The organism is Pseudochelatococcus contaminans (assembly GCF_014195635.1).
In the GTDB taxonomy this organism is placed as follows: Bacteria; Pseudomonadota; Alphaproteobacteria; order Rhizobiales; family Beijerinckiaceae; genus Pseudochelatococcus; species Pseudochelatococcus contaminans.
This window is the reverse complement of record NZ_JACICC010000013.1, coordinates 1-47,799: the sequence shown is the minus strand read 5'-3', so window position 1 is coordinate 47,799 and position 47,799 is coordinate 1. Positions and strand designations below refer to the sequence as shown.

At 63.2% G+C, this 47,799-nt stretch carries 54 protein-coding genes and 2 pseudogenes; 27 read left to right on the top strand and 29 right to left on the bottom strand.

The features are described 5' to 3' along the window. Positions 1–65 precede the first annotated feature (65 nt). A complete protein-coding gene (locus tag FHS81_RS16380) occupies positions 66–350 on the bottom strand; it encodes a hypothetical protein (RefSeq protein WP_183754658.1) in 285 nt (94 codons plus the stop codon). A 318-nt stretch (positions 351–668) separates the two neighbouring features. Here FHS81_RS16380 and FHS81_RS18780 point away from each other — a divergent pair. The 8 genes and pseudogenes from FHS81_RS18780 to FHS81_RS16340 all read left to right on the top strand — a co-directional run. Continuing rightward, a pseudogene (locus FHS81_RS18780) lies at positions 669–878 on the top strand (putative DNA modification/repair radical SAM protein); the annotation flags it as partial. 395 nt (positions 879–1,273) lie between these two features. After that, positions 1,274–2,782, top strand: a complete 1,509-nt coding sequence (locus tag FHS81_RS16370) for a multicopper oxidase family protein (protein WP_012092678.1) — start codon at positions 1,274–1,276, stop codon at positions 2,780–2,782. Positions 2,783–2,845: 63 nt separating this feature from the next. Beyond that, the gene (locus FHS81_RS16365; RefSeq protein ID WP_012092677.1) at positions 2,846–3,817 is read left to right on the top strand and encodes a cation diffusion facilitator family transporter; all 972 of its coding nucleotides are present in this window, start codon (positions 2,846–2,848) and stop codon (positions 3,815–3,817) included. Between the two features lie 105 nt (positions 3,818–3,922). Beyond that, entirely contained in the window at positions 3,923–6,310 is a 2,388-nt protein-coding gene (locus FHS81_RS16360; RefSeq protein ID WP_012092676.1) for a heavy metal translocating P-type ATPase, read from the top strand. 300 nt (positions 6,311–6,610) lie between these two features. Then, entirely contained in the window at positions 6,611–7,099 is a 489-nt protein-coding gene (locus FHS81_RS16355) for a DUF411 domain-containing protein (protein ID WP_012092675.1), read from the top strand. 178 nt (positions 7,100–7,277) lie between these two features. After that, positions 7,278–7,688, top strand: coding sequence for a hypothetical protein (locus tag FHS81_RS16350; RefSeq protein ID WP_028034404.1), 411 nt, complete (start codon positions 7,278–7,280; stop codon positions 7,686–7,688). A gap of 160 nt (positions 7,689–7,848) precedes the next feature. Beyond that, positions 7,849–9,360 carry a CopM family metallochaperone gene (gene copM, locus FHS81_RS16345; protein ID WP_246375071.1) on the top strand — a complete coding sequence of 504 codons (1,512 nt, stop codon included), beginning with the start codon at positions 7,849–7,851 and terminating at the stop codon, positions 9,358–9,360. A 68-nt stretch (positions 9,361–9,428) separates the two neighbouring features. Beyond that, complete coding sequence (locus tag FHS81_RS16340) at positions 9,429–9,932, top strand: YqaA family protein (protein WP_012092672.1); 504 nt, start codon at positions 9,429–9,431, stop codon at positions 9,930–9,932. A gap of 81 nt (positions 9,933–10,013) precedes the next feature. On the opposite strand, the gene FHS81_RS16335 is transcribed toward FHS81_RS16340, so the two are convergent. After that, positions 10,014–10,229, bottom strand: a complete 216-nt coding sequence (locus FHS81_RS16335) for a heavy-metal-associated domain-containing protein (protein WP_012092671.1) — start codon at positions 10,227–10,229, stop codon at positions 10,014–10,016. 209 nt (positions 10,230–10,438) lie between these two features. Continuing rightward, positions 10,439–11,382, bottom strand: a protein-coding gene (locus tag FHS81_RS16330) for an IS630 family transposase (protein ID WP_183754650.1) whose coding sequence is annotated in 2 segments (ribosomal slippage) — positions 10,439–11,040 and positions 11,040–11,382 — 945 coding nt in all. Because the reading frame shifts where the segments join, the coding sequence is not laid out codon by codon here. Between the two features lie 361 nt (positions 11,383–11,743). Between FHS81_RS16330 and FHS81_RS19045 the strand changes: the two genes are divergently transcribed. From FHS81_RS19045 to FHS81_RS16305, 5 genes are all read left to right on the top strand, one after another. Continuing rightward, positions 11,744–13,249, top strand: a complete 1,506-nt coding sequence (locus tag FHS81_RS19045; RefSeq protein ID WP_012092670.1) for an MFS transporter — start codon at positions 11,744–11,746, stop codon at positions 13,247–13,249. A 156-nt stretch (positions 13,250–13,405) separates the two neighbouring features. Beyond that, positions 13,406–14,452: a cation diffusion facilitator family transporter gene (locus FHS81_RS16320; protein WP_034658511.1), complete on the top strand. Its 1,047-nt coding sequence runs from the start codon at positions 13,406–13,408 to the stop codon at positions 14,450–14,452. Further along, complete coding sequence (locus FHS81_RS16315; protein ID WP_012092668.1) at positions 14,449–14,763, top strand: ArsR/SmtB family transcription factor; 315 nt, start codon at positions 14,449–14,451, stop codon at positions 14,761–14,763. The genes FHS81_RS16320 and FHS81_RS16315 overlap by 4 nt, the downstream gene beginning before the upstream one ends. Positions 14,764–14,976: 213 nt before the next feature. Beyond that, positions 14,977–15,153 carry a hypothetical protein gene (locus FHS81_RS16310; protein ID WP_012092667.1) on the top strand — a complete coding sequence of 59 codons (177 nt, stop codon included), beginning with the start codon at positions 14,977–14,979 and terminating at the stop codon, positions 15,151–15,153. After that, positions 15,153–16,100 carry a LysR family transcriptional regulator gene (locus FHS81_RS16305; RefSeq protein WP_012092666.1) on the top strand — a complete coding sequence of 316 codons (948 nt, stop codon included), beginning with the start codon at positions 15,153–15,155 and terminating at the stop codon, positions 16,098–16,100. The genes FHS81_RS16310 and FHS81_RS16305 overlap by 1 nt, the downstream gene beginning before the upstream one ends. On the opposite strand, the gene FHS81_RS16300 is transcribed toward FHS81_RS16305, so the two are convergent. From FHS81_RS16300 to trbB, 11 genes are read right to left on the bottom strand one after another with little or no spacing between them, the layout of a single operon-like run. Continuing rightward, a complete protein-coding gene (locus FHS81_RS16300) occupies positions 16,054–16,293 on the bottom strand; it encodes a DUF2274 domain-containing protein (protein ID WP_012092665.1) in 240 nt (79 codons plus the stop codon). The genes FHS81_RS16305 and FHS81_RS16300 overlap by 47 nt on opposite strands. Before the next feature lie 2 nt (positions 16,294–16,295). Beyond that, on the bottom strand, positions 16,296–17,423 hold the full coding sequence (locus FHS81_RS16295; protein ID WP_012092664.1) for a TraB/TrbI/VirB10 family type IV secretion system protein: 1,128 nt from the start codon (positions 17,421–17,423) through the stop codon (positions 16,296–16,298). Then, positions 17,420–18,448 (bottom strand): P-type conjugative transfer protein TrbG, encoded by a 1,029-nt coding sequence (gene trbG, locus FHS81_RS16290; protein WP_012092663.1) that lies wholly within the window; start codon positions 18,446–18,448, stop codon positions 17,420–17,422. Before trbG ends, FHS81_RS16295 begins: the two co-directional genes overlap by 4 nt. Beyond that, a complete protein-coding gene (gene trbF / locus FHS81_RS16285; protein WP_012092662.1) occupies positions 18,445–19,134 on the bottom strand; it encodes a conjugal transfer protein TrbF in 690 nt (229 codons plus the stop codon). The genes trbG and trbF overlap by 4 nt, the downstream gene beginning before the upstream one ends. After that, a complete protein-coding gene (gene trbL, locus FHS81_RS16280) occupies positions 19,131–20,489 on the bottom strand; it encodes a P-type conjugative transfer protein TrbL (RefSeq protein ID WP_012092661.1) in 1,359 nt (452 codons plus the stop codon). Before trbL ends, trbF begins: the two co-directional genes overlap by 4 nt. Before the next feature lie 3 nt (positions 20,490–20,492). After that, positions 20,493–20,780, bottom strand: a complete 288-nt coding sequence (gene trbK-alt, locus FHS81_RS16275) for a putative entry exclusion protein TrbK-alt (RefSeq protein ID WP_012092660.1) — start codon at positions 20,778–20,780, stop codon at positions 20,493–20,495. Positions 20,781–20,796: 16 nt separating this feature from the next. Next, on the bottom strand, positions 20,797–21,579 hold the full coding sequence (gene trbJ / locus FHS81_RS16270; protein ID WP_012092659.1) for a P-type conjugative transfer protein TrbJ: 783 nt from the start codon (positions 21,577–21,579) through the stop codon (positions 20,797–20,799). After that, positions 21,576–24,086: a conjugal transfer protein TrbE gene (gene trbE / locus FHS81_RS16265; protein ID WP_183754648.1), complete on the bottom strand. Its 2,511-nt coding sequence runs from the start codon at positions 24,084–24,086 to the stop codon at positions 21,576–21,578. Before trbE ends, trbJ begins: the two co-directional genes overlap by 4 nt. An 8-nt stretch (positions 24,087–24,094) precedes the next feature. Further along, positions 24,095–24,376, bottom strand: a complete 282-nt coding sequence (locus tag FHS81_RS16260; RefSeq protein ID WP_012092657.1) for a VirB3 family type IV secretion system protein — start codon at positions 24,374–24,376, stop codon at positions 24,095–24,097. Continuing rightward, complete coding sequence (locus FHS81_RS16255) at positions 24,376–24,705, bottom strand: TrbC/VirB2 family type IV secretion system protein (RefSeq protein ID WP_012092656.1); 330 nt, start codon at positions 24,703–24,705, stop codon at positions 24,376–24,378. Before FHS81_RS16255 ends, FHS81_RS16260 begins: the two co-directional genes overlap by 1 nt. Beyond that, complete coding sequence (trbB, locus tag FHS81_RS16250) at positions 24,702–25,700, bottom strand: P-type conjugative transfer ATPase TrbB (protein ID WP_012092655.1); 999 nt, start codon at positions 25,698–25,700, stop codon at positions 24,702–24,704. The genes FHS81_RS16255 and trbB overlap by 4 nt, the downstream gene beginning before the upstream one ends. Before the next feature lie 428 nt (positions 25,701–26,128). On the opposite strand from trbB, the gene FHS81_RS16245 reads away from it, so the two are divergent. Beyond that, on the top strand, positions 26,129–26,494 hold the full coding sequence (locus FHS81_RS16245; protein WP_012092654.1) for an ArsR/SmtB family transcription factor: 366 nt from the start codon (positions 26,129–26,131) through the stop codon (positions 26,492–26,494). Positions 26,495–26,502: 8 nt separating this feature from the next. Then, a complete protein-coding gene (locus FHS81_RS16240) occupies positions 26,503–27,438 on the top strand; it encodes a bile acid:sodium symporter family protein (RefSeq protein WP_183754646.1) in 936 nt (311 codons plus the stop codon). Positions 27,439–27,445: 7 nt separating this feature from the next. On the opposite strand, the gene FHS81_RS16235 is transcribed toward FHS81_RS16240, so the two are convergent. Then, positions 27,446–27,862, bottom strand: a complete 417-nt coding sequence (locus tag FHS81_RS16235) for a MerR family transcriptional regulator (RefSeq protein WP_012092652.1) — start codon at positions 27,860–27,862, stop codon at positions 27,446–27,448. Positions 27,863–27,928: 66 nt separating this feature from the next. Between FHS81_RS16235 and FHS81_RS16230 the strand changes: the two genes are divergently transcribed. From FHS81_RS16230 to lspA, 6 genes are all read left to right on the top strand, one after another. Then, entirely contained in the window at positions 27,929–30,061 is a 2,133-nt protein-coding gene (locus FHS81_RS16230; protein ID WP_028034401.1) for a heavy metal translocating P-type ATPase, read from the top strand. A 66-nt stretch (positions 30,062–30,127) separates the two neighbouring features. After that, positions 30,128–30,745: a cation efflux transmembrane domain-containing protein gene (locus FHS81_RS16225; protein WP_012092650.1), complete on the top strand. Its 618-nt coding sequence runs from the start codon at positions 30,128–30,130 to the stop codon at positions 30,743–30,745. Beyond that, positions 30,738–31,241: a copper chaperone PCu(A)C gene (locus FHS81_RS16220; RefSeq protein ID WP_028034400.1), complete on the top strand. Its 504-nt coding sequence runs from the start codon at positions 30,738–30,740 to the stop codon at positions 31,239–31,241. The genes FHS81_RS16225 and FHS81_RS16220 overlap by 8 nt, the downstream gene beginning before the upstream one ends. Further along, a complete protein-coding gene (locus FHS81_RS16215; protein ID WP_012092648.1) occupies positions 31,238–31,858 on the top strand; it encodes an SCO family protein in 621 nt (206 codons plus the stop codon). The genes FHS81_RS16220 and FHS81_RS16215 overlap by 4 nt, the downstream gene beginning before the upstream one ends. Then, entirely contained in the window at positions 31,858–32,601 is a 744-nt protein-coding gene (locus tag FHS81_RS16210; protein ID WP_012092647.1) for a cytochrome c biogenesis CcdA family protein, read from the top strand. The genes FHS81_RS16215 and FHS81_RS16210 overlap by 1 nt, the downstream gene beginning before the upstream one ends. A 25-nt stretch (positions 32,602–32,626) precedes the next feature. Beyond that, complete coding sequence (lspA, locus tag FHS81_RS16205; protein WP_012092646.1) at positions 32,627–33,091, top strand: signal peptidase II; 465 nt, start codon at positions 32,627–32,629, stop codon at positions 33,089–33,091. A 105-nt stretch (positions 33,092–33,196) separates the two neighbouring features. Here lspA and FHS81_RS16200 read toward each other — a convergent pair whose 3' ends face one another. Next, positions 33,197–33,694 carry a DUF6428 family protein gene (locus FHS81_RS16200; protein WP_012092645.1) on the bottom strand — a complete coding sequence of 166 codons (498 nt, stop codon included), beginning with the start codon at positions 33,692–33,694 and terminating at the stop codon, positions 33,197–33,199. Between the two features lie 46 nt (positions 33,695–33,740). Here FHS81_RS16200 and FHS81_RS16195 point away from each other — a divergent pair, with 46 nt between their 5' ends. From FHS81_RS16195 to FHS81_RS16170, 6 genes are read left to right on the top strand one after another with little or no spacing between them, the layout of a single operon-like run. Further along, positions 33,741–34,100: an ArsR/SmtB family transcription factor gene (locus tag FHS81_RS16195; protein WP_012092644.1), complete on the top strand. Its 360-nt coding sequence runs from the start codon at positions 33,741–33,743 to the stop codon at positions 34,098–34,100. Positions 34,101–34,104: 4 nt separating this feature from the next. Then, positions 34,105–34,641: an arsenate reductase ArsC gene (locus FHS81_RS16190; protein ID WP_034658503.1), complete on the top strand. Its 537-nt coding sequence runs from the start codon at positions 34,105–34,107 to the stop codon at positions 34,639–34,641. 8 nt (positions 34,642–34,649) lie between these two features. Then, on the top strand, positions 34,650–35,075 hold the full coding sequence (arsC, locus tag FHS81_RS16185; RefSeq protein ID WP_012092642.1) for an arsenate reductase (glutaredoxin): 426 nt from the start codon (positions 34,650–34,652) through the stop codon (positions 35,073–35,075). A gap of 27 nt (positions 35,076–35,102) precedes the next feature. Next, positions 35,103–36,191 (top strand): ACR3 family arsenite efflux transporter, encoded by a 1,089-nt coding sequence (gene arsB / locus FHS81_RS16180; protein ID WP_012092641.1) that lies wholly within the window; start codon positions 35,103–35,105, stop codon positions 36,189–36,191. Beyond that, positions 36,188–36,904 carry an arsenical resistance protein ArsH gene (gene arsH, locus FHS81_RS16175; RefSeq protein WP_012092640.1) on the top strand — a complete coding sequence of 239 codons (717 nt, stop codon included), beginning with the start codon at positions 36,188–36,190 and terminating at the stop codon, positions 36,902–36,904. Before arsB ends, arsH begins: the two co-directional genes overlap by 4 nt. Positions 36,905–36,930: 26 nt before the next feature. Next, the gene (locus FHS81_RS16170; protein WP_210281783.1) at positions 36,931–38,127 is read left to right on the top strand and encodes an MFS transporter; all 1,197 of its coding nucleotides are present in this window, start codon (positions 36,931–36,933) and stop codon (positions 38,125–38,127) included. A 152-nt stretch (positions 38,128–38,279) separates the two neighbouring features. Here FHS81_RS16170 and FHS81_RS16165 read toward each other — a convergent pair whose 3' ends face one another. From FHS81_RS16165 to FHS81_RS18770, 13 genes and pseudogenes are all read right to left on the bottom strand, one after another. Continuing rightward, positions 38,280–38,855, bottom strand: a complete 576-nt coding sequence (locus FHS81_RS16165; protein WP_028034399.1) for a hypothetical protein — start codon at positions 38,853–38,855, stop codon at positions 38,280–38,282. Further along, complete coding sequence (locus tag FHS81_RS16160; RefSeq protein ID WP_036749074.1) at positions 38,848–39,132, bottom strand: EF-hand domain-containing protein; 285 nt, start codon at positions 39,130–39,132, stop codon at positions 38,848–38,850. Before FHS81_RS16160 ends, FHS81_RS16165 begins: the two co-directional genes overlap by 8 nt. A gap of 140 nt (positions 39,133–39,272) precedes the next feature. Next, positions 39,273–39,722 carry a ribbon-helix-helix domain-containing protein gene (locus tag FHS81_RS16155; RefSeq protein WP_012092637.1) on the bottom strand — a complete coding sequence of 150 codons (450 nt, stop codon included), beginning with the start codon at positions 39,720–39,722 and terminating at the stop codon, positions 39,273–39,275. Positions 39,723–39,726: 4 nt separating this feature from the next. Beyond that, complete coding sequence (locus tag FHS81_RS16150; protein WP_012092636.1) at positions 39,727–41,712, bottom strand: conjugal transfer protein TraG; 1,986 nt, start codon at positions 41,710–41,712, stop codon at positions 39,727–39,729. Between the two features lie 24 nt (positions 41,713–41,736). Then, complete coding sequence (locus tag FHS81_RS16145) at positions 41,737–43,476, bottom strand: relaxase/mobilization nuclease domain-containing protein (protein ID WP_037092212.1); 1,740 nt, start codon at positions 43,474–43,476, stop codon at positions 41,737–41,739. Positions 43,477–43,719: 243 nt separating this feature from the next. Further along, positions 43,720–44,484, bottom strand: a complete 765-nt coding sequence (locus tag FHS81_RS16140; protein ID WP_210251061.1) for a lytic transglycosylase domain-containing protein — start codon at positions 44,482–44,484, stop codon at positions 43,720–43,722. A gap of 2 nt (positions 44,485–44,486) precedes the next feature. Then, positions 44,487–44,822 carry a DUF736 domain-containing protein gene (locus FHS81_RS16135; protein ID WP_037092213.1) on the bottom strand — a complete coding sequence of 112 codons (336 nt, stop codon included), beginning with the start codon at positions 44,820–44,822 and terminating at the stop codon, positions 44,487–44,489. Positions 44,823–44,889: 67 nt separating this feature from the next. Next, on the bottom strand, positions 44,890–45,435 hold the full coding sequence (locus FHS81_RS16130) for a S26 family signal peptidase (protein ID WP_037092214.1): 546 nt from the start codon (positions 45,433–45,435) through the stop codon (positions 44,890–44,892). Beyond that, positions 45,432–45,917 carry a DUF2840 domain-containing protein gene (locus FHS81_RS16125; RefSeq protein ID WP_037092215.1) on the bottom strand — a complete coding sequence of 162 codons (486 nt, stop codon included), beginning with the start codon at positions 45,915–45,917 and terminating at the stop codon, positions 45,432–45,434. Before FHS81_RS16125 ends, FHS81_RS16130 begins: the two co-directional genes overlap by 4 nt. Next, positions 45,914–46,168 carry a hypothetical protein gene (locus FHS81_RS16120; RefSeq protein ID WP_037092216.1) on the bottom strand — a complete coding sequence of 85 codons (255 nt, stop codon included), beginning with the start codon at positions 46,166–46,168 and terminating at the stop codon, positions 45,914–45,916. Before FHS81_RS16120 ends, FHS81_RS16125 begins: the two co-directional genes overlap by 4 nt. Then, complete coding sequence (locus FHS81_RS16115) at positions 46,165–46,908, bottom strand: DNA-methyltransferase (protein WP_183754642.1); 744 nt, start codon at positions 46,906–46,908, stop codon at positions 46,165–46,167. The genes FHS81_RS16120 and FHS81_RS16115 overlap by 4 nt, the downstream gene beginning before the upstream one ends. Next, positions 46,905–47,558, bottom strand: a complete 654-nt coding sequence (parA, locus tag FHS81_RS16110; protein ID WP_037092218.1) for a ParA family partition ATPase — start codon at positions 47,556–47,558, stop codon at positions 46,905–46,907. Before parA ends, FHS81_RS16115 begins: the two co-directional genes overlap by 4 nt. Next, a pseudogene (locus FHS81_RS18770) lies at positions 47,555–47,799 on the bottom strand (hypothetical protein); the annotation flags it as partial. The pseudogene FHS81_RS18770 and the gene parA, both read right to left, overlap by 4 nt.

Sequence of the window (47,799 nt, the reverse complement as noted above, 5' to 3'; positions counted from 1 at the left end):
CGACCGCAGGTGCCGCTTGCGGCAGAAAATCCTTGTCTAGCGCTCGGATACAGGCGATCTTCACCTCAAACGACACGCCACTTGGGGAATGCAGGATAAAGGATGTATTCGCGCGCCCAGTACATGATGGCGCCAAACAGGCCGAAGCCCATGATGCCGCCCCACATTGTTGTATTGGCCTGAAAGCCCTCGTCACCGAAGCCGCCAACGCCATAGCCGATGCCGGCACCGGTTCCGGTCACCAGAACGTAGCCAACGGCGATGCCGAAATAGACGGCCATCCGCAGCACGATGAACGGCATGGTCCGCGCCATCATTGCCAGCGCATTGCCGACGTTGAAATCCCACATGCTCTGCTCCGCCCTCTATGCCTGTTGCGCAAGCCTAGCAGGCGCAAACCCAATATGCCCCGTTCATTTGGATAGGGACATGCCGGCAAGCCTGAGTATAATTGGCCCCAGCTATCCGAGCTGCAGAACGGATGGAATAAACTGGCAGAAAAAATACACGGAAAAGCCTGGGAGGCAGCGCGTCAATTTGCGAAGATTTTTCTTTTCTATCCTGGCGGCCACGTTGTTTTACTTTTCCTCTGACGTCCATGGACGTGACATGGAAAAAATCCCGCCGCCAACGTCTCCCCCAATACTTGAGGTTCGGGGGGCGATTTCCATTTCAACGGCTACATTCACCTCAAGACGATCCCCGAGGCGTCGCCAGCACTCGTCGAGGAGGCGGGGCTCTATGCCGACCGGCTTTCCATCAATATCGAGCTGCCGACGGAAACCGGCATGGCCGAGCTTGCGCCGGAAAAGCAGACCCCCGTCATTCGCCGCGCCATGGCGGATGTGCGCTCATTCAGGTCAGCGCGGGAAAAACCGTTTCGGCCCTCGATGGCGATCTCGCAGGCCGGATAGCCGACCACTAAAGTCAAAACGCAGACTATCGGGCGCGGCAGCCGTCCCGCTTCCCCCGAACCCCGTTTCATCATTGATCATGCTCTTGCTCATCGGAGAGCCGCCGGCATCGCCAGAGAGGCGATGAAAGCCGGGATGGCCAGCCGCGTGATGTGACGGCTCCTCTTCAGCAGTTTTGTCCTCCTTCACCCAGACCGTACGGTACTGAGCCGCGGAATCTCTCCGGATAATATGATCGTGATCTGAGATCACAGATCATTGACATTGCTTGTTTTGATATGTAGACTTGCATTTATGGAGTGGGCAGCTCGGGAGGAAACCGGATTGAGGAACGGGACTGCGGTCCCGAGGAGACGACCATGAATACCCTTTCACGACGCGGCTTTCTCGCCGCTGGCGCGGCCATGCTGGCCTACGCTCAGGTGCCCCGGATGGCGGCAGCGCAGGACGCCACGCCGCTATCGCTTCGCGCCGCCAGCCGCACGCTCGACATCGACGGACGCGCCGCCACTGTCTGGGGCCTTGCCGGGCCATCCGGACAGGGCCTGACACTCGATCCCGGCATGCCGTTCCGGGTGGATCTAACGAACGAACTCGACACCGCCACACTGATCCACTGGCACGGCCAGATCCCGCCCAATGCGCAGGATGGCGTGCCCGACATGCCCTTGCCGATGCTCGCCCCCGGCGAGACTCGCGCCTATGACTTCGCACCGCTGCCCGGCACCTATTGGATGCACGCGCATGTTCCGCTGCACGAGATGCGCCTTCTGGCCGCGCCCCTGATCGTGCGCAGCGCCGAGGATGTCGCCGCTGACCGGCAGGAGGTGGTACTGTTTCTGCATGATTTCTCATTCAAGGCACCCGAAGAGGTGATGGCGGAGATCAAGTCCGGCCATGGTGCCACGGGCAATCACGGAAGCGGCACAGGCACAGGCACGGGCGGAATGTCAGGTATGAACCACGGCGCGATGGGAAACATGCCGATGACTGGCATGGATCACGGCGCCAAGGGCGGCATGATGGGAATGGGGACCATGGACGGCATGACGATGGACCTCAACGACTACGACTGGGACGCCTATCTTGCCAATGATCGTACGCTCTCGGACCCGGAAGTGGTGCAGGTCGAGCGCGGCGGGCGTATCCGCCTGCGGGTCATCAACGCCGCTGCGGCGACGGTGTTCTGGCTCGACACCGGCGAAGCGCAGGCCCGGCTCGTCGCGGTTGATGGCCATGCCGTTCAGCCGCTCTCCGGCACGAGGTTCGGTCTGGCCATGGGCCAACGGCTCGACCTTGAGATCGACCTGCCTTCGGAGGGCGGTGCCTGGCCGATCCTCGCGCTGCGAGAAGGCGCGCGGGAGCGCACCGGTCTGATCCTTGCCACTCCGGGCGCCGAGATACGGCACATTGATGCTTTGGCAGAGACCGAAGCACCGGCCTTTGACACCGACCTTGCGCAGGAGACGCGCCTGATCGCTTCCGAATCCTTGCCGGAGCGGCCGGTGGACCGCAGCCACATGGTGATGCTGGGCGGCTCGATGCAGCCCTATGTGTGGACGATCAACGGTGCCGTCTGGGGCCAGCATCGCCCGGTTACCGCGAGGCGCGGCGAACGGATCGTGCTGTCCTTCCACAATATGTCGATGATGGGTCACCCGATGCATCTCCACGGCCATGTGTTCCAGGTCGTCGGGCTGAATGGACGTGCGGTCACGGGCGCGCAGCGGGACACGGTGTATGTGCCGCCGATGTCGATGGTCGACGTGGCACTCGATGCCGGAGAAGCCGCGCGCTGGATGCTGCATTGCCATCACATGCCGCATCTTGAAACAGGCATGATGACCGAATTCGCGGTCAGCGCATAGGCAGCGTGCTGGCAGGAGGACGCCGGCACCGGCGTCCTCCTGTGCAACAAGGAGGTGAACCCTATGTCAATGTCTCACGGCGGTCATGCCGGCCACATGCCGGCGAGTGGTGATCGCAAAGCGCTCGTCATTTCGGGCTGGCTTACCGGCCTTTACTTCATCGTGGAACTCGGGATCGGCATCTGGACGGGCTCAGTCGCCGTCATGTCGGATGCCTTCCACACCTTCTCGGCCGTGGGCGGCGTGCTCATTGCGCTGGTCGCCATGCGTCTGGGTGAGCGAAAATCCAGCCCCTCGCGCACCTTCGGCTACATTCGGGCGGAGATCCTGGGGGCCCTCTTCAACGGCCTCTTCCTCGTCGCCATGGCTCTCTACGTGCTGTGGATGGGCGCGATGCGCCTCATGGAGCCCATCGAACTGGCCACGACGCCGATGTTGATCGCCGCAGCGGGCGGCATCGCCACCGAGCTTGTCGCGCTCTGGCTCATGTACGAGCGCCAGAAGGACAACCTGAATATGCGGGGTGCGTATTGGCACATCCTGCAGACCTTCGTCGGCAGCTTCCTCATCATCGTCTCGGCGCTGGTGATCCGATTCACGGGCTTTGTGGCCATCGATCCGCTGCTTGGCATGGCCTTCGGACTGCTGCTGCTCTGGGCTTCCTGGGGTATTATGCGCGAGGCATTGCACATCCTGCTGCAAGGCACGCCCGAAGACCTCGACTTGGAGGCCGCCATCGAGGCCATACGGCAGCTAGAGGGGGTTACCGACGTGCACCACGTCCATGCCTGGAGTCTGACATCCGGGCGCAATGTATTCTCAAGCCACGTCTGCGTTGGGGACTTTCAGGAAGGCGAACGGGTGCTGCGACAAGCAAGCAATCTCCTGCGCGAGCGTTTCAACATCTACTTCTCGACGTTGCAGATCGAGGAATACTGCCTCGACGGCGAGGACTCTGCGGCCGAGATTGACATCATGCAGTCTCAGACGGGGCAAGAACGGACCAGCATCGGAAAGATCCACGACAATCACTGATTGGCAGGAACCCCGGATTCCGATCACCTCTTGACCTTCCAACGGTTGGAAGGCGCAGAATAGGCGAAGAGCAAGCTTAGGATAAGACGCCGAGGAGGCGTGAAAATGGCCAGCAAGACCGAACACGATCACCAGAATCAGAGTCACGCTCATTCCGCCCAAGGTCATGCGCATGATCACGGGGCCGTCGCGCAGGACGACACGCACAAGGTCAAGGACCCGGTCTGCGGCATGATTGTCGATCCCCACACGGCCCAGCACAAGGCCGAGCATGCGGGCCGGCCCTATTATTTCTGCTCGGCCGGGTGCCGCGCGAAGTTCCTGGCCGAGCCCGAAAGCTATCTCGATCCGGCGGCGGCGGAGGTAGTACCGATTCTCGAGGGGACGGTCTATACCTGCCCGATGCATCCTGAGATCCGGCAGGACGGCCCCGGATCATGCCCGATCTGCGGCATGGCGCTGGAGCCGGTACTGGTCAGCCTTGAGGCCGAGCCCAATGTCGAACTGATCGACATGACACGCCGCTTCTGGATCGGCCTCGTTCTGGCGATCCCGGTGTTCATTCTCGAGATGGGCGGGCATCTGTTCGGGCTGACTCATGCCATCGGGCAGCAGGTCTCGAACTGGCTGCAACTGATCCTCGCAACGCCGGTCGTTCTCTGGGCGGGCTGGCCGTTCTTCCAGCGTGGCTGGCAGTCGCTCGTCAACCGCAGCCTCAACATGTTTACACTGATCGCCATGGGCACGGGAACGGCGTGGATATACAGCGTCGTCGCCACGCTGGCGCCGGGCATCTTCCCAGATGCATTCCGCCAGCATGACGGCTCGGTCGCGGTCTATTTCGAGGCGGCCGCGGTCATCACTGTGCTCGTGCTGCTCGGGCAGGTGTTGGAATTGCGGGCGCGCGAGAGCACCAGCGGCGCGATCCGGGCGCTGCTCGACCTCGCCCCCAAGACCGCCCGGATCATTCGTGACGACGGCACCGAGGAGGAGGTTCAACTCGACACCGTTCGGGTCGGCGACCGCCTGCGGGTGCGTCCCGGCGAGAAGGTGCCGGTCGATGGCGAAGTTCTGGAAGGACGCAGCGCCGTCGATGAATCGATGGTGACTGGCGAGTCGATGCCGGTCACCAAGGAGGTCGGCGCCACCGCCATCGGCGGCACCATGAACCAGTCCGGCGCGCTGGTGATCGAGGCGAAGAAGGTCGGCCGCGACACCATGCTGTCGCAGATCGTCCAGCTCGTCGCCGAGGCGCAGCGTAGTCGCGCGCCGATCCAGCGCCTCGCCGATCAGGTGTCGGGCTGGTTCGTGCCGGCGGTGATCGTGGTCGCAATCCTTGCCTTCATAACCTGGTCGATCTGGGGTCCGGAGCCGCGCTTCTCCTTCGGTCTGATCGCGGCGGTTTCCGTGCTGATCATCGCCTGTCCCTGTGCGCTCGGGCTGGCAACGCCGATGTCGATCATGGTCGGCGTCGGGCGTGGCGCACAGGCGGGCGTGCTGATCAAGAACGCCGAGGCGCTGGAGCATATGGAGAAGGTCGATACCATCATAGTCGACAAGACCGGTACGCTGACCGAGGGACGACCCGCCGTCACCGCAATCGTGCCGGCGCCGGGGTTCACCGAGGACGAGGCTTTGCGGCTTGCCGCCAGCGTGGAGCGGGCCAGCGAGCATCCGCTGGCGCTGGCCATCGTTCGCGCTGCCGAGGAGCGGGGGATCGTGACCGCACCGGTCGCGGATTTCGACTCGCCGACCGGCAAAGGCGCCTACGGCACGGTCGAAGGCAAGCGCATTCCCCTTGGAAATGCCAAGTTCCTAGCCGAGCAAGGCGTTGATGTCGCCCCACTGGCGGATGAGGCCGACCGGCTGCGCGAGGACGGGGCAACCGCGATCTTCATGGGAGTGGACAACCGCATCGCTGCCATCTTCGCCATCGCCGATCCGGTCAAGCCCTCGACGCCCGAGGCGCTTGCCGCGCTGAAGGCGCAGGGAATCCGCGTTGTCATGCTTACGGGTGATAACTGGACCACGGCCAAGGCGGTCGCCCGCCGGCTCGGCATCGACGAGGTCGAGGCCGAGGTCCTGCCCGACCAGAAAAGCGCGGTCGTGCAGCGTCACAAGGCGGCAGGCGAGGTGGTGGCGATGGCAGGCGACGGCGTGAACGACGCACCGGCGCTGGCGGCGGCCGATGTGGGCATCGCCATGGGCACCGGTACCGATGTGGCAATGGAAAGCGCAGGCGTCACATTGCTCAAGGGCGATCTCACGGGCATCGTCCGCGCGCGCCGGCTCTCGGAGGCTGTCATGCGCAACATCCGCCAGAACCTATTCTTCGCCTTCATTTACAACGCGCTCGGCGTGCCGGTGGCGGCCGGGGTGCTCTACCCGTTCTTCGACATCCTGCTGTCGCCGATCATCGCGGCCGCCGCCATGGCGCTGTCGTCGGTGAGCGTCATCGCGAACGCCTCCCGGCTGCGGGTCACGAGATTGTAGGAGGCTGACGTGGGCGAAGGTCCTCCATCTGGAAAAATTGGTGACGATGGTGGCGCCAACAGCCCGGATACCGTCCCATCCTTGCGCTAAGTCAAAGTCTGCGGCGAAGGGGGCCGCTATGAGTATCTTTGCGACGGAAGGGCAGAACAGGCCATGATGCAATGTCATGATGTCGGGCGGGATGATGTGGGGCATCGTTCTTCTGGTGCTCGTGCTCCTTACCGCCGCCGCTTTGATCAAATACGTATTTTTCCGGTGATCCAGCTTTGACGAAGTTGCGGCCCAGATGGAGGAACTGAGATGCAAACCATCCATATGATCAGCAGGCGCTCCTTCCTCGCCAGCGCCACCGCGTTCCCCCTCCTGCTCTCAACGGCGGGAACGGTTCGCTCGGCAGGACTGCCTCTGGTGACCGTCACCAAGGATACGAATTGCGGGTGCTGCGGCGCATGGGTCGAGCATATCGAGGCGGCCGGCTTCCCGGTGAGCGTCGTGGAATCGAGCGAGGTCGAAAGCCTCAAGCAGCGGCTCGGCGTCCCGGCGGCGTTGTACTCCTGCCATACGGCCGAAGTGGACGGCTATGTCATCGAAGGACATGTGCCGGCCGCCGCGCTTCGCCGCCTCCTGGCCGCGCGCCCGCTCGCGACAGGGCTTGCGGTTCCCGGAATGCCCGCCGGCTCCCCCGGCATGGACTTTCCCGGCGTGGTCCCCGAGCCATACGAGGTGTTCCTGTTCGGCCCTTCCGTCCAGAAAACCTTCGGGCGTTTCCGCGGCGCGCGGGAGATCTGAGTGGAACGGTGCTCATGATCCATCCGGTCGCCATCAGTCCGATCCAGAACCGGGCCTGCGGGGCAGACCCTGCCTTTGTCAGGAGCTCTGGTTGCCTGGGCTCGGATACTGACGGCCGCAAGGATGTCATCTGGTGCGTGGCAACTCTCCATCCCGACCTCGACAAAGAAGCCAAGCCATGAGCAGGAGCTCGACTGCGGCTTTCGGATCGAAAGGCGACTGGCTCCGCCAGTTCCTGACAGGCCTGCTGCTGCTTGCGTTCAGCGCTTTTGTTTTCCTGGCAGCGGCGCATGCCAGCCCGGGCACACACGGCTCGTATCAGGATCAGACCGTTGCGGGTGCACAGCATGAGGCCCATTCGAATTACTCCGACGACCGAAGCAAGGCTGCGGACGAACGATGCTGTCACACTGAAACGGCGCCGGACCGCGATTGCGGCCAGCTCTGCACCATTGTTGCCCTGCTACCCGAGGCGCCGCCTGTGATGCCATCCTCGGACGGCGAGCCATTGCTCGGTTTCCAGGCCAGCGATCTGGGCCGAAATCCTTCAGTCCTCCTGACACCACCGCGTCTGACCGCCCCTGCGTAGTGAACGCATCGGCCGGGAGGTGTTCTTCTCGGCACTCAAGCAGCAAACAGTCAGACGAAGCCACGGTAGGCGCGCGTCCAGAAATTAGACGCGGCTCTCCGGTGCCAAAGGATGAACCATGACGTACCGAACAATAGTTGCCCTTTCTGCCAGTCTCTTGATGGGAGTCTCCGGCGCTGCTCTGGCGCAGCAGGCAGAGCATGACGCCCATCACCCTCAGACGCCGCAGGCCCAGGAGGAACGGGCCCCTGCCTCCATGTCCCCTTCAGGACAGATGCCTTCGATGCAGGACATGCCGAAGGAATGCCGGGCCATGATGGAGACCATGCCCCAAGCGTGCATGGACGCCATGCAGCAGATGATGCAGGGCGGCATGATGCACGGTGGGATGGCCGCTCCCCAAGGCGGAGAGTCGGCTCCAGCCGACGCCGATGTCGCCGACTTCACCAAGGCCTATCTCGATGCGATGGAGGAGATGCACGGTCCGATGATGGAGGGCGTCATGGCCGAGGACCCGGACGTCGCTTTCATCCGGGGCATGATCCCGCACCATCAGGGTGCGGTCGACATGGCGAAGATCGTGCAGCGATACGGAGATGACCCGCAGACAAGAGAGTGGGCGTCTCAGATCATTGAAGCACAGGAACGTGAGATCGCCGAAATGCAGGCGTGGCTGGACAGGAATGCCGGCCAGCAGCCTGCCGGCTTGGTCGAGACAGGCGGAACCGTGTACTCCGCCAACGAGGGCGACAATTCGATCAGCGCCATCGAACTCGGCACGGGTTCGGTCGAGACGGTGCAGATCGGAGTCTCACCGCACAATGTCGATCGGACACCGGACGGGAGGCTGTTGCTCGCCGTCGGGAGCGCTGCCTCCGATCACGCTCACGGATCGGATGACCAGGGACATGCCGATGCCGGCAACGGGCTTCTGGTGGTGCTCGATCCGCAGCAGCTGTCACAACCCGTCGGCACTGTAGAAGTCGGTGCGCATCCGGCGCATGTCGTCGCCGATCGTAGCGGCCGCGCCTATGTTTCGCTGTCCGGCGGGAACGAGATTGCGGTCGTTGATCTCGCAGCGGCTTCGGTGATCGAGCACATCACGACCGGAGCCTATCCGCACGGGCTGCGCCTCAACCCGGATGAGAGCGAGCTCTATGTGGCCAATGTCGAGGACGGCTCGGTCTCCGTCATCGACACGCAGGAGCTGACCGAGGTTGCGCGCATTCCGGTGGGCGCAGCGCCTGTTCAGGTCGGGTTCACGCCCTCGGGCGATCAGGTCTACGTCTCTCTTCGAGACGAGAACCGGGTGGCCGTCATCGACACCGCATCCCGCGAGGTGACGAACAGGATCGACGTCGGGCCGAACCCGATCCAGATGTTCGCCACCCCGGATGGAGCCTACGTCTATGTGGCCAATCAGGGCACCGAGGCGGAACCGAACGACACGGTCTCCGTGATCGAGATTGAGTCCGGAAACGTGATCGAGACGATCACCACCGGGAGCGGCGCCCACGGCGTCTCGGCATCGGCTGACGGGGCATTCGTGTTCGTAACGAACATTGCCGATGACAGCGTTTCGATCATCGACGTGGCGAGCCAGGAAGTGCTCAAGACCGTGCCGGTCGGCGATCGCCCGAACGGCATAGTCTACGCCGGATCGAACCAGTAAGCAGCGCGGCGCCGGAGCGAAACAGCTCTGGCGCCAGACTTGAGAATTGAGAATAGCTATTGGCGTCGATGAGCAGAGCCGGCGTGCATGACGAACTTCGAGGCAGCACGGCATTGGTTGCAGACATCGGAACTGATCTTGTCGCATATGCCGCCCTTTTCGTAAGCGCGTTCACGTCGGCGACCCTCCTACCAGGGTCGTCCGAGGCAGCGCTCCTGACTCTTCTAACAATGGGACAGGCCAACCTCGTCACCCTAGTGGGCGTCGCAACGGCAGGAAATGTGCTCGGCTCCTTGGTGAACTGGGCGCTGGGCAGGTTCCTCTCAGGGTTTCGAGACCATCGCTGGTTTCCGATTGACGACAGGTCATTTAGCCGTGCATCAGATTGGTACGGACGTTATGGCGTGTGGTCTCTACTCTTGTCCTGGCTGCCGATTATCGGCGATCCGCTGACAGTTGTGGCAGGAGCACTGCGAGTTGACCTTTCTCGTTTTCTCATATTCGTGTCGATCGGCAAAGCGGCACGCTATCTCTTTGTCGCCGGCGCATTTCTCTGGTGGAGCGGTTCTTGAGTGTACTTGCACGTCGAGTCGAGCTGTTGAGAATGGCGGAGACGAAGGGGCGCAGCCGAGCCGCCACCGCGCCCAGAAGCCTCACGCGGCCGCCGACTGGTCCTTGCGTTCGGCCGGATAGCCTGCCTCGGTTAAGGCGGCGGGGAGTACCTGCTCGTCCACCTTCGTGGTGACCGTCACTTCGCGGGTGGGTGGATTGGTGGTGACATCAGCCGCCGGATCGACGCTCAGAAGCGCGTTGTTGACCCGGCGCGCGCAGCCGCCGCAAGTCATGTCGGGAGCAGTGAATCGGAACATGCGAACTCTCCTCTGTTGGGCGTTCACGGACAAATCTGGTCCTTGCCACGTTGGCAAGGTCAAGGGTCAACGAGGAAAAATGATATCGCGGCCAAGGCGGCCTTGACCTTCCCATTGTTGGAAGCCCCATCTGGGGTGCAATGGATCAGGAAGGAAGCATGTCAAGACGAACCTTGTTCCGGCGAATTTGCTGCTAGAGCACGTCCTGTTCAATATGGGTCATATCCTGCTGCCTTGAAGTAGTTGGCGCATTCGTCAGGGGTGAAGCGTTCGAGAACCGCGCCGACCGTATCCCACAGGCCGGCAATCGTCCGCTCGGCCTTTGCCCGCATCAGCGCCTTGAGCTTGGCGAAGGCATTTTCGATTGGATTGAAGTCGGGGCTGTAGGGCGGCAGGTAGAGCAGGTTTGCGCCTGCCGTCTCGATCGCGTCGCGAATGCCGGCGGCCTTGTGGGCGGGCAGGTTGTCCATCACGACGATGTCGCCCTCCGACAGGGTCGGGGCCAGCACCTGTTCGACATAGGCGAGGAACACGGTGCCGTTCATGGCGCCGTCGTAGACGAACGGCGCGGTCATGCCGGTCAGCCGCAGTGCTCCGGTGAAGGTGGTAGTCTTCCAGTGGCCATGCGGCACACCGGCCCTGCAACGTTCGCCGCGGGGCGCCCGTCCGCGCAGGCGCGCCATCTTGGTGGACAGCCCGGTCTCGTCGATGAAGACCAGCTTCGCGGGATCGAGGTCGAGCTGGCCCTCGAACCAGTCCCGGCGCCGTTTCAGGATGTCGGGGCGGTCCTGCTCCAGTGCGTGCGCGGACTTTTTTTGAATGTCCAGCCGTGCCGGCCGAGCCAGGCGCTCAAGGCGCTGCGGCTGATCTTCATCGACTGCTCGGCAAGGAGACACGCCACCATCTCGTTCAGCGTGATGTCCCGGCGCTCTTCGATCATCCCCACGATGAAGTCTTCATGCGCATCAAGGCTGGAGACGCGTCGGTAACCTTGCGGTCGCGGCGCCAACTCGCCGATCTTGGCCCGAGCAATCCAGCGGATCGCGCTGGAGACGCCCACGCCGAACCGTGCCGCCGCTTGCCGGGCAGACATCCCCTCGGCTGAAGCCCTTAGGACCCGCGACCGAAGATCGCCACTCAGTGCCTTTCCCATCATCCACCTCCGTCGAGATGGATGTTGAATCAGCACAAGACGCTGCCGTCACTTCACAATCGATTCATCGATCAAAGGACGTGCTCTAGGACCGTCTGACCGCCGCCCGTTCCTGCCGCGCCAGGCCGCTCGGCCCGTCCGTGAACGACGAATCTGGTCATGTCATGGCCAGCTAGACCACTGATCGCCATTGCCTGATCGGCGCTTCTCGCATGCAAAATGTGGGCGATGTGCAGCTCATCGGCTTATAGATCAAGTTTCAGCGGATTTGGGAAGCAATTTGTTCTTGACCTTCCAGCCGTTGGAAGGATTAGGGGTCTGCGACATCTGAACGCCCCATGAAAAATAACAGGAACTCCGGATGTCTACGCTCTCCCCCCAAACGCCGAAGCCTCCGGTGGCTTCGTCACCTGCAAGCACGACATTGCCGCTGGCCGTCATTGCGACGGCTCAGCTCATGGTGGTGCTTGACGATACCATCGCGAACATCGCCCTGCCGACACTCCAGAACGAACTCGGAATGTCGGCTGCGAGCCTGCCTTGGGTGATCAACGCCTACGTTCTCGCCTTTGGTGGACTGCTGCTGTTCGGCGGCAGGTTGGGCGATATCTATGGCCGGCGGCGCATGCTGCAGGCGGGCATGGCGATCTTCACCATTGCTTCCCTGTTCGTCGGGCTTGCCCAGGACAGCATGAGCATAATCGCGTCACGCGGTCTACAGGGCGTGGGTGCGGCGCTGACGGCCCCCAATGCTCTTGCCTTGATCGCGACGACCTTCCCCGAAGGCAAGGCGCGCAACGGAGCGATGGCCGTTTACGGAGCAATGTCCGGCCTTGGTATCATCGCCGGGCTGATCCTCGGCGGGCTGCTGACGGGGCTGCTGGGCTGGCGCTGGGCCTTCTTCATCAACATTCCCATCGGCCTGGCTGTGCTGGCGGGGTCAAGAACGCTTGTCGAGGCGGAACTGCACAAAGGCCGCCCGGACTTCACCGGCGCGCTCACCAGCATTGTGGGCATGGCCGCGCTCGTCTATGGGATCACCCGTGGCGGCGAACATGGCTGGACGGACAGCATCACGCTCGCCTCGTTCGCTACCGCCGCGATCCTGCTGCCGCTGTTCCTGATCTTGCAGTCGCGCAGCAAAGACCCGCTTCTGCCGCCACGTCTGTTCAAGGAGCGCAACCGGGCGGGTTCCTACCTCGCCATGCTGCTGCTGGGCTTCGGTCCGATGGGGATGATCTATCTGCTGACGCTCTATTTGCAGCACATCCTCGGCTACAGCCCGATCATGACCGCGCTGGCGTTCCTGCCATTCGGTGCGGGTATTATCGTTGGGGCCATTGTCAGTTCCAAGCTTGTCACGCGGTTTGCGCCGCGCGAGGTGGCAGCGCCCGCCGCACTAATAGGCGGCGCTGCCTTGTTCTGGCTCGCCAATATCGGACAGGAACTCAACTATATGTGGCACTTCATGCCCGCGGCCTTCCTCACCGCTTTCGGTTTCGTGGGGGCCGTGATTGCACTGGCGCTGACCGCCGTCAAAGGCGTGCAGACACAGGAGACGGGCATCGCATCGGCGCTCTTCAACGCCTCGCAACAGATCGGCGTCGCCTTGGGGCTGGCCGTCCTTTCGACCATCGCAGTCTCTGCCACGGCTGGCAGGTTGCCGGGTGCACTCGCCGCCCTCTATCGCGGGCGGGAGACGGGTGACGCCGGGCTAGTGAGATCGGCCAGCGATGCGCTGATCCACGGTTATGGTCTTGCGCTTGCGGGAGCTGGAGCTGCCCTCGTGATTGCCGCAGTCATTGCCGCGGTTCTGGTCAACGCTAAGAGGGGACAGGTTTCTACCGGCACGATCGCTGTCCATTGACAGGATAGTCATTAAGCCTACGGCGCGGTTCCGTGGCGCGCTACCCGCCGTAGGCCTTGCGCAGACGCCTGCTTGGACGAATTGCAAGCGGAGCGGTTGACATACAACATATGAACACATATTCATGTGTTGTATGTCAACCGCATGAGCCCTGAAATGTCCCATTCACACAGCCATGGTCATTCTCATGATGACCATTCCCATGATCACTCCCATGCGCCGACCGTCACGAGCGATAATGAGCGCAAGGTCCTTCTCTCGTTCTTCCTGATCCTCACGTTCATGATCGTGGAGGTGATCGGCGGTCTGATCTCAGGATCGCTGGCGCTGCTCGCCGACGCTGGACATATGCTGAGCGACGCGGCTGCGCTGGCGCTAGCTTATGCCGCCTTTCGGTTCGGACGGCGGGCGGCAGACTCCAAGCGGACCTTTGGCTATCTGCGTTTCGAGGTCCTTGCCGGTTTTATCAACGCAATCACGCTATTCGCGATCGTCGTCTGGATTGTCTATGAAGCCTGGCAGCGCTTTCAGGAACCGCATGTTATCCTCGCGGGTCCGATGCTTGGCGTCGCCATTGCGGGGCTCCTCATCAATATTCTCGTGTTCTGGATTCTGACGCGCGGAGATACCGAGCACGTGAACATCAAGGGTGCCATCCTTCATGTGTTGGGCGACCTCCTCGGCTCTGTGGCAGCGGTTTCAGCCGCCATCGTGATCATGTACACGGGTTGGACGCTGATCGATCCTATCCTCTCGGTGTTTGTCTCCCTGCTGATCCTGCGCGCCGCGTGGAATCTCCTCGGCAAGTCGATACATATCCTGCTTGAAGGTGCGCCAGATAACGCGACGCCCGAGAAGATCGAACGCCATCTTGTCGAGAACATCGCTGGCGTGGCGTCGGTGAGCCACATCCATGTCTGGTCGATCACGTCCGGGCGGACCTTGGCCACCCTACATGTGCGGCCGAAAGCCGATGTCGATGCTCGCTCGGTGATGCGCGCGGTCGAGCGTGAGTTGAAGTCACAGTTTAAGATCGAACATCCGACCATCGCCATCGACTGGAATGACGATGCGGACGCGTGCAGCCTGTCGCAAGCCTCTGCCTTGACGGGGCACGCGCATGGGGATCGACACGACCATGATGGGCATCACCACAACCATGGGCCTGAGCATGTCCACAGCAAGCAGGAGCATGAACGTTGAAGCAAGCCCCGTCCCTGTCGCAGAACGACGTAACCGTACTGGCAGAGACTTTTCGCCTGCTGGGCGATCCTACACGGCTGAGAATTCTGCTCTTTTGCCTGCCGGGTCCAAAGTCCGTCGGCGACATTGTTGAGAGCCTGGGACTGTCGCAGACACTGGTTAGCCACCATTTACGCCTGCTCAGAGGTGCACGGCTCGTCAGGGGGGAGCGTCGGTCAAAGCAGGTTTTCTACGAAGTGGCAGACAGTCACGTGAGCGACATGCTGATCGACATGGCAACCCACATCGACGAGGAGCACTTTGATGACTGACAAACAAGGCTTCTTGGCGATGTGATGCCTGTACCGCTGAAGAGCGGGCCGCTAATGCGTTCGTTGAAGCAGGCAGCAGCACTTATCGCCGACACGGCAATCTTCACGCTGCGGTTAAGACCGGGACTTAAGCAATTTCGGTCTTGACCTTCCAATGGTTGGAGGCTGCACGATCTTGCTTGATACCCGTTTCGTCAATGCAAGGCGGCAGAAATGAAGGACCAAGCGAAGAACCGTTCGTCCGTCGACAAATTATTCGGCTCGCTGATCGCGGAAGGGTACGTTTATGCAGATGATGCCGCGGACCTCGATGATGGTGCCGACATACGGATTCGTTTGGGCTTTCTCCAGACATTGATGTTGGCGACCAGAAGCAAGGTGGCCGCATAATGCGGAAAGGGGTCAAGTGTTCGGATAAAGTCGAGCTTCGCCATCTCCGCTATTTCGTGGCTGTGGTCGAGCATGGCAGCTTTCGCAAAGCAGGAGCTGCGGTTGGACGGTCGCAAGCTGCAATCAGTCGGTCCATTGCCAAGCTGGAAGACGAGATTGGCGCCTCCTTGTTTCACCGGCATACATGGGGCGTATCGCAAACCTATGCCGGCCAGCGATTCCTCGTACACGCCCGCAGGGTCATCAGGACTGTTGGAGAAGGCGCTCGAGAGGTTGCCTCCGCAGGTCGTTCTGAAAAGGGACGTGTCCGGATCGGTATTTATTCCTCGATCGCTTCCGGCTTTTTGGCGGAGTTGCTGGAAGTTTACGGCAGGCGACATAGCGCGGTGAGAATCGAAGTGGCTGACGGGAACCCCGCAGAGCATGTCGCAGCGATCCGGCAACTCAATCTCGACGTCGCCTTCATCACTGGAACACGAGACTGGCCGGATTGCGAACGCGTCCTCTTGTGGTCGGAGCGTGTGTTCGTGGTCTTGCCTGACCATCATGCCTTAGCCAACAGGGAGGAAGTCGTATGGCGCGATCTGGCCGACGAGTCCTTTATCGTCAGCGAGACTGCTCCGGGACAGGAAATTTACGATCATCTGGTGCGGCGGCTGGCGGATCTCGGCAGGCATCCCGAGATCCAGGTGCAATATGTCGGTCGGGATAATCTGGTGCCGCTTGTCGCCCTCGGCCGAGGGCTGACTTTGGTGAGCGAAGCCATCACCGTCGCACAATTTCCGGGTGTGGTTTACCGACCGATCCTCGGCGAGGTTCTGCCCTTTTCGGCCGTCTGGTCGGCGAGCAACGACAATCCCGCCTTCCGTCGCTTTCTCAGTCTGGCGAAAGCAATGGCCGTCAGACCTGCGACTTCGGAGACAGGACGGAGCGCCGTGCTTTCGTGAACCCCCTGTCAGTGGCGATAAAGCGCTCCAACATTGGCACGATCAGCCTGACAGGATCAGCGGCGGGTTGGCCGGTCTCGCGGGCCAGCACCTCGGCATAGGTCGCAAGATCGCGATGAAGCGGCCCCGGCAGCTCTACCGTAACCTTGACGGGCTTGTCCTCGACGATGGGACCGAGTTTCAGTTTTGTCATGCTCAACCTCCTGCGGGCTCGAATACCAGGTCGCGGGTCACAATAATCCTGACCGGAAAGCCGGGCCGGATGGTGAGCGTCGGCGCGACCTGCAATTGGCGCTGGACGATCTGCTGCCCGGCCTGATTGACGGTATCCTGTGCGCCGTCGCGAATGGCGCGGATCAACCGGTCCTCGTCGCTGGTCGCCAGCTCTGTACCGACCGCGAGCAGTGTGGAAAGCCCTGCCGCTTTCATCAGATCCCACCAGTGATAATCGACGCCATCCTCAAGCCCGGCGTAACCGGAAGCGTCCGCGCCCGGCAGGCGCTCCAGAACGATGGAGCGGCCGCCCGGCAGGATCAGGCGATTCCACACCAGCAGGACGCGGCGCTGGCCGAAGGTCACGCCGTCATCATATTGGCCGATGATGCGCGTTCCCTGCGGGATCAGAAGCAGCGAGCCGGTCGGGCTGTCATAGACGTTTTCGGTGACCTGCGCGGTGATCTGGCCCGGCAGATCGGAGCGGATTCCGGTGATGAGTGCGGCCGGAATGACGGCTCCAGCCTGAAGGATGTAGGGCGATGCCGGCGGCGTGACGCGATCTGGCGCAACCGTCTGTCGGTCGACCGGGCTATTGAGGAAAGCCGCGTGCCTGTTCTGCCCTGTGCCGTCCGGCTGCAAGCCTATCCCGGCTATTCCTGGCATGGCCGTTCCCGCTGTCCCGCCAGAACGCGACCCGGACTGGAAGAACACGTTGCTCAAGCGCGCGGCCTCTTCCTCGGCGCGGCGGCGCTCCTCTTCGGGATCGACGGCTGGTGTGGTGATTGCCGGAGGCGCGACTGGCTGCCCCCGGTTCTGCGCGTCGAGGATCGGACGGCCAAGGTCGCCCGGCAATGCCGGTCCCAGGACGGGGCCGGTATAGTCGCGCGGCAGACCGGCGAGGCCGTCAGCCGTGGGTCGGTTTTCGGTCGAATAGAGTTCGCCGCCACCCGGCCCCGCATCGCGGGTCTGGAGCGCATAGATCAAGGTTCCGGCGATGCCGAGAAGCGCGACCGCGCCAACGCTTGCCAGCAACTTTCGGGACAGGCGGGTGACACGAGGCGGCTCGGCGCGCAGGCGCATGGGGGCGGCGGTATCGGTATCGCTCATGACGACGATCCTCCCGTGGTCGTGCTGGCTGGTTCTGCTGCGGCCTGCGTCGGGTTGATGCGGACGATCCTGACCACTTGCTGCCGATCGCCGCTGCCAAGGCGCAGTTCGGCCGCACCGAACAGGCGGTCCACGATCAGGACATTCTGGTGGACACGGCTGTTGACGATCTGCGTTTCTCCGTCCGACCCGATGACGAACAAAGGCGGCATTTCGCCCTGCACGATGCCGCGCGAGAAAATGACATAGACGCGGCGGCCATCGTCGAAGACGGAGAGCGGCCGCCATGGCGGGCTGTCGCCCCGCACCTGCAATCCGTAGCGATAGTTCCGCGCCGCCTCGGCGGGGATGATGGGCGCGGCGGGCGTGGTGGCACGGCTTCCCGCCGGCGCCGCGGGATAGGCCCATGCGACGGAAGGCATGTAGAGCGATTCCCGCGCGCGCAGCTCGATCATGTAGGTGCGCCGGTCGGTGGTCACGACAAGGTTGGTGGAAATGTCCGGGCGTGTCGGCTTCACGAGGATGTGGACGCGGCGGTTCGCGCCCGAACCGGATTCGGTGTCGCCAATGATCCATCGTGTCGTATCCCCGGCCGCAATAGGTCCCGCGCCGGTCAGGCTTTCGCCCGGCGCCAGCGCGATATTTGTGATCTGGCCGGGGGCCGCATAGACCTGATAGAGCGCGCCTTCGCTCCACGGATAAATCTGGATGGCGTTGTAATAGCCCTCACGGCGAGGTTCGACACGGGCGGCGGCATTGGCGTTTTCGACACGGCCGTCCGGAGTGCTGGCAGCAGTTCCGCCCCGCGCGACCGTCCAGGCCGGCGGCGTGTGAAGCGGCCGGGGCCGGTCGTCGGTGGCGACCGTCTGCACGGTGGGCAGCGGCGGCACGTCGGCGTCATAGTTGAATTGCGGCGTCCGGTTGGTCGCGCAGCCGGCCAACATGGTCGCGGAAAGCAGCAAAGCCGCGAAAGCGGGTTTACGGAAAACCGGAAAACCGGCTCTACGGAAAGTCGTGCGGGTCATTGGCTCATCTCCCGCGACCATGAAATTGCGTTGATGTAGATTCCCAGCGGATTGGCGCGTAATCGTTCGGCATCGCGCGGGGGCTGGATCACGACAGTCAGGATCGCGGTCCATCGCTCGGTCGTGGAAAGCTGGCCGTTCTCGAAATGGCGTTCGGTCCAGGCGACGCGGAAACTGTCCGGCGAAGCCCGGATGACGCTCGACACCTCGACGGCGATCTGCTGGCGGCCGACCTTGGTGAAGGGATCGTTGGCCCGCGCATAATCGTTCAAGGCCGCCGCGCCCCGGTCGGTGGTGAACTCGTAAGCCCGAAGCCAGTTCTGCCGGACGATGATCGCGTCCGCCGGGATCGCGCGGACCTGCTCGATGAAGCGGCCGAGATGGAAGGCGATCTGCGGATCGGTCGGGCGATAATCGGCGTTCGCGGGCGCGACAGCCTGCGCCTGACCGAGATTGTCCACCTGCACCACCCAGGGCACGACGGTTCCACGCGCCGATTGCCAGACGAGCGCGGCGGCAAAGCCGGCCGAGAGGATCAGACAGCCGAACGCCATATAGCGCCAGTTCTTCGCCTGCACGCGGGCCGAGCCGATGCGTTCGTCCCAGACCTGTGCGGCTTTTTGATAGGGAGTCTCGGGTTCCGGCACCTTGCCGTAATGGGTCGTCGGTCGTTTGAAGATGTTCATGTGCGGTCACTTTCGGAAAGGCTGACGGAGGAGCCGCCGCCGTGGCTGTCGCCGGATCGGACAGCATGAGCAGCAGCCGTGACGCCGTGGCTCATGGCCCGGCCACGCCGCATCTGCTGCGCCCAGGCCGGCGGCCCATCAGGGGTTGAGGGGGTTGACGGCGCAGGCGACGAATCTCTGCCGACGGTGCCCATGGTCGACGTGCCGCCGGATGCCGCGAATCCGGCTTTCGCACCATCGGAATAGCTGGATTTCAGGCTGTCGCTGGCGCGGGAGGCGGCGCGCTTGAGTGGTGAAACGGCGGCGGAGGCTCCGGCGCGCGCCACACCGCCAAGGCCGGAGGCGACCCCGGCCGTGCCGGACCCGCCCAAGGAGCCGAGGGTATAGGCGGACGAAGCCGCACCGGCGGCCGAGGCACCGCCGCGGGCAAGTGCTGCCCCGCCCGAGAGTGCGGCTGCGCCACCCCGCGCCGCGAGCATGGTCGCGCCACCGGCTGCGATCGCAGCGCCGCCAACCGCAAGGCCAGTCCCGACGGCGGCGCCGGCACTGAGTTGCGGGCCTCCGGAGACGAGGCCGGTGGCGATGCCGGGGCCGAAGATGCCGAGGCCGAGAAGGGAAAGGGCTGCCAGCACGATCGCCATGGCGTCGTCGATTGTCGGGGTCGCACCGCCGAAGCCTGCGGTAAACTGGCCGAAGAGCGTGGAGCCGATGCCGATGATGACGGCGAGGACCAGCACCTTGATACCGCTGGAGATCACATTGCCCAGCACCCGCTCGGCCATGAAGGCGGTCTTGCCGAACAGGCCGAATGGAATCAGCACGAAGCCGGCCAGCGTGGTCAGCTTGAACTCGATCAGCGTGACGAAAAGCTGGATTGCCAGGATGAAAAAGGCCAGCACCACCAGCGCCCAGGCGAACAACAGGCACGCGATCTGGATGAAGTTCTCGAAGAAGGCGATCCAGCCCATCAGGTCCGAAATAGATTCCAGCAGCGGGCGACCGGCGTCCAGCCCGGTTTGGGCAACGCGGCCGGGGCGCAGCAGATCGGCAACCGAGAAGCCAGTGCCGGACGCCATGAGCCCGAGCCCGGCGAAGCTCTCGAAGACGATCCGTGCGAGATTGTTCCAGTTGCTGATGAGATAGGCGAAGACGCCGACGAACAGCGTCTTTTTCACCAACCGCGCAATGATGTCGCCGTCGGCGCCCCAGGCCCAGAACAGTGCGGCGAGCGTCACGTCGATGACGATCAGCGTCGTGGCGATAAACGCCACCTCGCCGCCGAGCAGGCCGAAGCCGGAGTCGATATAGCTGGTGAAGATGCCGAGAAAATTATCGATGACCCCCGTTCCGCCCATGGCTCACGGTCTCCCGTTCTGTGCGGGGGTCGCTGGCGCGGGTGTCTTGCCGAGGAAGCGATCGCGGGTCTCGGCCCAGGTTCGGAGGCAGTCGGCATCATTGGCCGCCGCCTCGCCCAATGCCTGGCAACGCCGCTGTTCCAGACGCAGCGGATCGGTGGCGGGCTGAAGCGCTGGGACGGAAGGTGCTGGCGCGGGGCCTTCCTCACGCGACATCTCGATGATCGCCGCCGTGATGGCCACGGCCACGAACACAATGGCCGCGATCCGGGCCAGCACCTTCCCCTCCATACTCCGCCTCCTTTCCTCAGTTGAACATTCGCGCGTTGCCGGGCTGATAGCCTGACCCCGGCGTCAGGAAACGCTCGCGCTGAATGCGTCCCTGTTCGGCTGCCGTGGCGCGTTCGGCCTCGGTCAAGGCATTCGCCCGGCCATTGGCCGAGATGACAGCGATCAGGTCCGAAAGCTGCTGCGACTGGAGGGCGAGAAGCTGGTTGCCAGCCTGGGTCGCCTGAAGCGCGCCGGTCGCCCCCTGGCTTTGGCCGACAAGCTCCGACATTTGCGTGCGATTGCTGTCGATATTGCCGACGACGCCGGCCTGGACGCGCATGGCGTCCTGCAGGCCGCCGACGGTGTTTTCCCAGCGCGAGCGCGCATCGGCGATCATCTGGGTGTCGGTCGCGGTCAAAGACAGCTTGCCGTAGTCCTGCTGGAACATCTGATCGATGTTCTGAACGTCGAACGCAATGTTCTGGGCCTGCCCGAGAAGCTGCTGGGTCCGCTGGACGTTCTGCTGAAGCGCCTGAAGCGAGCTGTGAGGCAGGCTCGCGAGATTGCGGGCCTGGTTGATCAGCATCTGCGCCTCGTTCTGAAGCGAGGTGATCTGGTTGTTGATCTGCTCCAGCGTACGGGCGGCGGTCAGCAGATTCTCCGCGTGGTTGGTCGGATCATAGACGATCCGGCCGAACCCGCCGAAGAAGGCATGGGCCGGGGTGATGAAGTCCGGCGCGAGCGCCAGCGGCGCGGCAAGCGAAAGGGCGAGCGCCGAAGCGCTGGCCATGCGGGAAATCCGGGTCTTTGTGCGCGTCATGGGGTACTTTCCTCTTCTTCCAGGGTGAGCTCGAACGCGTCCTCATCGAAAATGACGGACGGCAGATCCTCGCTTTCGGTCGCGAGATTGCTGAGGTCCGGGATCAGTTCTGCGGCCCATTCGACGCCACGCGCCTTGAGCCAGGCGGCGAGGAACCCGTCGCGGCCATGCTCGGTGAGGATTTCGCTGATCAGGGCCTGATCGGATTTGGCCGATGCGGCGCAAAGCGCCAGCCCGACTTCCGACAATCCGAGGTCAAACAGGCGGTTGCCGCGCCGCGACTGGCAGTAGTAGTCCCGCTTGGGCGTGGCCCGTGCGAGGATCTCGATCTGCCTGTCATTGAGGCCGAAACGGCGATAGATCGCGGTGATCTGGGGTTCGATGGCGCGCTCGTTGGGCAGCAACAGCCGCGTTGGGCAGCTTTCGATGATCGCCGGCGCGATGGCTGAATTGTCGATGTCGGACAGTGACTGCGTGGCGAAGATGACGCTGGCGTTCTTCTTTCGCAGGGTTTTGAGCCATTCCCTGAGTTGGTCCGCGAAGCCTTCGTCGTCGAGCGCCAGCCAGCCCTCGTCGATGATCAGCAGCGTGGGCCACCCGTCTAGCCGGTCGCCGATGCGGTGGAAGAGATAAGAGAGGACCGCGGGCGCCGCGCCGGTCCCGACAAGGCCCTCGATTTCGAATGCCTGCACGTCTGCTGAACCAAGATGTTCGGTCTCCGCATCGAGCAGCCGGCCATAGGGACCACCGACGCAATAGGCGCGGAGCGCCTGTTTCAGATCATTCGACTGGAGCAGCACGGCGAGGCCGGTGATGGTGCGTTCCCCGACCGGGGCGGAGGCGAGCGAGGTCAGGGCCGTCCAGATGTGCTCCTTCACCTCCGGGGTGATCTGGATGTTCTCGCGCGTCAGGATCGCCACGATCCAGTCGGCGGCCCAGGCGCGTTCGGCCGTCTCGTGAATGCGCGCCAGAGGTTGCAGCGAGACGGATGTTTCGGAAGCGTCGGTCAGCTCGCCACCAAGATCGTGCCAGTCACCTTGCATCGCGAGGGCGCAGGCCCGGATCGAGCCGCCGAAATCGAAGGCAAAGACCTGTGAGCGCGCGTAGCGCCGGAACTGCAAGGCCATTAGCGCCAGCAGCACCGATTTGCCGGCACCCGTCGGCCCGACGACAAGCGTATGGCCGACATCGCCGACATGGAGGGAAAACCGGAACGGGGTCGATCCTTCGGTCCTGCCATACAGCAGCGGGGGCGCGCCGAAGTGATCGTCCCGTTCCGGTCCCGCCCACACGGCGGACGAAGGGACCATGTGGGCAAGGTTGAGCGTCGAGACCGGCGGTTGCCGGACATTCGCATAGGCATGTCCGGGCAAGCTGCCGAGCCAGGCGTCGACGGCGTTGACCGTTTCGACCATGACGCTGAAATCGCGGGACTGGATGATCTTCTCGACCAGCCGCAGCTTTTCGTCGGCGCGGCGGGCGTCCTCGTCCCAAACGGTGACGGTCGCCGTGACATAGGCCATGCCCGCCATGTCGGCGCCAAGTTCCTGCAGGGCCATGTCGGCATCGGCCGCCTTGTTGGCGGCGTCGGTGTCGACGAGCGCGGATTGCTCGTTGGTCATCACCTCTTTCAGGATGGCGGCAATCGACTTGCGCTTGGCGAACCACTGGCGCCTGATCTTCGTCAGCAGCCGGGTCGCATCGGTCTTGTCCATGAGGATGGCGCGGGTCGACCAGCGATAGGGAAAGGCCAACCGGTTCATTTCGTCGAGCAGGCCGGGGGTGGTGGTTGCCGGAAAGCCGGTGATCGTCAGCACCCGGAGATGCTGATTGCCCAGGCGCGGCTCCAGCCCGCCGGTCAGCGGCTGATCGGCCAGCAGCGCATCGAGATAGGTCGGGGTTTCGGGCACGCGGACGCGATGCCGGTTGATCGAAATCGTCGAATGCAGGTAAGTCAGCGTCCCGGCGTCATCGAGCCAGCGGCATTCCGGCATAAAACCGTCGAGCAGCGCCAGCACGCGGTCGGTGCGGTCGGCAAAGCCGCGCACCAGTTCCCAAGGGTTCACGCTCGACGTTTCGCGGCCCTCGTAAAGCCAGGACTCGGAGCGGGCGGCATCCTCGGCGGGCGGAAGCCAGAGGAAGGTCAGGAAATAGCCAGAGACGAAATGGCTGCCTTTCACCTCGAAATCGGCCTTGCGCTCGGCATCGACCAGCGCCGATGCGGGATCGGGGAAGCGGCTCGCCGGATAGGTGGCGGCTTCCGACCGCTGTGCTTCGACGAAGATCGCCCAGCCGGAGCCGAGGCGACGGAAGGCATTGTTAAGGCGGCCAGCGACCGCGACCAGCTCGGCCGCGACGGCGGAATCCAGATCGGGACCGCGAAACTTCGCGGTGCGCTGGAACGAGCCGTCCTTGTTGAGGACAACGCCGAAGCCGACCAGCGCTACCCAGGGAAGGTAATCGGCGAGGCGGGATGCGGTACGGCGGTATTCGGCGAGATTCATCATGGGCTTCCTCACACCGAAAGATGACCGGGGATGCGGAGGTGGCGGCGCGCGACCTCGACGAAGAGCGGATCGCGCTTGGCGGCCCAGACGGCGGCGATGTGACCGACGGCCCAGATCAGGATGCCGGCCAGCCAGAGCTGGAGGCCGAGGCCCACGGCTCCGGCCAGCGTGCCATTGAGGATCGCGACGGAGCGTGGCGCTCCGCCAAGCAGGATCGGTTCGGTCAGGGCGCGGTGAACCGGCACACTGAATCCCGGAACCGCGTCGAGCGCCTCGAAACTCACCGCCATCAGACCAGCGCTCCGCCGCCGAAGCTGAAGAACGAGAGGAAGAAGCTGGACGCCGCGAAGGCGATGGAGATACCGAAGACGATCTGGATGAGGCGACGGAAGCCGCCGCCGGTATCGCCGAATGCGAGCGTCAGGCCGGTGACGATGATGATGATCACTGCCACGATCTTGGCCACCGGGCCTTCGACGGATTCAAGGATGGATTGCAGCGGCGCTTCCCAGGGCATGGAGGAGCCAGACGCTTGGGCGGGGGCAGTCATCAGGCTCGCCCAGGTGAAGGCGGCGGCGGTCGCCAGATGATGACGGATACGAACGGCGCAACGGATCATGCAGGTTCTCCTGGAACGTGAGGGATTGAGGTGTCGGGAAAAGCGAGGGAAATCCGGTAATCGCCGTCGGGGCCGAGCCCTTCGACGCAGGCAAGTTCGGCCAGCCGGCGCGCGGAGCCGCGGCCAGCGAGGACGGCCACGAGGTCGATGGTCTCCGCGATCATCGCGCGCGGCACAGTGACGACGGCTTCCTGGATGAGTTGTTCGAGGCGGCGCAGGGCGCCGATGCCGGAACCAGCATGGATGGTGCCGATGCCGCCCGGATGGCCGGTGCCCCAGGCTTTGAGGAGATCGAGCGCCTCGGCGCCGCGCACCTCACCGATCGGAATGCGGTCCGGACGCAGGCGCAGCGAAGACCGCACCAGTTCCGACAAGGTGGCGACACCATCCTTGGTGCGCATCGCCACGAGATTCGACGCTGCGCATTGCAGTTCGCGGGTGTCCTCGATGATGACGACCCGATCCTGCGTCTTCGCCACCTCGGCGAGCAGCGCATTGGTCAGCGTCGTTTTACCGGTGGACGTGCCGCCTGCGACAAGGATGTTGGCGCGGGACGCGACGGCCGCGCGGAGCGTTTCCGCCTGATCGGCGGACATGATGCCGGCGGCCACATAGTCGTCTAGCGTGAATACTGCGACCGCGGGCTTGCGGATGGCGAAGGCGGGTGCGGACACGACCGGCGGCAGCAACCCCTCGAAGCGCTCGCCGGTTTCGGGCAGTTCGGCCGAGACGCGCGGGCTGCGCGCATGGACTTCGACGCCGACATGGTGGGCGACCAGCCGCACGATGCGCTCACCGTCAGCGGCGGACAGTATTTCGCCCGTATCGGCCAACCCTTCGGACAGCCGGTCCACCCAGATGCGTCCGTCCGGGTTCAGCATGACCTCGACGACAGACGGGTCTTGCAGCAGGGTTGAGATGGCAGGCCCGAGCGCTGTCCGGAGCATGCGCGCGCCGCGGTCCACATTTGCCTGTTTGTGGTTGATGCCTGGCATCTCGTCCCCGTTCCACCGGGGAGGCGAGAGACGATCCCCGGATGGGGATCACTAAAAGAGACACAAAACAGGTCGTTTCAACAAGTTTCGGTCGTCGTAGTAGTGTGGGATAAAATTACAGGAGAACGGCGGTGTGCCTGACCAGTCGGATGATCTGCAGGCACACCGGCATGCTCTCGACTGATTCGACCGGCCCGTGGCGTCAGGCCGCCTCGCCGGGACCGAGCCGACGTTCGCCCCAGGTGGTCCGCTCTCGGAAATCATGTCGCAAGTGGCTTAGCACTTGCGATAAAGTCTTGTGAAACGAATAGCCGCGACTTTCCGGGTGCAGCCGATCTATTGCGGGTTTCAGGAATTGCGCGAGATTGAGGCGCGCGCGCTCCATCTATAAGCAATAATTTCAACAAAACATGAAACGTTGAAATGATATGGACGAAAACGACGCGCTCGCGGGCTTCGCCGCGCTCTCTCACAAGGACCGCTTGCGGATAATCCGCATGTTGGTCGTCGCGGGGGCTGACGGCATGGCCGCTGGTGCCATCGCCGGCGCGCTCGATGATGCGCCGCCGTCGCGCGTCTCCTTCCATCTCAAGGAACTGGAGCGTGCCGGACTCGTGCAGGGGCGGCGAGATGGCAAGTCGATCATCTACAGCGCCAACTGGCCGGCGCTCTCCGATCTCGTCGCCTTCCTCATGCACGACTGCTGCCAAGGTCACTGCAAATATTGCGATCAAGCGATTGCCCTGTTCGCGAAATGCGAGGGCCGCCCAACCGGTACGATCCGCTGCGAATAGGACTGCCGATGCAGAAAGCCCTCGCCTTTGTTGAAAACAATCTCCTGCTGCTGGCCGTTGTAACGGCCGCGCTTGGCCTGCTCGTCCCTTCGCTCGGCATGGTCCTTGAAAGCGGCATAAGCCCGCTTCTGGCATTGCTGATGCTGGTCATCAGCCTGACATTCGACGCTCACGCCGTGAAGCTGGTTTTCCGGAAGCCGAGCCGGCAGCTTTGGGCGCTTGGCCTCGTCTATGGTCCCATGTCGCTCGCCGGATGGCTCACCGGGCGGCTGTTCTTCGGCTCTGGGCCGCTGGCCGCCGGTCAAACCCTTGTCGGCACTCTGCCGACTGACGTTTCCGCTCCGTTGCTGGTCCTGCTCGCACGCGGCAATGTCGCCCTCGCGGCGGTCCTCAATGCGGTCAACACAGTGCTTTCGCCCTTCATCGTGCCGATCCTGTTCCTGCTTCTCACCGGAATCGAGCTGCAAGTTCCCATCGGGGCGATCATCATGGAATTAGTGCTGATCGTGGTGCTGCCGACCGTGATCGGGGTCTACCTACCCACGCGATACCCGGAAGCGGTCGGCCGACACGATGGCCTCTATCCCTCTCTTGGTTCGGTGCTCTACCTGCTCCTGCTTCTGGCGGTCGTGGGTCCAAACGCCGAAACAATCCTCGGCTATGGCTGGTTCGCCCTCCTAATCGCGCTGGCCGCGCTCACGCTGAACCTGATCGGCTATGCGGTCGGGTCCATCGCAAAAGTCTTTGTGGCCGACCGGCAAGAGCTGATCGCCTACCTGTTCACGGTGAGCAAAAAGGAGTTCTCCATTGCGGCGGCGTTCGTAGCGGCGTCCGGGTTGCCCTCGGAAATCGCCGTGCCTGCCGCCTTCTTCGCTGTGATCCAGATGATTACGTCACCGATCGCCGCAAAGATTTTGGCATCGAGAGGCCCGGCGCTGCGGTGAGCAGTCATTAGGTTCTGGCTGGCAGCGGAGACAGGCTCTCTATTATCCTACAATCTGCGACCAGCCCGCATCCACACTGGTCTATCATCCTGTCCAGTTCCGACTTGAGCGCAGTTAGGTCTTCGATTTTTCGCTCGACTTCCTTCCGGTGCTCCTTTGCAATCGCATCAATCGCCGCGCAGGACTGCGAACGATCGTCGGCCAGCTTGAGAAACTCCCTGATCTGATCGAGCGAGAAACCAAGCTCGCGCGCACGCCTGATGAAGCTGAGGCGGTTGAGGTGGCCCGGCTCATATGCACGGTAGTTGCCATCGGTACGCGAGGGTGCGGGCAGGAGACCGTTCTTCTCGTAGAACCGGATCGTCTCGACCTTGGTCCCCGTTCGTCTAGCCAATTGGCCGATCATCAGAATTCTGTCGTTCATCTCTTGACCCTATAGTTACTACAGGGTCTATCTACAATGTCACATCGGGAAAGTCGAGGTGACATCATGGCGGCAGCGAGCCCTTACAGACTGCGTGTAGAAGGCATGGACTGCGCCTCCTGCGCGTTGAAAATTGAAACGGTGATGCAACGCCTGCCGGGCGTTAGCGACATTCATGTCAGCTACGCCAACGAGACGCTCGCATTGCAACTGGATGAGGACCGTACGGCTCTCGGCACCATTGAGCAAAAGATCCGAGCGCTCGGCTACACACCAGTGATCGAGCAGACCGAGGCAAAGGCGAGCCCACCTCGGAAACGCAGCACGGAGGCGTGGTGGAAAGGCAGCAAGGGTCGGCTTGTGCTCCTTACCGGCGCGTTGTTCATCCTTGCCTTCGCCCTCGCGCGTGTCCTGCCCGAATCGGAGCAATGGCTATACTCGGGCGCTGCATTGATCAGCATCATCCCGTTCGCGAGGCGGGCGGTCGCCGGCGCGATGTCCGGCTCCCCCTTCACCATCGAGACGCTGATGACGGTCGCGGCACTCGGCGCGGTCGCCATCGGCGAGGCCGAAGAAGCTGCTGTCGTGATCTTTCTGTTCGCAGTGGGCGAATTGCTTGAAACCGTGGCGGCCGGCCGTGCGCGCGCTGGCATTGAAGCACTGATCGATCTCGTGCCTCGGGCCGCGTTCCGCGAGCGTGATGGTGTTGTTGAGAAGGTCGCCGCAGAAGATCTGGCCGTCGGTGATGTTGTCGTTGTTCGGCCTGGTGACCGTGTGCCGTCTGACGGCACGGTGATTGACGGCGTTTCTGAGGTCGATGAGGCCCCGGTGACAGGCGAATCCGTGCCCGTGCTGAAAGAAGCCGGCGCAAACGTCTATGCCGGCAGCATCAATGCAAATGGCGAGTTGCGGGTGTCGATCAGCCATGTCGCGGCCGACAACACCATCGCCCGTATCATCCACATGGTCGAGGAAGCCCAGGAATCAAAGGCCCCGACGGCGCGTATGATCGACCGTTTCAGCCGCTGGTACACGCCGGGCGCGATGGTCGTCGCGGCTCTGATCGTTGTCGTGCCGCCGCTCGCCTTCGGCGGTGACTGGATGACATGGGTGTATCGGGGTCTCGCGACGTTGCTGATTGCTTGTCCCTGCGCGCTCGTGATTTCCACACCGGCGGCTATTGCTTCGGGTCTTGCCGCCGGTGCGCGTCAGGGACTGTTGATCAAGGGCGGCGCGACGCTGGAAACACTTGGCAAGGTCGTAACCGTTGCCTTCGACAAGACGGGAACGCTGACGCGTGGCCACCCCCAGGTGACGGACATTGTGCCGATCAATGGTGATGAGAACTCCGTCCTTGCCATCGCGGCGGCCGTCGAGCGCAGCACCAGCCATCCTCTCGGGATTGCAATCGTGGAGGCGGCAAAGGTGCGGGGGCTCGAACTGCCCGCCACCTTCGGGGGCGGCGTTGCCACACCCGGCAAAGCGGTCACAGCGCGGTTGAAGGACGGCTTCGCTTCGGTCGGGTCTCCCCGTCACGCCGCCGAACAAACGGGCCTCGAAGAGAGCATCGTTGACACGATCACCGGGCTGGAGAGCCAGGGCAAGACGGTCGTCGTGCTCATCAAGGGCAAGACCATCGAGGGATTGATCGCCTTGCGCGACGAGCCGCGCGACGACGCTATCGAAGGTGTGAAGCGGCTGACAGATCGCGGCGTGCGCCCTCTGATGCTGACCGGCGACAACAAGCGCACGGCCGACGCCATTGCGGCTCATCTCGGCCTTGAGGCGAGCGCCGAACTTCTGCCCGACGCCAAGCTCGCCGAGATCGGCCGCCTCAGGGCTGATGGACCGATTGCCATGGTGGGAGACGGTATCAACGACGCTCCGGCGCTCGCTGCTGCCTCCGTTGGCGTTGCCATGGGTGCGGGCACCGACGTCGCGCTGGAAACCGCTGATGCCGCGCTGCTCAGAAACCGGGTGACGGGTATCGCTGATCTCATCGGATTGTCGCAGGCGACGCTCGGCAATATCTGGCAGAACATCGCAATAGCGCTTGGTCTGAAGGCTGTCTTCCTCGTGACGACTCTATTCGGCATTACCACGCTCTGGATGGCCATCCTCGCCGATACGGGCGCTACTGTCCTCGTTACGGCCAATGCGCTGCGCCTGCTGACCTGGCGCGGCACCCGCGACAAATGAGCTTGAACAGTGCGCACATGCAGGTCGCGGCTTCCACTTCTCGCCAAGAAAGCCGAGGTATAATTTATGAGTAATCAGTCCCAGGGCAGTGCCAATTCATCCGAGAAGAGCGAACAATGGGCGCTCGCATGGGTACTTGCGATTAATACTGCCCAGGCAGCCATTGTGGGAGGATTAGGTTGGTGGGCTCAGTCAACAGGATTGATGGGCTCTGCACTCGATAATCTTGGCGATGCCGGTGTCTACGCCATCAGCCTTTTCGTCGTAGGTCGCGGTTTGGCGGCGAAGGTTCGCGTTGCGCGGCTGTCGGGTATGCTCCTGATAGTATTCGCCGGTTTGCTTCTGTTTGAGGTTGGCCGACGCTTCTTCACTGGCTCCGATCCGATCGGGCCGGTCATGATCGCCGTGGCAATCGCGAGCGCGCTTACGAATATGATCTGCATGTGGTTCCTGAAATCACATCGGGAAAGTGGCGTGCATCTGCAAGCCTCATGGATATTCACGACAAACGATATGCTCGTGAACTCGGCGATCGCTGTTTCTGGTCTTGCAGTAATTCTTTTCAATTCGCCTTATCCGGATCTGATCATTGGCTTGGGTGTGGTTGTAGTCGTTGTCAGAAGCGGCTTCGAAATCCTTGAGAAGGCCGGCGAAGCTGGAAAAGGAGAAAAGGAACATGACTAGTTTGCGAGCCCTATCCGCCGCCTTCCTTGCCCTTGCAGTGTCGATCTCTCCTGCTGTGGGTCACGACTTCCAAGCTGGTTCGATCACCATCAATCACCCGTGGTCACGCGCGACTCCGCCGGTCACGCCGGTAGCCGGCGGCTATCTGACGCTGACAAACGATGGCGATATGGCCGATCGCCTGGTTTCAATCTCATCACCTCTGTCAGACCGGGTGGAAATCCATGAGTCGACCGTGAGCGATGGGGTTGCCAGCATGAGGCCTGTGCAAAATGGCATCGAAATTGGAGCTGGCGAGACCGTCGAGCTTCAACCTGGCGGTATGCACATCATGTTCTTGAAGCCATCGCGCCCTTTGAAGGATGGGGAGCGGTTTGCCGCGACTCTTGTGTTCGAGCAGGCCGGTGCGATCGACGTTGAGTTCGTTGTGCAGAACATGGGCGCTCGTCCGGAATCTGCGAACGAACATGACGGACACGGAGAGGCTGTCCAATGAGCGGCGTCAAACTTTTCCGCCTTGTTGCATGGGTTGCCGTCGCCGCTGTCGGCGGGCTTTTCATCGGCCTGTCCGTATCCAAGCCTTGGCAACAGCAAACCGTGGCGGTCGCGTCCTCGACAGGCACGGCAGCCATCGGCGGCCCGTTCCAGCTCACATCCCATCGAGGCGAAACGATCGACAATGCTGCGCTGGCCGGAAAGCCTTATCTCGCCTTCTTCGGCTTCACCCATTGTCCCGATGTGTGCCCGACGACGCTCTATGAACTGAGCGATCTCATGAACGAGCTCGGGCCGGTGGCCGACCAGTTCAACGTCCTGTTCTTCACCGTCGATCCCGAACGGGACACACAAGAATTGCTGGCTCAGTACATGACAGCCTTTGATAACCGCATCCTCGCACTGCGGGGAAATCGACAGGAAACGGACGCTGTGGTGAAGGCCTTTGCGGCCTATGCGCGAAAAGTGCCTCTGGAAGGGGGCGAATACACAATGGATCATACCGCCGGCGTTTACCTGATGGATGCCGAGAGCCAATTCGTCGGCACGCTCGACATGCACGAGCCGCGTGAGATTCGATTGCAGAAGCTCCGCCGCCTGGCGGGCGAGATTGGCTGATGGAGTTCTCCAGTATCGGAATAGCGACGGCTTTCGCCGCAGGTGTCGTATCCTTCCTGTCGCCCTGCGTCCTTCCGCTGGTGCCGGGCTATATCTCCTACGTCGCAGGCCGCACGATTAGCCCGGATGGCACTGCGGCCGATGCCGAATTCAAGGCGGCAAGCCGAACTCTCGGCCTCAGCCTCTGCTTCGTGCTCGGCTTTACGACCGTGTTCGTCCTCCTTGGGGCCAGCGCAACCGTGTTGAGCCGGCTCCTGCGCATGTATCTTTTCGAAGCGAACCTGATCGGAGGCGTAATCGTCGTCCTCTTCGGTCTGTTCACGACAGGCCTCGTACCAATGCCCTGGCTCAATCGTGAAGCGCGGTTCCATGCCAATCCGGGCAGCGGAAGCGCCGGCGCGGCTTATCTCCTCGGTCTCGCTTTCGCGTTCGGCTGGACTCCCTGCATCGGACCAGTGCTGGGCGCGATTCTGACCCTGTCCGCCGCCAACGCCACGGTCGCAAGCGGAACGACGCTGCTCGCCGTCTACTCGCTCGGCCTTGGCCTCCCTTTCATCTTGGCCGCTTTGTTCATGCGCGGGTTCATGGCGCGGATGATGTCGATGCGCCGTACTGGCCGGGTGCTCAAAATCGTCGCTGGTGGGGTGATGGTGGTGATGGGCATCGCCATGATCACCGGCCATCTAACCAGCTTTGCGATATGGCTGCTCCAGACTTTCCCGGCCCTCGGCCGGATCGGCTAAGCCGGAGTTTAAAGGACATTTGGACATGCTCAGGCTCGGCCTTCCCATCGCCCTTGGCGGATTTTTCCTTGATCAGGCGACGAAGTGGTGGGTCCTGAACCATGTTATGAACCCGCCTCAGGTCATCCCCGTCACCGGCTTCTTTAATCTCGTGCTCGGCTTCAATACCGGCGTGAGCTTCGGATTGTTCGGCCAGGCGCCGGCTTGGCTCCTGATGGCGTTCACGCTCGCTATAGTCGCTGGCCTCCTTGTCTGGATCCATCGAAGCGACAGCCGCCTGACGGCATCCGCCCTCGGGCTCGTGGTTGGGGGGGCGCTCGGCAATCTGCTCGACCGGCTGCGGCAGGGTGCGGTGGCGGATTTCCTGGATTTTTACATTGGCAGCTATCATTGGCCCGCCTTCAACCTTGCCGACGTGGCGATTGTCTGTGGGGTCGGGCTTTTGCTGGTGGAGAGCGTTCTGGCACGAGGCAAAACAAAGGCTGCATGAACAGAAGTCCTCGCCAGCTATCCGAAACTATCGCCGCAAAATTCCCGGAACCTGCAACGTAGCGGGCTTTAGAAGTAGTGCGACATGGCAATGGCTCGGGCGGGCTTAGCCGCAGCAGGCAGACGCTCTCGTCTGCTGCGCGCGATGCCTCGGCTTGCAGATTGCGGGGCGCGGGCTGAGACGCACAATCGTCCGGTCTTTCTCGATCTCGATTCCGGCCCCGTCATAGACCTGCATCGGCTCACCGGGCCGGCTCACCTCCCATGTCAACCGCGCGTCCGTGTCAAGCTGGACCCTGCTGCCGACCTTTCCCAAGATTGACCGGAACTTGGCGACGGTCATCGGCATGCTGCCTTCGGTCGGGGGAATATCCTCGACCTGCAAGACCGTCTCCCGCCACGCATCGGGATTGCCGCCGCAATCGAGCGTGACGAAGGAACCGGCCTTGACCTCCGTGATGTGATAGCCGGCCTGCACCTGCTGCCCGTCGCCATAGGCGAGCACAAGAACCTTGTCGGCATGGCCCTCCAAAATATCGAGGATCGCCCCGAGCGAGGCAACATCAGGAAATTCTGTGATTAAGGGGCTGGCGTAAGCGTTCATGTCCGTGTATCCATGATTCAACTACTCTTGAGATGTTGAGGCATACATGAACGAAAAGCAAGCCCTCTCTGCCTTCGCGGCGCTCTCGCAGGAAACCCGGCTGCGCATCGTGCGCCTGCTGGTGACGGCCGGCCCGGAAGGGATGCCGGCCGGCGCGATCGGGGAAGCGATGGACGGCGCATCGTCGTCGCGCATGTCCTTCCACCTGAGCCACCTTGAACAAGCCGACCTCATCGAGTCGCGGCGCGACGGGCGCTCGATCATCTACAGCGCCTCCTATCCGGCGCTGTCCGGCCTGCTCGAATTTCTCATGCGCGATTGCTGCCAAGGCCACCCGGACGTGTGCAACCCGGCAGTCGCCGCGCTGTCCTGCTGCAAACCGACGAAAGGCGTCACCCATGCCTGAGCCTATGGCCAATCACTCCGATAGAATCTTCAACGTGCTGTTTCTTTGCACCGGAAATTCCGCCCGCTCGATCCTTGCCGAAAGCATCTTGAACAAGGATGGTGCGGGTCGCTTCCGGGCCTATTCGGCTGGAAGCCAGCCCAAAGGCGAAGTGAACCCGCTCGCCCTGAAGGTACTCGAAAGCTACGACTACCCGGCTGAAGGCTTCCGATCGAAAGGATGGGAAGAATTCTCCGGCCCCGACGCGCCGGTGATGGATTTCGTGTTCACCGTCTGCGACAACGCGGCCGGCGAAGCCTGTCCGGTCTGGCCGGGCCAGCCGATGACCGCGCATTGGGGTATCGAAGACCCCGCCACCGTCGAGGGCACCGAGATTCAGCGCATGGCGGCTTTTGTCACGGCGTTTCGCTACATGAAAACCCGGATTTCGGTCTTCGTGGCCTTGCCCGTCGCCAGCCTCGATAAATCGTCGCTCAATATGAAGCTCAACGAAATCGGTCAATCCGAAGGGGCAGCCTCGCCCCGCTCTGGCGCGGCGTGAGGCAATCCATGGATGTCATTGTCTACCACAATCCCGATTGCGGCACCTCGCGCAATACGCTCGGCCTGATCCGCAATTCCGGCGTCGAGCCGCATATCATCGAATATCTGAAAACCCCGCCCTCACGGGCGCTGCTCGCGCAACTCATCGAGCGCGCCAGCCTGACGGCCCGCTCGATCTTGCGGGAGAAAGGAACGCCCTATGCCGACCTCGGCCTTGGCGATCCAGAATTGAGCGATGACGCATTGCTCGACGCCATGATGGCGCACCCGATCCTCATCAATCGCCCCCTCGTCGTCACCCCCCAAGGGGTCAAGCTCTGCCGACCGTCCGAAGCCGTTCTTGATCTGCTGCCCCCACAACGGGGCGAGTTCGTCAAAGAGGATGGCGAGCGGATCATTGACGAACATGGACGGCGCGTTGCTTCCGCCTGACTTTCAGCCTGCGATTGGAGAATACTGATGGCTTCCCTCAAGCCAGCTTCCCGCCTTGGTTTCCTCGACCGCTATCTGACGGTGTGGATTTTCGCCGCGATGGCACTCGGCGTCGTGCTGGGCACGATATTCACCGGCTTGCCGGAAGCTCTCAACGCCATGTCGGTCGGCACCACCAACATACCGATCGCCATCGGCCTGATCCTGATGATGTATCCGCCGCTCGCCAAGGTGCGCTACGAAGAACTGCACCGGGTCTTTTCCGACAAGCGAGTGCTGATCCTTTCGCTGGTACAAAACTGGATCATCGGCCCGACGCTGATGTTCGCGCTGGCCGTGATCTTCCTGCGCGACCACCCGGAATACATGACAGGACTGATCCTGATCGGACTCGCCCGCTGCATCGCTATGGTGCTGGTCTGGAACCAACTCGCGCGCGGCGACAATCAATATGTCGCCGGTCTGGTTGCCTTCAACTCGATATTCCAGATTCTGTTCTTCTCCACCTATGCGTGGTTTTTCCTTTCCGTCTTGCCACCCCTCTTCGGCCTTGAGGGCAGCGTCATAGACGTGAGCTTCTGGACCATTACCGAAGCGGTGCTGATCTATCTCGGCATTCCCTTCCTCGCCGGGTTCCTGACGCGCCGCATCCTCATCGCTCGCAAAGGCGCGGGCTGGTATGAGCACGAATTTCTGCCGCGCATCAGCCCCATAACGCTAGCCGCGCTGCTGTTCACCATTGTCGCCATGTTCAGCCTCAAGGGCGCGGACGTGGTGTCGCTGCCTCTCGATGTCCTGCGCATAGCCATTCCCCTGGCGCTTTATTTCGTCATCCAGTTCCTCATCAGCTTCGCGATGGGCCGGCTGATCGAGGCGGATTATCCGCGCACCACGGCCATCGCCTTCACCGCTGCCGGCAATAATTTCGAGTTGGCCATCGCGGTCGCCATCGCGGCATTCGGTCTCGCATCGCCGGTGGCCTTCGCCGCCGTCATCGGCCCGCTCGTGGAAGTGCCCGCACTGATCCTGCTCGTTCATGTCGCGCTCAGGCTCGGCGCGAAGTGGTTTCCCGAGAAAGGGACGCCCGTTGCCGTTCCGGCCGAGGCCAAGCCATGACGGTTTCCGACCTTCCTAATGTGGTCCGCGCGGTGCTCGACAGCCCATCGGCTGAACGCCTACGAACGACGCCCTCTGCTCATCCGCCGCGCATTCTCCTGCTCTACGGCTCGTTGCGTGAACGCTCCTATAGCAAGCTGCTCACGCTCGAAGCCGAACGGCTCCTCAACCACTTCGGCGCGGAAACCCGTGTGTTCGATCCGCACGGCCTGCCGCTGCCTGATGGTGCGCCCGTTGATCATCCGAAGGTGCAGGAGCTTCGGAAACTTTCGGAATGGTCCGAAGGGCAGGTCTGGACCAGCCCCGAACGTCACGGTGCCATGAGCGGAGTCCTCAAGGCGCAAATCGACTGGATACCGCTCGCGGTTGGCGCAGTTCGCCCCACCCAGGGCCGCACATTGGCCGTGATGCAAGTCTCTGGCGGCTCGCAGAGTTTCAACGCCGTCAACCAACTTCGCGTCCTCGGCCGCTGGATGCGGATGATCACCATCCCCAACCAGTCCTCGGTCGCCAAGGCATATCAGGAGTTCGACGAAGCGGGTCGAATGAAGCCTTCATCCTATTACGACCGGGTGGTCGATGTGATGGAGGAACTGGTGAAGTTCACGCTTCTGACCCGCGACGTCGCTCCTTACCTCACCGACCGCTACAGCGAGCGCAAGGAAACCGCCCAAAAGCTGGAAGAGCGTATGGCGCTCAAGCGCGTCCGGTGACGACAAACCTGCCGGCTCAAACGGGCCTGTCTCCCGACGCGAGAAGGTGGCCCGTCATCTCCGCGCTCGGCATCGTACAGATATTTGCATGGGGCAGCTCCTATTACCTGCTCGCCGTTCTCGCCGCCCCGATCGCGGCCGATACGGGTTGGCCGCTTTCATGGATCGTCGGCGCTCTCTCCATTGGCCTGCTCGCGGCCGGCGTCGTTTCCCCGCGCGTGGGTGACGCCATTGGCCAGCACGGCGGGCGTCCCATCCTTGCTCTGGCTTGCCTGCTGTTCGCTGCCGGCCTCGTCATCCTTGCGGCTGCGCCGTCCCTATGGGTATTCGTCGCCGGATGGATCGTGCTCGGTATCGGCATGGGGGCCGGCCTTTATGATGCGGCATTTGCCACGCTCGGGGGCTATTATGGCCGTTCCGCGCGATCCGCCATCACTACACTGACCTTGTGGGGCGGCTTCGTAAGCACGGTCTGCTGGCCGCTCTCGGCCTTGTTTCTGGAGCATCTGGGATGGCGCGGGGCCTGCATGGCCTATGCCGGCATTCATCTCGCGATCTGCCTGCCGCTCGTGCTGCTGGTCCTTCCGAGCAACGGCAAGCCCAGGCCGATCGGTGGCAAAGACCAAGCTCCTGCGATCAAGCTGCGCGACCATGAGCGCCGGGCCTATCTGATCATGATGGCGATCGTGGTGCTGGCCGGATTGGGCGTCACCATCATATCGGTGCATCTGCTGACCCTGTTGCAGCAACGCGGGCTGTCGCTGGGCGAAGCTGTAGCCCTCGGCGCGCTGATAGGCCCGGCCCAAGTCGCCGGCCGAATTGGCGAAATGGCGAGCGGGGGGAGGCATCATCCCTTCTGGACACTCGCGGCCGCCTCCGTCCTGAGCGCGGCAGGGGTGACGATGCTCGCGGCAGGTTTTCTCATCATCGGCCTGTCGCTCATCCTCTACGGGGCCGGCAATGGCATCTTCTCGATCGCCAAGGGTGCGCTCCCGCTCGCCCTGTTCGGACCTTCCCGCTATGCGCCGATCATGGGGCGGCTTGCCCGGCCCAGTCTCGTCGCCCAAGCTGCCGGCCCAACCGTGGGTGCGATCCTGCTTTCGGTCGGGGGCACCGATCAAACTCTTGTGGCGCTGGCAGCTCTCGCCATCGCCAATCTCGCCCTCGTCGCGCTGTTATGGGGGCCGATCAAAGGAGAAGCGGGAAGCAACGATAAGTTTTGAGAAGCCGTCACGAAGATCCCTGATTTTTGTAGCAGGTCAGGCCAACGTTGAATTTTCAGGGGAATTTCTGTCGCAAATGTCGCGTGCGAAAGTCAAAATTGTGCGACTGATTTTTGCGACACGTCGCGGCCCGGAATCCGGGCCGCAATGGATTACCGCTCTTCCCGCTGCTGTGGTGCTGGACCGATTGTAGCGGGTTCCCCTTCGATGATGCGGATCGGCACGCCCAAAGCAGCCGAAAGGGATGCTTCGCTGCCACCGGCAAGCTCTGTTCCGGGGAGAACCGTAAGAACCACATATCCGGTGCGCTCATCGACATATCCGCCGTAGCCATCGGGAAGAACGCGCGTAATCATCTGGCGGTCATCCAACGCGGCGACCAGTTGATCGACGGTATGGGATGCGCCTGTCAGGACTTCGACACGCACCCGATCTTCGCCCAATTGGTACTGAAGCGTGCCCGCATCCCGGTCTCCCGTTAGCCTGACGACGACATGGAAATCGGGCTCGCGCTCGATGAAGATACCGGCGATACGGTCGCGGAAACGCTCCTGTAGGGCGGCCGAAAGCGGGCCGGTGTCCGGCTCCATCTCATGCGAGGGGATTTCAGGAACATAGTTCTCAGGCAACCCGGCCGGTCTGGCGGACGTGGGCGCCTCCGCGCCTGCCACGGATGCTGCCGCGACAAACACCGTTGCGCCAAAAGCCCCCGCCCATACCCTATTCATTTGTGGTTTTGCCGCGTGCTTCGAAGAGCGCGGCCTTGTCTTCCGCGGGGCTGATGAAACCGTCGCCATCGGTGTCGATCTGGTCGAAGACTTCATCGGTCATGTTCGGATTCCCGGCTTTCGCCTCTTCCCGGCTCAGCTTGCCGTCGCCATCCGTGTCGCCCGCGTCCCATTCGGCCTGCCATGCGGCTTCGTCAAAATCTGCGGGCGGTTCCGTCTGGGCGAAGGCAGGGACGGCGAGACCGATGGCGAACAGGCTGGCAATGGCAAGTCTCAAGGCTGTTCCTCCAAAGTCGAGTGAATATACAGCCATCACCTTAGGATAATTCGCGAAAATCCCAAAGACCGCGACAGTCGCGAAGGCCGCTTCCGGCGGATCCTTGTTACTGCTCAGCCAACCGGGAGCGGGAACTCGTGTCAACGACTAAGGCGGCCAAATTCAACTCTCTGATCCGTCACATCCTCCGACACCTCCTGCCGCAGCTTCGGTCCCTGTGCGAGGCGGCGACCGAGCGCGGTGATGAACGCCTCGTATCGCTCCGCTGATTTGGCCTTCGCGGCCTTTGCCGCCGGCTCAGGCAAGGCCGGTGTGGTGTTGACCCAGAAGCGGATGAAGACCGCCAGGCTTTCGACGGCGATGCCGACGTCTCGTTCAAGCCGGTCCATGCGGCGATCGAGTCGATCGAGGCGCTTGGCGATTATCGCCTCTCGGCGTTCGGCATCGTCGGGAGACAGGAATGAGGCGATGGCCGCCTCGCCGATCATCGACTGCGACCGGTCCCGCCGCGCGGCAAACTCGGTCAGGGCTTTTTCGACATCGGGGTCCAGATAGACGGTGAGTTTTTTCTTCTTCCGGAGATTGGCCATGGCGCTACAGCTCCATGCCGTCGTTCGGGTCCATGGCAACCTGCCGGGCAATGCCCTGCACCTGGCGGATCATGCGCCGATTTTGCATGGCCTCTTCCTCAACTTCATCGGGCGGCGCGATCTCGAATTCGTTCTCGAGGGGCTTTTTCTTCTCCACGGGCTTTACGCGGCTGAGTTCAGGCTGCAATCGGCGTTCGGATTCGGTCGGATCTTCGTCATTGGTTCTCTGGTCGCCGTGATCCGTGGCGCCTTCCGGTCGCGCCGGGATCGGAAGCTTGGTCCAGTCGTCGGGCCGCGTTTCTTCGGGACCTTTCAATTCAGGCGGTGACAGAACGCGCTCGCGAAACCGGGCGTCCTCGTAATAGCGCGCCTTCGTCGCCCGGATCGGGGGGATGCCCGCCACCATGACGATCTCCTCATGTGGGGGAAGCTGCATGATCTCGCCCGGCGTCAGCAACTGGCGCGCGGTTTCCGAGCGCGAGACCATAAGGTGCCCGAGCCAGGGCGACAGGCGATGGCCGGCATAGTTCTTCATCGCCTTCATCTCGGTGGCGGTGCCGAGCGCATCCGACACCCGTTTCGCCGTGCGCTCGTCGTTGGTGGCGAAGCTGACGCGGACATGGCAGTTGTCGAGGATCGAGTTGTTCGGCCCGTAGGCTTTCTCGATCTGGTTCAGCGACTGCGCGATCAGGAATGATTTCAGACCGTAGCCGGCCATGAAAGCCAGCGCGGTCTCGAAGAAATCGAGCCTGCCCAGCGCCGGAAACTCGTCCAGCATCAGAAGGAGCCGATGCCGCCCGGCGTTCGCCTGCAGGTCTTCGGTCAGGCGACGGCCGATCTGATTGAGCAGCAATCGCATCAGCGGCTTGGTGCGGTTGATGTCGGAGGGCGGCACGACGAGGTAAAGCGTGACCGGCTGATCGCCTCCCACAATATCGCTGATGCGCCAGTCGGAGCGGCGTGTGACTTCGGCCACGACCGGATCGCGATACAGGCCGAGAAACGACATCGCCGTCGACAACACGCCGCTGCGCTCGTTCTCGGACTTGTTGCGCAGCTCGCGCGCGGCGCTGGCAACGACCGGGTGCGGCCCCGCTTCGCCCAGATGCGCGGTCTTCATCATGGCGCGCAACGTGGAATCCACCGGGCGCTTCGGATCGGACAGGAATTTGGCCACACCTGCCAGGGTCTTGTCGGGTTCGGCGTAAAGCACATGCAGGATGGCGCCCACCAGCAGCGAATGGCTGGTCTTTTCCCAATGGTTGCGCTTGTCGAGACTGCCTTCCGGATCGACGAGGATGTCGGCGATGTTCTGGACGTCGCGCACCTCCCACTCGCCGCGGCGCACTTCCAGCAGCGGATTGTAGGCCGAGGATTTCGGGTTGGTCGGGTCGAAGAGCAGCACGCGGCCGTGCTGCGAGCGGAAGCCGGAGGTGAGCTGCCAGTTCTCACCCTTGATGTCGTGGACGATGGCCGACCCCGGCCAGGTCAGCAGCGACGGGACGACGAGGCCGACGCCTTTGCCCGAACGTGTCGGGGCAAAGCACAGGACATGCTCCGGCCCGTCATGGCGTAGATAGTCCTTCTCGTAACGGCCGAGAACAACACCATCGGGATCGAGCAGGCCCGCCGCCTTGATCTCTCCTTTCCCGGCCCATCGCGCCGAGCCATAGGTGGCGACGTTTTTCGCCTCGCGCGCCCGCCAGACCGACATGCCGATGGCGACGGCAATGGCGATGAAGCCGCCCGATGCCGCGATGATCCCGCCCTTGGCGAAGATCGGCGGCGCATAGGCTTCGTAGAAATACCACCACCAGAAGATCGCGGGCGGATAATAGATCGGCACGCCGAACATCACGAACCAGGGCGGCCCGAGTTGCGCCTGATAACCGAGGCTCGAGGCGACATACTGGGTCGCGCCCCAGGTGGTGGCGAGGATGATGAGGAAGACGATGGTGATCTGTCCCCAGAGGATCTTGGTCGCGGACATTGCGATGGTCCTTTCTGGTTGAGGCTAAAGGCCGAGGGAGCGCTTGCGCCCGAAGTCCCAATCTACGCCGCCATCATCGCGGGCTACGCCGGAGACGTGACGGCCGATCTGTTTTTCGAGAGAGGGCGACCAGGGCACGAGCTGGAAGCCGAGGCCGTCGTCGATCATGGCGAAGCGGCCGGAGGCGAGCGCGAAACGCTGGCGATAGGAGCCGGCGACATATTCGCCGCTGGCTGCGCGCTCGAAGGACATGCCGGTCTCGGTTGCGAGCTTCTCGCCGAGGTTGTCGAGTTCGCGTTGGCGCAAGGTGCTGAGCAGCCGGCGCGCGAAGACGACGCGACCGCCCTGCCGCTCGGCAAAGCCCTCGCCGATCAGATGTTCAGCGCGTTCGTCCAGAGCCTGACGGACCTCAGCGCCGAAACCGCTGTCCGACAGCGCGATCGGATCGCGGGCGATGGCCTGCCGGTCGAGCCAGGTCGCGCCCGAGGCGCCGACTTGCGCACCAAGATCGAGATCGGCGCGGACGGCGAGCGCGACGCGGCGCTGCCCCTGCGGGTCCTCCCAGGATCGCAACTCGACGATGGAACCGGGCGGACTGTCGCCGGCGGCGTCGAGATGCGGCAGCTTGATGTGATGGGTCCGCCCGTCGGTGCCGTCGACCACGGCATAAGCGGTGCCCTTCAACTCGTCGTCGAGGCCGCGCTCGACCAGGCGGCCGATGACGGGAACGTCAAGGCTTTCGCCGGCGAGGACATAGCTGGCCGAGCCGCGTTCGATGCCGCGTTCGGTCAGGGCACGGTGCATGCGCTTGATGATGTCGCCGCGCTCGCCCAGTTCACGCAGGACCGCTTCGGCTTCGGGCTTGATGAACCATTGCGAGAGGCCGATCTCTTCGGCAAGCCCGCGGATTTCAAGGGTTCGCAGCCGCCCCACCTTCAGAGTATGAAACTCGTCCGGCTGGCGGTCGGGAAGCGGGGCAAGGTCGATGATGCCGGACTTGCCGGCGTCGCGCACAAGCTGCCGGTCGAGCTGCGTCCAGCGTTCCGCCTCGACCTGCCGCTCCAGATTGCGGTGGATCTCCAGATCGGTGCGGGGCCCGAGTTCCTGCGTGACCAGATCCTGCGCACGGGCGCGCATGCCCTCCTTGATGTAGTCGCGGGAAATCACCAGGTCCTGGCCATCGTCGGTGCGGCCGCGCAGGATGATATGGATATGGGGATTGTCGGTGTTCCAGTGATCGACGGCGACCCAATCGAGGCGCGTGCCGAGATCCTTCTCCATCTGCCCCATCAGCTCGCGGGCGTGATCCTTCAGATTGGCCATGTCCACCGCGTCTTCGGGCGAGACGATGAAGCGGAAATGATGCCTGTCGTCCTGGCACTTTTCCGCGAAAGCGCCGACATCCATGTCGTCCCTTTCCGGGCCGAACATCCGCGCCTTTTCCCCGTCGCGGGTCACGCCATCGCGGCGCAGATAATTAAGGTGTGCGCCGAGCGGAGCCGAGCGTGCCGTTTGGCGAACCACGCGGGTCTTGATGACGGCGATGCGCGAGCGTCCGGTGAGAAGCCGGTTGGCCTGGATGCTGGCGCGCTGACCGCGCCCGAAGCGTGAGCGGTTGCCCGAGGTGATCTTGCCGGAGCGCGAGACGCGTCCGCCGGCTTTCTGGGCGGCGGCGAGCGCCTGGGCGACAAAGGGCCTCGCCTGTTGCGCGCGGGTCGAGCGGATACGGCCCGGACGGATGCGGAACTCGTTGTCATCGGACATGGGGCGCCCCCGCACGGTGCAAATCATCAAGGAAAATCAGGAAGAGGAGCGCGCAGCGCACGGTGCGCGCCAGCGCCGCACGGTGCGGGACGCGCCGGAAACCTGAACAAAAACAACCGCCCGCCACAGCCGCACCGTGCGGCCTTTTATCTCGCCATCCTTCGGTCGTGGTGCCTGCCGCCACCGCCCGCACCCTCCATGATGCGCCGGAGCCCGATGCAGTGCGAGAAACCGCGGAGCCGCTCATGGCCGGTCCCCACCGGCATTGCGGGCGACGAAGAGGCCCTCCGGCTGCAAGGCCGTGAGGGCGTCGGGTGTCGCCGGAAGGGGCGAAGGGACGTCATTCGGCGCGCGATCGGGCAACGCCGGATCGGCGGCGGAAGCATCATTTTCGCGGACCACAAAGATCGCCGCCTCACGCCAGTCGAGCGGCCAGGGCGCAACGGAAGCGGAGCCCGAAGGCGCTTCGCCGAGCAGAGCCGGCGCAAGCGAAGCGACATAGGCGCGCGTCTCGGCCGGCAGCGGACGATCTGCCAGGCGGTATTGGTCGTAGCGGCCGGGACCGGCATTGTAGGCCGCCAGCATCGCGGCGACATTGCCGTAGCGGTCCCACATCTCGCGCAGATAGGCCGTGCCCGCGAGGATGTTGTCGCGCGGATCATAGGGGTCGCGACCTAAGCGATAGCGGATGCGCAGTTCCGCCCAGGTATCGGGCATGACCTGCATCAGGCCCATTGCGCCCGCCGAGGAAACGGCGCGCACATCGCCCGCGCTTTCCGCCCGCATGACTGCGGCGATCCATATCGCCGGGATGCCGAAACGCTGCGATGCCTCAGTGATATGCGCGGCGTGCGGATGCGCGGCGCCCCCGCGATCCGGCACGGCGGTCTGCGCCAGAGCGGGCGACGTCGCGATTGCTGAGCTGAAGAGGCCGGAAAGAAGAAGGAGGAGAATGCGGCGATGGACGCCGCATCTCCCGGTGGCGGGGCGAGGACAGGAAGTGTTCATGATCATTCCTGGTCGTCGCGCTTCTTCTGGCGGGTCCAGTGCAGGCCCCAGTCGCGGCCGTCTTCGTCCGACTGGAACAGGCGGGCGCGGATCGGCTGCTCGAAGACGGGATCATCGAGGAGCACGGAGATGAAGGTACCCGCGCGTTCGCCGGAGTGTTTCCAGCCCGCGCCGACTTCCGGCCCGTTATCATCTCCGAGGTGAATGCGATAGGCGGGCGCGTTCTCGGCATCCGTGTTCTCGGTGGGAACGAATGTCAGTTCGACGTCGAGCGAGAGCGTGCGCACACGCCCGGAATAGCCGGACGGGGTGCGGGTGAATTGCCCGATCTGTGGCATTGAAGGTTCCTTTCCTACGCGGTGGAGAAGACGCGGGCCGTTCGCACGCCCCGCTATGGACGCGCCGTCACCGCATCGGCGCGCGCCAGACGAAGCGGCCGTCGCCATCCTCGTCGGTGAAAAGCGGGGTGGCCCGGCCGATCACCGCCGCGGCGGAGAACGGGCCGAAGTAGCGGCCGTCGAGGCTGTCGGCAGCTTCGAGGTTCATGAGGAAAAGTTCGCCGTCGGCGATCACCCGGCAGCCCCGCCAGACCGGCAGGTCGCGGCCACGGCTGTCGCGGTCGCGGGCCTCGCCGAGCGGAACGTCGTCCACCGTGATGGCTCGGCCGTCGCGGCACACCCGCTGACCCGGCAGACCGACGACGTGCTTCAGGATTGGCACGTCACGGCCGACATAGCCGCGTTCGACCATGAAGGAGGCGAACGGTTCGGGCGGCATGACGGCGACGAGATCCGGCACCTCGATCCGTTCTGCCGGGGATACCGTGTAGAAGCCGACCGGCACGCTGGCCGATGCGTTCCAGACCAGCCTTGGCGCGGTCGGAACAAGTCCGGCAATGGCGATGCCGAGCGTGGCCGCGGCCGTCACGATGACATAGCCGGAGCGGTTCATTCCCCGATCTCCCGGCGCCGGAGCCATGCCAGATGGCGCTTGGTCGTGTAGGGACGCGGGATCTCGCCTGCGTTCATCCAGTGGGCGACATGGCGCCAGTGATCGGGATCGGCCTCGGCGGGATCGACGCCGAGCGTCTCGATGCCGTCGACATGGCGGAGCACGTCCTCGACCTTCGGCCAGCTTTCGACCTTCAGCAGGATTTCGCCGCCGGGGCGCACGAAGGGCAGCGTCTGATAGGCGCAGCCGGGCGCGACGGTTCGCACGATGTCGATCCGCGAGATCACGGTGCCGTAGTCGTTCGCCGCCCAGCGGACGAATGCGAAGACGGCGCCGGGACGGAAGGAAACGATGCGGCGGTTGCGGTCGAGAATCTGTGTTCCCGCCTCGTGGCCGAACCTGATCCAGTATTCGATCTTCTTTTCCACCCACGTCAGCTCCACGCGGGTCAGATCATCTTCATGGGCTGCGGCGCCGATCATGAGCGCTCTCCTGATGTGTCGGGAAATTCGCGCGCGAGCAATTCGCGCAGCATGTCGGTGACGGTGCCGCCGCGCCTGATCGCAGCGATCTTGATCCGCCCGCGAAGCTCGGGCGTGATGTCGATCGTCAGGCGGGCGGAATAGACCGCGGCATCGCCGCTGCGTTCCGGCGGCGTGTCACCGGCCCGGATCCAACCATCGGGATCGACCGGACGGGCGGCAAAGCCGCGCTTCCCGTTGCGCTCCGTCATGACGAAGCTCCGTCATGGAACGGCAGCACGGCGGCGATGCGCGCCCGCGCCCGCTCGGCCATGTCGGGGTCGATCTCGCAGCCGAGATAGCGCCGGCCGGAAAGCCGGCAGGCTTCCCCGGCCGCACCAGAGCCCGCGAACCAATCGCCGACCAGCCCGCCTTCCGGGCAACTCGTGCGGATCAGGATTTCCAGCAGCGCCGACGGTTTCTCGGTCGGATGGATCGCGCGGCCGTGGCAGTTGCGCAGGTAGATGACCGACCGCATGAGGCGCGGCCCACCGTCATGGCTGACATAATGGCCAGCGTCGATCTGGCCGGTATGGGGAGGACGTTGCTTGCGGCGAACCGTCCGCGCGGTGGCGTCGGGCGTGGTCTGGACGTCGTTGTAGATGTCACGCCAGGCGGTCTCTGCCGGATAAACCTGGACGGCCAGCTCATGCACCCGCTTGAAGCGGTCGGCATGAAATCCGGTGCCGTTCTGCTTTTCCCAGACGATCTCCTGCGCGATCCGCAAGCCGGCATCGGCGAAGCGGTCGGCCGTCGCCATGAAGCTGCGCAGCGAGCCGAAGACCCAGAGCGAGCCGGTCGGCCTGAGGGCGGCGCGCGCCAGCGCGACCCAGCCCTCGACGCGCCGATCCCAGGCGAGCGAAGTGTCGCCATAGGGCGGATCGGCGATGATCATGTCGTAGGGTGCGTGCCAGGGCATTTCTTCGCGGCAGTCGCCGGTGAGAACGCTCATCGTGCGGCCCTCCCGATGCCCAGCCCTTCGATCTCGGCGGTGAGCGCGGCGATCTCACGGGCGGCAGGAGATTGGCGGTCGATCTCGCTGGCGAGCCGCCCGGACTGCGCGGCGTCGGCGAAGACGACGCGCTGACCGATGGTGCTGGCGAGCAGCGGAGGATCGTGGTCCGCCAGCGTCTCGGCCGTCTCGCGGGCAATGACGGTGCGGGCGCCACAGCGGTTGAGAACGAAGCGGGCGACGAGTTGCGGGCGATAGATACGCGCCTCCGCCAGGAGGGCGAGCATCTCGGCCGAGGCCCAGCCGTCGAACGGCGATGGCTGCACCGGGATCAGCACGAGATCGGCGGCGAGCAGCGCGGAGCGCATGAGGCCGGCGACGCGCGGAGGCCCATCGATGACGATATGATCGGCATCGCGGGCGAGTTCGGGGGCCTCACGGTGCAGCGTATCGCGCACCAGGCCGACCGTGCCGAAGGCACGCGGCAGGCCCTCACGCGCGCGTTGCTGCGACCAGTCGAGGGCAGAGCCTTGCGGATCGGCGTCGATCAGGGTGACGCGCTTGCCGCCCCGCGCCAGTTCTCCAGCGAGATGCAGCGCCAGCGTCGTCTTGCCGACGCCGCCCTTCTGGTTGAGGAGAGAGATGATCATCGGCGTCCTCCCCTCGGATCGACAGGAGTTCGGGCAGTCTCGGAGGCGGTAGATTCAGGGGAGTCGGTTGTTTCTGAAGCCGTCTGGCGCGCGGATGGCGCGACCCATGCGCTCTTCTTCGCAGCTATGCTGAGGCTTCTGGCGGTGTCGCGGATGAGGTTGTCGTTTTTCCAGGTTTCGTGAATCGGCGTGAGAGCGGACATGAGTCCGAACAATGGCTTGCGCGCATAGATGTGGTTCC

Coding starts and splice junctions, on each gene's coding strand:
- FHS81_RS16155 (WP_012092637.1), bottom strand. CDS start 39,722: ATGGCCAATCTCCGGAAGAAGAAAAAACTCACCGTCTATCTGGACCCC.
- FHS81_RS16335 (WP_012092671.1), bottom strand. CDS start 10,229: ATGTTCCGATTCACTGCTCCCGACATGACTTGCGGCGGCTGCGCGCGC.
- FHS81_RS16295 (WP_012092664.1), bottom strand. CDS start 17,423: ATGAGCGATACCGATACCGCCGCCCCCATGCGCCTGCGCGCCGAGCCG.
- FHS81_RS16145 (WP_037092212.1), bottom strand. CDS start 43,476: ATGTCCGATGACAACGAGTTCCGCATCCGTCCGGGCCGTATCCGCTCG.
- FHS81_RS16300 (WP_012092665.1), bottom strand. CDS start 16,293: ATGACAAAACTGAAACTCGGTCCCATCGTCGAGGACAAGCCCGTCAAG.
- FHS81_RS16305 (WP_012092666.1), top strand. CDS start 15,153: ATGCGGAAAGGGGTCAAGTGTTCGGATAAAGTCGAGCTTCGCCATCTC.
- FHS81_RS16255 (WP_012092656.1), bottom strand. CDS start 24,705: ATGATCCGTTGCGCCGTTCGTATCCGTCATCATCTGGCGACCGCCGCC.
- FHS81_RS16195 (WP_012092644.1), top strand. CDS start 33,741: ATGAACGAAAAGCAAGCCCTCTCTGCCTTCGCGGCGCTCTCGCAGGAA.
- trbK-alt (WP_012092660.1), bottom strand. CDS start 20,780: ATGGAGGGGAAGGTGCTGGCCCGGATCGCGGCCATTGTGTTCGTGGCC.
- FHS81_RS16125 (WP_037092215.1), bottom strand. CDS start 45,917: ATGATCGGCGCCGCAGCCCATGAAGATGATCTGACCCGCGTGGAGCTG.
- FHS81_RS16230 (WP_028034401.1), top strand. CDS start 27,929: ATGGCGGCAGCGAGCCCTTACAGACTGCGTGTAGAAGGCATGGACTGC.
- trbE (WP_183754648.1), bottom strand. CDS start 24,086: ATGATGAATCTCGCCGAATACCGCCGTACCGCATCCCGCCTCGCCGAT.
- FHS81_RS16120 (WP_037092216.1), bottom strand. CDS start 46,168: ATGACGGAGCGCAACGGGAAGCGCGGCTTTGCCGCCCGTCCGGTCGAT.
- FHS81_RS16215 (WP_012092648.1), top strand. CDS start 31,238: ATGAGCGGCGTCAAACTTTTCCGCCTTGTTGCATGGGTTGCCGTCGCC.
- FHS81_RS16340 (WP_012092672.1), top strand. CDS start 9,429: ATGAGCAGAGCCGGCGTGCATGACGAACTTCGAGGCAGCACGGCATTG.
- FHS81_RS16320 (WP_034658511.1), top strand. CDS start 13,406: ATGTCCCATTCACACAGCCATGGTCATTCTCATGATGACCATTCCCAT.
- trbB (WP_012092655.1), bottom strand. CDS start 25,700: ATGCCAGGCATCAACCACAAACAGGCAAATGTGGACCGCGGCGCGCGC.
- FHS81_RS16360 (WP_012092676.1), top strand. CDS start 3,923: ATGGCCAGCAAGACCGAACACGATCACCAGAATCAGAGTCACGCTCAT.
- arsH (WP_012092640.1), top strand. CDS start 36,188: ATGACGGTTTCCGACCTTCCTAATGTGGTCCGCGCGGTGCTCGACAGC.
- trbG (WP_012092663.1), bottom strand. CDS start 18,448: ATGACCCGCACGACTTTCCGTAGAGCCGGTTTTCCGGTTTTCCGTAAA.
- FHS81_RS16370 (WP_012092678.1), top strand. CDS start 1,274: ATGAATACCCTTTCACGACGCGGCTTTCTCGCCGCTGGCGCGGCCATG.
- copM (WP_246375071.1), top strand. CDS start 7,849: ATGGGAGTCTCCGGCGCTGCTCTGGCGCAGCAGGCAGAGCATGACGCC.
- FHS81_RS16135 (WP_037092213.1), bottom strand. CDS start 44,822: ATGCCACAGATCGGGCAATTCACCCGCACCCCGTCCGGCTATTCCGGG.
- trbF (WP_012092662.1), bottom strand. CDS start 19,134: ATGAACATCTTCAAACGACCGACGACCCATTACGGCAAGGTGCCGGAA.
- FHS81_RS16350 (WP_028034404.1), top strand. CDS start 7,278: ATGAGCAGGAGCTCGACTGCGGCTTTCGGATCGAAAGGCGACTGGCTC.
- FHS81_RS16150 (WP_012092636.1), bottom strand. CDS start 41,712: ATGTCCGCGACCAAGATCCTCTGGGGACAGATCACCATCGTCTTCCTC.
- FHS81_RS16260 (WP_012092657.1), bottom strand. CDS start 24,376: ATGGCGGTGAGTTTCGAGGCGCTCGACGCGGTTCCGGGATTCAGTGTG.
- FHS81_RS16310 (WP_012092667.1), top strand. CDS start 14,977: ATGAAGGACCAAGCGAAGAACCGTTCGTCCGTCGACAAATTATTCGGC.
- FHS81_RS16355 (WP_012092675.1), top strand. CDS start 6,611: ATGCAAACCATCCATATGATCAGCAGGCGCTCCTTCCTCGCCAGCGCC.
- FHS81_RS16200 (WP_012092645.1), bottom strand. CDS start 33,694: ATGAACGCTTACGCCAGCCCCTTAATCACAGAATTTCCTGATGTTGCC.
- FHS81_RS16190 (WP_034658503.1), top strand. CDS start 34,105: ATGGCCAATCACTCCGATAGAATCTTCAACGTGCTGTTTCTTTGCACC.
- trbJ (WP_012092659.1), bottom strand. CDS start 21,579: ATGACGCGCACAAAGACCCGGATTTCCCGCATGGCCAGCGCTTCGGCG.
- FHS81_RS16140 (WP_210251061.1), bottom strand. CDS start 44,484: ATGAACACTTCCTGTCCTCGCCCCGCCACCGGGAGATGCGGCGTCCAT.
- FHS81_RS16165 (WP_028034399.1), bottom strand. CDS start 38,855: ATGAATAGGGTATGGGCGGGGGCTTTTGGCGCAACGGTGTTTGTCGCG.
- FHS81_RS16210 (WP_012092647.1), top strand. CDS start 31,858: ATGGAGTTCTCCAGTATCGGAATAGCGACGGCTTTCGCCGCAGGTGTC.
- FHS81_RS16235 (WP_012092652.1), bottom strand. CDS start 27,862: ATGAACGACAGAATTCTGATGATCGGCCAATTGGCTAGACGAACGGGG.
- FHS81_RS19045 (WP_012092670.1), top strand. CDS start 11,744: ATGTCTACGCTCTCCCCCCAAACGCCGAAGCCTCCGGTGGCTTCGTCA.
- lspA (WP_012092646.1), top strand. CDS start 32,627: ATGCTCAGGCTCGGCCTTCCCATCGCCCTTGGCGGATTTTTCCTTGAT.
- FHS81_RS16365 (WP_012092677.1), top strand. CDS start 2,846: ATGTCAATGTCTCACGGCGGTCATGCCGGCCACATGCCGGCGAGTGGT.
- FHS81_RS16225 (WP_012092650.1), top strand. CDS start 30,128: ATGAGTAATCAGTCCCAGGGCAGTGCCAATTCATCCGAGAAGAGCGAA.
- FHS81_RS16115 (WP_183754642.1), bottom strand. CDS start 46,908: ATGAGCGTTCTCACCGGCGACTGCCGCGAAGAAATGCCCTGGCACGCA.
- arsC (WP_012092642.1), top strand. CDS start 34,650: ATGGATGTCATTGTCTACCACAATCCCGATTGCGGCACCTCGCGCAAT.
- FHS81_RS16130 (WP_037092214.1), bottom strand. CDS start 45,435: ATGAACCGCTCCGGCTATGTCATCGTGACGGCCGCGGCCACGCTCGGC.
- FHS81_RS16220 (WP_028034400.1), top strand. CDS start 30,738: ATGACTAGTTTGCGAGCCCTATCCGCCGCCTTCCTTGCCCTTGCAGTG.
- arsB (WP_012092641.1), top strand. CDS start 35,103: ATGGCTTCCCTCAAGCCAGCTTCCCGCCTTGGTTTCCTCGACCGCTAT.
- parA (WP_037092218.1), bottom strand. CDS start 47,558: ATGATCATCTCTCTCCTCAACCAGAAGGGCGGCGTCGGCAAGACGACG.
- FHS81_RS16245 (WP_012092654.1), top strand. CDS start 26,129: ATGGACGAAAACGACGCGCTCGCGGGCTTCGCCGCGCTCTCTCACAAG.
- FHS81_RS16380 (WP_183754658.1), bottom strand. CDS start 350: ATGTGGGATTTCAACGTCGGCAATGCGCTGGCAATGATGGCGCGGACC.
- FHS81_RS16240 (WP_183754646.1), top strand. CDS start 26,503: ATGCAGAAAGCCCTCGCCTTTGTTGAAAACAATCTCCTGCTGCTGGCC.
- trbL (WP_012092661.1), bottom strand. CDS start 20,489: ATGGGCGGAACGGGGGTCATCGATAATTTTCTCGGCATCTTCACCAGC.